Annotated in this window: 50 protein-coding genes (1 of these 50 only partly in view); 30 read left to right on the plus strand and 20 right to left on the minus strand. The window is 72.8% G+C overall.

The genetic code is table 11. The features are described from left to right. Positions 1-56 precede the first annotated feature (56 nt). Both BIU94_RS02645 and BIU94_RS02650 read right to left on the minus strand, forming a co-directional pair. Positions 57-386 (minus strand): type VII secretion target, encoded by a 330-nt coding sequence (locus BIU94_RS02645; RefSeq protein ID WP_071253949.1) that lies wholly within the window; start codon positions 384-386, stop codon positions 57-59. Positions 387-499: 113 nt separating this feature from the next. Beyond that, positions 500-796, minus strand: coding sequence for a WXG100 family type VII secretion target (locus tag BIU94_RS02650; RefSeq protein ID WP_071253951.1), 297 nt, complete (start codon positions 794-796; stop codon positions 500-502). Between the two features lie 109 nt (positions 797-905). Here BIU94_RS02650 and BIU94_RS02655 point away from each other — a divergent pair, with 109 nt between their 5' ends. Beyond that, positions 906-5321, plus strand: a complete 4416-nt coding sequence (locus BIU94_RS02655; RefSeq protein WP_071253953.1) for an FtsK/SpoIIIE domain-containing protein — start codon at positions 906-908, stop codon at positions 5319-5321. On the opposite strand, the gene BIU94_RS02660 is transcribed toward BIU94_RS02655, so the two are convergent. The 8 genes from BIU94_RS02660 to BIU94_RS02695 form a co-directional block, all read right to left on the minus strand. After that, positions 5318-5866 (minus strand): RNA 2'-phosphotransferase, encoded by a 549-nt coding sequence (locus BIU94_RS02660; RefSeq protein WP_071253955.1) that lies wholly within the window; start codon positions 5864-5866, stop codon positions 5318-5320. The two genes, BIU94_RS02655 and BIU94_RS02660, sit on opposite strands and share 4 nt — an antisense overlap. Next, positions 5863-6288 (minus strand): hypothetical protein, encoded by a 426-nt coding sequence (locus tag BIU94_RS02665; RefSeq protein WP_139196254.1) that lies wholly within the window; start codon positions 6286-6288, stop codon positions 5863-5865. The genes BIU94_RS02660 and BIU94_RS02665 overlap by 4 nt, the downstream gene beginning before the upstream one ends. 188 nt (positions 6289-6476) lie before the next feature. After that, positions 6477-7079, minus strand: a complete 603-nt coding sequence (locus BIU94_RS02670; RefSeq protein WP_071253959.1) for an FHA domain-containing protein — start codon at positions 7077-7079, stop codon at positions 6477-6479. Then, positions 7079-7687 carry a hypothetical protein gene (locus BIU94_RS02675; protein ID WP_071253961.1) on the minus strand — a complete coding sequence of 203 codons (609 nt, stop codon included), beginning with the start codon at positions 7685-7687 and terminating at the stop codon, positions 7079-7081. Before BIU94_RS02675 ends, BIU94_RS02670 begins: the two co-directional genes overlap by 1 nt. Positions 7688-7692: 5 nt before the next feature. Next, positions 7693-8532, minus strand: coding sequence for an oxygenase MpaB family protein (locus BIU94_RS02680; RefSeq protein WP_083404542.1), 840 nt, complete (start codon positions 8530-8532; stop codon positions 7693-7695). After that, positions 8529-8894, minus strand: coding sequence for a hypothetical protein (locus BIU94_RS17640; protein ID WP_071253963.1), 366 nt, complete (start codon positions 8892-8894; stop codon positions 8529-8531). Before BIU94_RS17640 ends, BIU94_RS02680 begins: the two co-directional genes overlap by 4 nt. 38 nt (positions 8895-8932) lie before the next feature. Then, entirely contained in the window at positions 8933-9226 is a 294-nt protein-coding gene (locus BIU94_RS02690; protein WP_071253965.1) for a hypothetical protein, read from the minus strand. Positions 9227-9430: 204 nt separating this feature from the next. Then, positions 9431-11062, minus strand: a complete 1632-nt coding sequence (locus BIU94_RS02695) for a RecQ family ATP-dependent DNA helicase (RefSeq protein WP_071253967.1) — start codon at positions 11060-11062, stop codon at positions 9431-9433. 245 nt (positions 11063-11307) lie between these two features. On the opposite strand from BIU94_RS02695, the gene sucC reads away from it, so the two are divergent. From sucC to BIU94_RS17650, 4 genes are all read left to right on the plus strand, one after another. Further along, positions 11308-12477, plus strand: coding sequence for an ADP-forming succinate--CoA ligase subunit beta (sucC, locus tag BIU94_RS02700; RefSeq protein ID WP_071253969.1), 1170 nt, complete (start codon positions 11308-11310; stop codon positions 12475-12477). An 11-nt stretch (positions 12478-12488) separates the two neighbouring features. Beyond that, positions 12489-13376 carry a succinate--CoA ligase subunit alpha gene (sucD, locus tag BIU94_RS02705; protein ID WP_071253971.1) on the plus strand — a complete coding sequence of 296 codons (888 nt, stop codon included), beginning with the start codon at positions 12489-12491 and terminating at the stop codon, positions 13374-13376. Positions 13377-13571: 195 nt separating this feature from the next. Next, entirely contained in the window at positions 13572-16502 is a 2931-nt protein-coding gene (locus BIU94_RS17645; protein WP_071253974.1) for an IPT/TIG domain-containing protein, read from the plus strand. A gap of 172 nt (positions 16503-16674) precedes the next feature. Then, positions 16675-18615 (plus strand): DUF6350 family protein, encoded by a 1941-nt coding sequence (locus tag BIU94_RS17650; protein ID WP_071253976.1) that lies wholly within the window; start codon positions 16675-16677, stop codon positions 18613-18615. A 218-nt stretch (positions 18616-18833) separates the two neighbouring features. Here the strand turns inward: BIU94_RS17650 and BIU94_RS02720 are convergent, their stop codons facing one another. Further along, the gene (locus BIU94_RS02720; protein ID WP_071253978.1) at positions 18834-19382 is read right to left on the minus strand and encodes a hypothetical protein; all 549 of its coding nucleotides are present in this window, start codon (positions 19380-19382) and stop codon (positions 18834-18836) included. Between the two features lie 141 nt (positions 19383-19523). On the opposite strand from BIU94_RS02720, the gene purN reads away from it, so the two are divergent. From purN to BIU94_RS02750, 6 genes are all read left to right on the plus strand, one after another. Continuing rightward, the gene (gene purN / locus BIU94_RS02725; RefSeq protein WP_071253981.1) at positions 19524-20117 is read left to right on the plus strand and encodes a phosphoribosylglycinamide formyltransferase; all 594 of its coding nucleotides are present in this window, start codon (positions 19524-19526) and stop codon (positions 20115-20117) included. Continuing rightward, a complete protein-coding gene (gene purH, locus BIU94_RS02730; protein ID WP_071253983.1) occupies positions 20114-21748 on the plus strand; it encodes a bifunctional phosphoribosylaminoimidazolecarboxamide formyltransferase/IMP cyclohydrolase in 1635 nt (544 codons plus the stop codon). The genes purN and purH overlap by 4 nt, the downstream gene beginning before the upstream one ends. Before the next feature lie 556 nt (positions 21749-22304). Beyond that, on the plus strand, positions 22305-24128 hold the full coding sequence (locus BIU94_RS02735) for an ABC transporter ATP-binding protein (protein WP_071253985.1): 1824 nt from the start codon (positions 22305-22307) through the stop codon (positions 24126-24128). Then, positions 24125-26047: an ABC transporter ATP-binding protein gene (locus tag BIU94_RS02740; protein ID WP_254782948.1), complete on the plus strand. Its 1923-nt coding sequence runs from the start codon at positions 24125-24127 to the stop codon at positions 26045-26047. Before BIU94_RS02735 ends, BIU94_RS02740 begins: the two co-directional genes overlap by 4 nt. Before the next feature lie 117 nt (positions 26048-26164). Continuing rightward, positions 26165-26590 (plus strand): DUF805 domain-containing protein, encoded by a 426-nt coding sequence (locus tag BIU94_RS02745; RefSeq protein WP_071253987.1) that lies wholly within the window; start codon positions 26165-26167, stop codon positions 26588-26590. Between the two features lie 86 nt (positions 26591-26676). Continuing rightward, positions 26677-27372 carry a TerD family protein gene (locus tag BIU94_RS02750; RefSeq protein ID WP_071253989.1) on the plus strand — a complete coding sequence of 232 codons (696 nt, stop codon included), beginning with the start codon at positions 26677-26679 and terminating at the stop codon, positions 27370-27372. 21 nt (positions 27373-27393) lie between these two features. On the opposite strand, the gene BIU94_RS02755 is transcribed toward BIU94_RS02750, so the two are convergent. After that, positions 27394-27735 carry an MGMT family protein gene (locus tag BIU94_RS02755; protein ID WP_071253991.1) on the minus strand — a complete coding sequence of 114 codons (342 nt, stop codon included), beginning with the start codon at positions 27733-27735 and terminating at the stop codon, positions 27394-27396. Beyond that, positions 27735-28190 carry a GNAT family N-acetyltransferase gene (locus BIU94_RS02760; RefSeq protein ID WP_071253993.1) on the minus strand — a complete coding sequence of 152 codons (456 nt, stop codon included), beginning with the start codon at positions 28188-28190 and terminating at the stop codon, positions 27735-27737. Before BIU94_RS02760 ends, BIU94_RS02755 begins: the two co-directional genes overlap by 1 nt. Positions 28191-28277: 87 nt before the next feature. Between BIU94_RS02760 and BIU94_RS02765 the strand changes: the two genes are divergently transcribed. From BIU94_RS02765 to BIU94_RS02775, 3 genes are all read left to right on the plus strand, one after another. After that, a complete protein-coding gene (locus tag BIU94_RS02765) occupies positions 28278-29540 on the plus strand; it encodes an ROK family transcriptional regulator (protein WP_071253995.1) in 1263 nt (420 codons plus the stop codon). A 67-nt stretch (positions 29541-29607) separates the two neighbouring features. Next, positions 29608-30630 (plus strand): hypothetical protein, encoded by a 1023-nt coding sequence (locus tag BIU94_RS02770; protein ID WP_071253996.1) that lies wholly within the window; start codon positions 29608-29610, stop codon positions 30628-30630. 140 nt (positions 30631-30770) lie between these two features. Beyond that, on the plus strand, positions 30771-33257 hold the full coding sequence (locus BIU94_RS02775; RefSeq protein ID WP_071253998.1) for a lamin tail domain-containing protein: 2487 nt from the start codon (positions 30771-30773) through the stop codon (positions 33255-33257). A gap of 112 nt (positions 33258-33369) precedes the next feature. Here BIU94_RS02775 and BIU94_RS02780 read toward each other — a convergent pair whose 3' ends face one another. Continuing rightward, entirely contained in the window at positions 33370-33876 is a 507-nt protein-coding gene (locus BIU94_RS02780; protein WP_071254000.1) for a hypothetical protein, read from the minus strand. Between the two features lie 123 nt (positions 33877-33999). Between BIU94_RS02780 and BIU94_RS02785 the strand changes: the two genes are divergently transcribed. The 8 genes from BIU94_RS02785 (at position 34000) to BIU94_RS02820 (ending at position 44426) form a co-directional block, all read left to right on the plus strand. Further along, a complete protein-coding gene (locus BIU94_RS02785) occupies positions 34000-34842 on the plus strand; it encodes a PhzF family phenazine biosynthesis protein (RefSeq protein ID WP_071254118.1) in 843 nt (280 codons plus the stop codon). 230 nt (positions 34843-35072) lie between these two features. Beyond that, positions 35073-36431 (plus strand): extracellular solute-binding protein, encoded by a 1359-nt coding sequence (locus tag BIU94_RS02790; RefSeq protein WP_071254002.1) that lies wholly within the window; start codon positions 35073-35075, stop codon positions 36429-36431. A 196-nt stretch (positions 36432-36627) separates the two neighbouring features. After that, positions 36628-37491 (plus strand): carbohydrate ABC transporter permease, encoded by an 864-nt coding sequence (locus BIU94_RS02795; protein ID WP_254784724.1) that lies wholly within the window; start codon positions 36628-36630, stop codon positions 37489-37491. Between the two features lie 92 nt (positions 37492-37583). Next, positions 37584-38390, plus strand: coding sequence for a carbohydrate ABC transporter permease (locus BIU94_RS02800; RefSeq protein WP_254782971.1), 807 nt, complete (start codon positions 37584-37586; stop codon positions 38388-38390). A 57-nt stretch (positions 38391-38447) separates the two neighbouring features. Next, positions 38448-41567: a glycoside hydrolase family 38 C-terminal domain-containing protein gene (locus BIU94_RS02805; RefSeq protein ID WP_071254004.1), complete on the plus strand. Its 3120-nt coding sequence runs from the start codon at positions 38448-38450 to the stop codon at positions 41565-41567. Between the two features lie 242 nt (positions 41568-41809). Then, positions 41810-42775 (plus strand): hypothetical protein, encoded by a 966-nt coding sequence (locus tag BIU94_RS02810; protein ID WP_071254007.1) that lies wholly within the window; start codon positions 41810-41812, stop codon positions 42773-42775. Between the two features lie 57 nt (positions 42776-42832). Further along, a complete protein-coding gene (locus BIU94_RS02815) occupies positions 42833-43573 on the plus strand; it encodes a histidine phosphatase family protein (RefSeq protein ID WP_071254009.1) in 741 nt (246 codons plus the stop codon). Next, positions 43563-44426, plus strand: a complete 864-nt coding sequence (locus tag BIU94_RS02820) for an NAD(P)H-hydrate dehydratase (RefSeq protein ID WP_071254011.1) — start codon at positions 43563-43565, stop codon at positions 44424-44426. The genes BIU94_RS02815 and BIU94_RS02820 overlap by 11 nt, the downstream gene beginning before the upstream one ends. A 178-nt stretch (positions 44427-44604) precedes the next feature. On the opposite strand, the gene BIU94_RS02825 is transcribed toward BIU94_RS02820, so the two are convergent. Both BIU94_RS02825 and BIU94_RS02830 read right to left on the minus strand, forming a co-directional pair. Further along, positions 44605-45042, minus strand: coding sequence for a YdeI/OmpD-associated family protein (locus BIU94_RS02825; protein ID WP_071254124.1), 438 nt, complete (start codon positions 45040-45042; stop codon positions 44605-44607). 199 nt (positions 45043-45241) lie between these two features. Then, positions 45242-45721: an NUDIX domain-containing protein gene (locus BIU94_RS02830; RefSeq protein ID WP_071254013.1), complete on the minus strand. Its 480-nt coding sequence runs from the start codon at positions 45719-45721 to the stop codon at positions 45242-45244. 59 nt (positions 45722-45780) lie between these two features. Here BIU94_RS02830 and nagB point away from each other — a divergent pair, with 59 nt between their 5' ends. After that, positions 45781-46566 (plus strand): glucosamine-6-phosphate deaminase, encoded by a 786-nt coding sequence (nagB, locus tag BIU94_RS02835; protein ID WP_071254015.1) that lies wholly within the window; start codon positions 45781-45783, stop codon positions 46564-46566. Between the two features lie 9 nt (positions 46567-46575). Here nagB and BIU94_RS02840 read toward each other — a convergent pair whose 3' ends face one another. Next, on the minus strand, positions 46576-47763 hold the full coding sequence (locus BIU94_RS02840) for a MalY/PatB family protein (RefSeq protein ID WP_071254017.1): 1188 nt from the start codon (positions 47761-47763) through the stop codon (positions 46576-46578). Positions 47764-47808: 45 nt separating this feature from the next. Between BIU94_RS02840 and BIU94_RS02845 the strand changes: the two genes are divergently transcribed. Further along, the gene (locus BIU94_RS02845; RefSeq protein WP_071254019.1) at positions 47809-48096 is read left to right on the plus strand and encodes a hypothetical protein; all 288 of its coding nucleotides are present in this window, start codon (positions 47809-47811) and stop codon (positions 48094-48096) included. On the opposite strand, the gene BIU94_RS02850 is transcribed toward BIU94_RS02845, so the two are convergent. Beyond that, complete coding sequence (locus tag BIU94_RS02850; protein WP_083404544.1) at positions 48038-48613, minus strand: TetR/AcrR family transcriptional regulator; 576 nt, start codon at positions 48611-48613, stop codon at positions 48038-48040. The genes BIU94_RS02845 and BIU94_RS02850 overlap by 59 nt on opposite strands. A 76-nt stretch (positions 48614-48689) precedes the next feature. Between BIU94_RS02850 and BIU94_RS02855 the strand changes: the two genes are divergently transcribed. Beyond that, positions 48690-49592: an SDR family NAD(P)-dependent oxidoreductase gene (locus BIU94_RS02855; RefSeq protein WP_071254021.1), complete on the plus strand. Its 903-nt coding sequence runs from the start codon at positions 48690-48692 to the stop codon at positions 49590-49592. Positions 49593-49634: 42 nt separating this feature from the next. Next, positions 49635-52091 carry a GH92 family glycosyl hydrolase gene (locus BIU94_RS02860; RefSeq protein WP_254784722.1) on the plus strand — a complete coding sequence of 819 codons (2457 nt, stop codon included), beginning with the start codon at positions 49635-49637 and terminating at the stop codon, positions 52089-52091. A 31-nt stretch (positions 52092-52122) separates the two neighbouring features. On the opposite strand, the gene BIU94_RS02865 is transcribed toward BIU94_RS02860, so the two are convergent. Next, the gene (locus tag BIU94_RS02865; RefSeq protein ID WP_071254025.1) at positions 52123-53100 is read right to left on the minus strand and encodes an SDR family NAD(P)-dependent oxidoreductase; all 978 of its coding nucleotides are present in this window, start codon (positions 53098-53100) and stop codon (positions 52123-52125) included. 135 nt (positions 53101-53235) lie between these two features. Here BIU94_RS02865 and BIU94_RS02870 point away from each other — a divergent pair, with 135 nt between their 5' ends. The 3 genes from BIU94_RS02870 to BIU94_RS02880 all read left to right on the plus strand — a co-directional run bounded on the left by BIU94_RS02870 (position 53236) and on the right by BIU94_RS02880 (position 55431). Next, positions 53236-54099, plus strand: a complete 864-nt coding sequence (locus tag BIU94_RS02870) for an SMP-30/gluconolactonase/LRE family protein (protein WP_175472136.1) — start codon at positions 53236-53238, stop codon at positions 54097-54099. Between the two features lie 77 nt (positions 54100-54176). Further along, positions 54177-55037 carry a hypothetical protein gene (locus tag BIU94_RS02875; protein WP_071254027.1) on the plus strand — a complete coding sequence of 287 codons (861 nt, stop codon included), beginning with the start codon at positions 54177-54179 and terminating at the stop codon, positions 55035-55037. A gap of 16 nt (positions 55038-55053) precedes the next feature. Continuing rightward, positions 55054-55431 (plus strand): GntR family transcriptional regulator, encoded by a 378-nt coding sequence (locus BIU94_RS02880; RefSeq protein ID WP_071254029.1) that lies wholly within the window; start codon positions 55054-55056, stop codon positions 55429-55431. Between the two features lie 47 nt (positions 55432-55478). Here BIU94_RS02880 and BIU94_RS02885 read toward each other — a convergent pair whose 3' ends face one another. Beyond that, complete coding sequence (locus BIU94_RS02885; protein ID WP_071254031.1) at positions 55479-55868, minus strand: hypothetical protein; 390 nt, start codon at positions 55866-55868, stop codon at positions 55479-55481. A 344-nt stretch (positions 55869-56212) separates the two neighbouring features. Here BIU94_RS02885 and BIU94_RS17225 point away from each other — a divergent pair, with 344 nt between their 5' ends. Next, positions 56213-56766, plus strand: partial view of a serine protease gene (locus BIU94_RS17225; RefSeq protein WP_302846885.1) — the 5' portion only. It continues 124 nt past the right edge of the window; the window shows 554 of its 678 coding nt (coding positions 1-554); its start codon is at positions 56213-56215; its stop codon lies beyond the right edge, outside the window.

Below are 56766 nucleotides of genomic sequence, written 5' to 3' on the forward strand. Positions count from 1 at the left end.
CTTGACCGGATCGTCCCCCTGGTCGACGACGTCCCACCCCGACGGTCGCGCCACGACTACTGCGCCCTCGAGGCGGCGGGGCCGCCGCCACCGTTGTCGTCGTTGACCTGGAGTGCCTGCGCGAGCTGCTCGTCGGTCTCGGTGTACGTCTCGATCGACGAGTCGAGCATGTCCGCCAGGGCCTTCGCCGAGTCACTGATCTTCTGCCGCTTGTCACCCCAGCGGTGGTCGAAGTCGTGCAGCGCCTTCTGCACGGTGCCGGACCCGATCTCGTCGTCGGACGCGTCGACGCGCTTGTGCGCCTGCTCGAGCGTGCTGTGCACGGTCGTCAGGTCGCTCTGGAGCTCCCCGAGCCCCATCAGGTCGACCAGCAGCTTGTCTGCCACGGAACTGTCCCTCCCCGATCACGAACCGTGGGGCCGGTCCCGGACCGCCCCCCAGTGGAACCGCGACGACCCCGTGCCCCGCGCGATCGCGGGACACGGGGTCGACGACGGTGTCAGCCCTTGAGGCCGGAGGCCAGCGACTCGTCCGTCTCGGACAGGGTCTGCGAGGCCTTGGAGAGGAAGGTCGACAGACCGTCGAGGCCCTGGACGGTCTGGCTCACGCCACGGTTGAACTCGTCGTAGGACTCGCCGAACGCGACCGACGACTTGTCGGTGACGTAGCCGTCGGAGACGAGCTGCTGGATCTTCCGCTGCAGTGCGGAGAGACGGTCCTCGATGTCGGCCTGGCCGGCCTTGAGGTCGGAGGCCGCGGCCTCGAGGTCTGCGTACGAGACGTTGATGTTCGCCACGGTGTGACTCCCTTTCCCCGGAGTTTCGTTCTGTCCCCCCAACGGGGCGTGTGCGGCAGACACTACCATCGTGCTCCTACGTGTAGTCAACGCTACGGGGGAACCTGCCATGACCTTCACCTTCACGATGGTCGACCGGGAGAGCGGCCAGACGGCCAACGTCTACGTGGACGGGGACGAGACGCGAGCGGTGCGCGAGGTCCTGGCCGAGGCCGAGCGGCTCATCGCCACGGACGTCGTCGCCTCGGGCCGGACGCCGGCGTACTTCGTGGGGGAACGGCCGCTCGACCTGTCGGCGACGGTGGCCGGGTCGGGGGTGCGGGCCGGGGTGGTCGTCAGCCGCAGCCTCGAGCAGGTGCCGCCCCCGCCGCTGCGTCCGCTCGGCGACGCCGAGATCCGCATCGTGTCCGGTCTGCACGCCGGCCGGATCGTCCGGGTGGGGACCGGCACCGTGGTCGTCGGGACGGCGCCGGGCGCCCACGTGCGGATCCCGGTCAGCGCCACCGAAGCGGTCGAGGCCGAGGCCTCCGGCACACCGACGGTGCCGGACGTCGCCCTGCTCGTCACGGTCACGGCGGACGGGGCGACGGTGCGCCCGGCGAACGGCTTCGCCGGGGCCGTGCTGGACGGCGAACCCGTCACCGGATCGACCGACTGGCCGGAGACCGCGCAGCTCGCCGTCGGCGGGGTGCTGCTCGGGTTCGGGCGTGCCCCGGACCGCGGCGCGCACCTGTCCCTGGCCGACGACGGCATGGCCCTGGAGTACAACCGGCCGCCGCGCATCCTGCCGCCGGACGAGCACACGCGCTACCAGCTGCCGGCGCCGCCCACCGAGCCGCCGGCGCGGGCACTGCCCGTCCTCATGGCGCTCGCGCCGATGGGCATGGCCGTGATGTTCGTGTCGACCACGGGACGGTGGATCTACCTGCTCGTCGCCCTGCTGTCGCCGATCCTCATGATCATCACGGGCCTCCAGGGCCGCCGCCAGGGCAAGAAGACGTACCGCCAGCGGGTCGTGGAGTACGAGGAGACCAAGGCGAGGATCGAGGCGGACGCGACCGAGAGCCTCCAGTCCGAACGCGCACGCTGGATCGCGAGCGCGCCCGACCCCGCCGCCGTCTACGAGACCGCGGTCACGCCGCTGCCACGCCTGTGGGAGCGACGGCGGACCGACCCCGACCACCTGCTCGTCCGCGTCGGCACCGCGACGCAGCGCTCCGAGGTGACCATCGAGGACCCGGAGCAGCTCTCCCACAAGCGGACCGTCGCCTGGGACGCCACCGACGTGCCGGTGCGCATCCGGCTCGCCGAACGCGGCGTGATCGGCATCGCCGGGCCGGACGACGACGCCCGTCGACTCGCCAACTGGGTCGTCGCGCAGCTCGCGACGCTGCAGAGCCCGAAGGACGTGCGCTTCACGCTGCTCACCGACACGACCCGCACCTCGCTGTGGGAGTGGATGTCCTGGCTGCCGCACGTCCGTCGCGACGGAGCCGACCAGCCGATGACGAGCATCGCCTCGAGCGCCGCGACGACGGCCCGCGCCATCGCCGAGCTCGCCGCGGTCATCGACGCGCGCAAGGAGGCGGGCATCGGGAAGAAGACGCCGCCGGCCGACGAGATCGTCGTCGTGATGGACGGTGCGCGCCGCCTGCGGGCGATGCCGTCGCTCGTGCAGGTCCTCAAGGAGGGGCCGGCGGTCGGGGTGTTCAGCATCTGCCTCGACCTGGACGAGCGGCTGCTGCCCGAGGAGTGCGACGCCGTGGTCGTCGTCCGCGACGACCGGGTGCGCGTCACCCAGCAGCGGACCGAGCGGATCGACGACGCCCGTCCGGACCTCGTCGACCAGGACTGGCTCGAGTGGGTGGCCCGATCGCTGTCGCCCGTCGTCGACGCCAGCCCGGACGCCGAGGACGGTGCGATCCCGTCGTCGGCGCGCCTGCTCGACGTGCTGCAGCTCGAGCCGCCGACCTCCGAGGCGGTGCAGGCCCGCTGGTTGCTCGGCGGACGCAGCACGACCGCCGTCGTCGGCGCCTCGATCGACGGCCCGTTCGCGATCGACCTGCGCAACGACGGGCCGCACGGCCTGGTCGCCGGCACGACCGGGTCCGGCAAGTCCGAGCTGCTGCAGACGATCGTCGCCTCGCTCGCCGTCGCGAACCGGCCCGACGAGATGAACTTCGTGCTCGTCGACTACAAGGGCGGTGCGGCGTTCAAGGACTGCGTGCTCCTGCCGCACACCGTCGGCATGGTCACCGACCTCGACACCCACCAGGTCGAGCGCGCGCTCGAGTCGCTCGGCGCCGAGCTGCGCACCCGGGAGCACGCGCTCGCCGCGGTCGGCGCGAAGGACCTCGAGGACTACCAGGACCTGCAGGCCAAGCGCGCCGCCGCCGGTGGCGAGACCATCGCGAGCATGCCGCGGCTGCTCATCGTCATCGACGAGTTCGCCTCGCTCGCCCGTGAGCTGCCCGACTTCGTCAAGGGGCTCGTGAACATCGCGCAGCGCGGACGCTCGCTCGGCATCCACCTGATCCTCGCCACCCAGCGCCCCGGCGGGGTCGTCTCGCCCGAGATCCGCGCGAACACGAACCTGCGGATCGCGTTGCGGGTCACCGACCAGTCCGAGAGCCAGGACGTCATCGGTGCGAACGACGCCGCGCGGATCGTCAAGACCACACCGGGGCGCGCCTACGTGCGGCTCGGCGCCGCCTCGCTGCTGCCCTTCCAGTCCGGTCGCGTGGGCGGGCGACGACCCGGCACGGACGACCAGGAGGCCCGGCCCGCGCTGGTCCGCGAGCTCACCTTCGCCTCGTACAGCGACCCGGCCCCGCGACCTGCCGCCATCGAGGCGGCGGCCAGCGACGTGGAGGTCACCGACCTGAGCGTCCTGGTCGGGTCCATCGGCGACGCGACCCGCGCGCTCGGCACACCCGCGCAGCGGCAGCCGTGGCTGCCGCCGCTCGGCACGGTCGTCGGGCTCGACGACGTCGAAGCGGCCGGCGACGGCGACCTGCCGGAGCTCGCCGTGGCGTGGGGCGTCGAGGACCACCCGTCCGAGCAGCAGCAGCGGCAGACCGTGTTCGACCTCGACGTGGACGGCCACCTGTTCGTCATCGGGTCCCCACGCTCCGGACGCAGCCAGGCCCTGCGGACACTGGCCGGCGCGATGGCGCTGCGGCTCGGGGTCGGCGACGTGCACCTGTACGGCATCGACTGCGGCAACGGTGCGCTGCTCGCCCTCGCCGGCCTGCCGCACTGCGGCGCGGTCGTGCAGCGGCACGAACCGGACCGGGTCTCGCGCCTGCTCGGCATCCTGCTGCGCACCGTGCAGGACCGGCAGGCGGCGTTCGCGAGCGGCGGGTACTCGTCGATCGCCGAGCAGCGCTCCGACCCCGGCGCGACGCCGCTGCCGCACATCGTCGTCCTGCTCGACCAGTGGGAGAGCTTCATGGCGACCCTGGCCGACGCCGAGAACGGCGCGCTGCACGACGCCGTCCAGACACTCCTGCGCGAGGGCGTCGGCGTCGGCGTGCACCTGGTCGTCTCCGGTGACCGGACCCTGACCTCCGGCCGGATGTCGAGCCAGGTCGAACGGAAGCTGCTGCTCGCCCTCGCCGACCGCGGCGACTACAACTACGAGGGCATCAACGGCAAGAAGCTGCCCGAGTCGATCCCGCCCGGCCGCGGCTTCCGCAACGGCACCGCGACGGAGACACAGGTCGCGGTGCTGCCCGGCGGACTCGGCGGCCGCGACCAGGCCGCGGCGCTCCGCGGCATCGGCGACGAGGTCCGGACCCACGTGCCGGACGACGCGCCGAAGCCGTTCCGGATCGACGTGTTGCCCCGCTCCGTCACCCTCGACGACGCGCTCCGCCACCTGCCGGCGTCCGACGCGGTACCGGGCCGGGTCGCCCTCGGTGTCGGCGGCGACGAGCTCCGGCTGTTCACGCACGACTTCGTGCAGGACACCCCCGTGTTCATCGTCGGCGGCAGCCCGCGCTCGGGCAAGAGCACCGCGCTCCTCGCGATGGCGCGGCACGTGCTCGGCACGGGCGGGTGCGTCGTCGCGGTCACGCCCCGCGACTCGGCGCTCCGCAGCCTGGACGGCAGGCCCGGTGCGACGGTGGTCACCGACGCCGGCATCGGCGCAGAGGGGCTGACCGCCGCGGTCGACGCCGGCGCCGGTCGTTTCACGCTCGTGCTCGTCGACGACGCCGAGGTGCTCAAGGAGACCGCGGCGGAACCCGTGTTCCGGGCGATCCTGGAGTCCGACCGCGGCCGCTCGGTGGGCCTCGTGCTCGGCGGCGACGTCGAGGGCGTCGCGAGCGGCTTCCGCGGCTGGCAGGTCGAGGCGAAGAAGGCCCGGCGGGGCATGCTGCTCGCGCCGCTCAGCACCGTCGACGGCGACCTGATCGGCACGAAGCTCTCGAAGAGCCTGGTCACGCAGGACCGCGTCGCCGGGCGGGCGCTGCTCAACGACGCCGACCAGGCGCTGCGGCTCGTGCAGGTGCCGCTCGACTAGGGTCCGGCGCGCTCGACGTACTGCGGCGGGACGGACAGCGCCAGCGTGACCCGGTCGTGGCCCTCGGCGAACTCGACACCGTCGGCAGCCGCCCGCGCGGCGTCGATGCGGAGCAGGACCGGGTGCGGGGCCTTGCGCCGCCCGGCCTGGAGCGCGAGGTCACGGTCGGTCGTCAGGTGCGCGTACTGCCGGCCCATCGGCAGGAGCCCCTGCTCGAGGATGCGTGCGGCGGCCTCGGGCGACGTCGCGTGCCAGAGCTCGGCAGCGGGTTCGACGCTGCGCTTCAGGATGCGCTCGTCGGTCGAGTGTCCGTACTGCGCGCGGATGCGGTCGTCGTCGTCGACGGCGAAGCGTTGCTTGTCGGACTCCGCGACGACCCGTCGGACGTCGTCCACGGTGACGTCGACACCGGCGCCCTGCAGACCGGCGACCAGTGCGGCCACCGGTACGCTGCCGTCCGGAGCGAGGTCGAGGCCGTAGGCGCCGGGCTCGTGGCGGAGGGCGTGCGACATCGCCTTGCTGATCGTGGTGTCCCGTCGGGTCATCGTGGGTCCTCGTCCTCGTCCTCGGCGAGCCAGGCTGCTCGGTGCTCCTCCATCTCCTCCCACCAGACGTCGAACGACGTCCACTGGCCGCGGTACTCCGTTCCGGGCGCCGCGAACGCGTGGATGACGAGCACGGGTGGGTCGCCGGTGTGGTCGGTGCCCTCGAAGCAGAACACGTCGTCGGTGTCCTGGTGCTTCGCGAACGGAACGAGCGTCCGCGCTGGGAACTGCTCGGCGACGATCTCGGACCAGGCCGCCGTCTGCCCCCGGTACTCGGAGGTCCACATGAACGGGTCGATCTCCGCCAGGGTCGTCCGACCGAGGTCCGCCCGGAAGCGGTCGGGGAACACGAAGCCCGCCGGCGCGGACTGTAGGGCGTCGATCAACCGCTCGTCGGCGGTGGTCAGGAGTCGTTCACGCATCGAGGTCATCCTCCGGACGGGGTGCTCGGTTCGCCCGCCCGGATTCGTTCTGTCCCATCGCGCACGAGATGGGAAGGTGATCCGCGCGTCGGGAGCCGGAAGAACCTGCTGACCATGCGCGGAACGGCCCACCACGCGCGGAACGTCCTCCTACGCGCGGAACTGCCCCACCGCCTCGGAACCGCACGTCAGCCGAGCGGCCCCTCGTCGACCAGGCCGACGGCGGGCTCCGCCCGCAGGGTGTGGCCGCCGAAGACGACGGTGTCGCCGGGCTGCACGGTCGTGCGCTGCGACGGCACGAGCGTCGCGGCCTGGTGGCCCGGGCGGTGGAGTTCGACCCCGTTCGCGGACGCCGCGTCGAGCACCCAGAACGACCCCTCGGCACCGAAGCCGAACTCCAGGTGCGTGCGGCTGAGCAGGCGTTCGGGGTCCTCGAGTGCGATGACGTGCGCGTACCCGCCGTCGGGGTGGGCGCTCGCCGGGTCGCGGCCGACGAGCCCGCCGCCCGAGACGGTCACGCGCTGCTCGTCGTCGAGCACGAGCACGGCGGCTGCCCGCTGCCGCGCGGGGGCGGCCTGGGTCGCGACACCGGAGCCGCCGAGCGGGCGCCCGGGCAGCTGCGCGACGGTGGAGCGGACGCGGTCGGCCGAGGCACGAGGCGCCGGTGGCGGCGTGACCACGGCCCGGGCCAGCTCGCCCTGGTGCGCCATGCGGGCGAGGTCGTCCGCGGTGACCCGTTCGACCACGGGCTCGACGGGCTTCCGCCGCCGCCGGAACGGCCAGAGGCGCATCAGTCGTCCCCGGGACCGACGGCCGCCGAGTCGACGAGCTCGAAGGTGTCGGTGACGGTCTCGAACAGCTCGTAGAGCGGTTCGGCCAGGTCGGTCGCGGGCGAGGAGACGCTCACGAGCGCGACCTGCTCGCCGGCCGGCACGAACGTCTGCATGAGCACGACGTCGAACGAGCCGCGCCCGTCCGGGGCCTGCACGGTGGAGACGCCCCAGACGCGCGGGACCCGGCCCACCCGCGGGACCTCGTGCACGTCGACGTGCATGCCGTCCTCGTCGCCGCCGAGGGCTGCGACGTGGTCGGTGAGCGCCCCGAGCGGGTCGCCACCGGCCTCGGGAGCGGGCAGGACCGTGACCGTGAGGGCGCCGGAGACGATGCCGTCCTCGCTCGGCTCGGCGAACGCGGCGCAGTACCGGGCACCGCTGTCCCAGGCGGACCGCGCGAACCGGCGGAGCACCCGGACGATCTCGGTGCGGTGGTCCCAGAGCTCGCGGTGGTCCTCGATGCGCTCCTGCACGAGGGCCGAGATCCGGTCGTCGCGCCGTTCCGGGTCCACCGGCAGCTCGAACCAGGACCGGGGGACCGTGATGGCGAAGTGGTCGACCGACATGCCCGCTACCGTACCGCGGCGTGTCGACGGGTCGTCCGACGCAGTCCACCGAGCAGCAGCGCGGCGGGCAGCCGCAGCAGGGGCCGGGGGACGACGGCGCGCACGGTCGCGACGAGGCGGACCGTGCGGTCGAACCGGCGCTGCTCCCGCGGCCCCCACGCGAAGCCGTACGCGGCGCGGATCCGCTCCGGCAGCATGCCGACGGTGACGATCCGCACGAGCGGCATCGCGGCACGCACCCAGCGCGGGGCGAACCGCGGGTGCAGCAGGTCCCGCACCACCCCGCGGGCGTCGTCGGTGACCAGGAGCCCGTCGAGGGCGTCCTGCCAGTAGCGGTCGAACGCCGCCACCGAGGTCGGCCAGCGGTCGTCGGGCACCCGGAGCGCGGTGGCGAGCGGCGCGTAGGCGGCGAGGACCTGCTCCGCTCGGGCATCCGAGAACGGGGTGCCGAACAGGTCGTGCGCCCGTCGGGCCGAGTCGAACAGGGTCGCCGCGACCCAGAGCTGCCGGTCGACGTCGTCCGCGCCGGCGACCGGCCGGTGGGCGCGGTCGACGAAGCCGACCGCGGTCGCCGAGTCGGACGCCGTCCCGATGACGACGGCGTAGACGAACATCAGCGTGTGCACGAGCCGCTGCTGCGGCCGCCGTGCGAAGTCGGAGTGCCGTCGGACGCCGGCGGCGACGACGGGGTCGGCGATCTGCAGCAGGATGGCGCGGCCGCCCGCGGCCACGGGCGTGCTGTCGGCGATGCATCGCCGCAGGTCCGGGTCCTGGACGCGGCCGTGCCCGAGACGGGAGGCGCGGCGTGTGTCCGGCGCGCTGCCGTCCGTCCGTCGTGGGGTCACCGCTCGCCCCGTCGGTGGCGGGTGCGCAGGACCGGCACGACGTCCGCGGCGAGGGCCGCGACGAGCGCGACCGCGCCGACGCCGAGGGCGGCGGCGGTCGCGCCGGGGTCCACGGCGGAGCCGCGGGTCACGGCGAGCACGGTGGCGACGAGCCAGATCGCCGGCAGCGGCCAGCGGTGTCGCGGTGCCCCGGCGACGAGCGCTCCGACGACCGCGACCACGAGCAGGGGCAGCCACCGGCCCGCCGGTTCCGACCGGGCGGCGAGGTGCGCGGCGGCGGCGACGAGCAGGAGCGCCGCGATCGCGACGAGCCGTGCGACCGCGGGCCAGCGGTGCAGACCTTTCCGGACGCGACGGAGCACGGCTCGATCGTACCGAGCCGTGCTCCTGGGGTGCCGCGTCAGAGCGGCTTCGTACCGAGGTCGTTGCCGAGGTCCGGACGGTCCTCGTCGCCGTCGTGCTCCCACAGGTCGGGGGAGCCCTCGCGCGGGGCGCCGCCGGTGGGGCCGTCGTCGGAGCCGTCGCCGGGCTGCGGCTCGACGGTCTCGCCGGCGACCGCGTCGTTCGTCACGGTCTCCAGGGACTCCTCGGACTCGTCCACCTCGTACGGGCCGACGTGCTCGCGGTCGATGTCGTCGTCGCGTCGCTGCTGGGCGTCGAGGTCGTCGACGGGGCTGATGCCGGGATCGCTCATGGTGGTTCCTCTCCGTTTGCTGGCTTCCTGCCTACCCGTCGGCGCCTGGTGGCCGTCCGGTTTCGTGTCGTGTTCACCCGGGCGTCACCTGCCGGTCACGCCGCCGGGGCAGCATCGCGGATGCTCGGGGGAGTGGAGCGCGGTCGCCGACGGGTGGTCGAGCGACCGCGCCTTCCCCCACCGCGCCTGGAGCCGACGGGACCGTCAGACCCGCTCGAGCAGCCCGCGTTCCTCGACGTCCGCGATCGCGAGCGTGCGGTAGCCCGCCGACTCGAAGAACACCGTGATGCGGTCCTCCTCGGTGCTCATGACCACACCGGTGCCCCACTCGGCGTGCTCCACGTGGGAGTCCGGCGGCCAGGCGGCGTCGTTCGAGCCGTCCGCCACGTGGGCCGCGGCCTCGTGCGCCGAACCGGAGGAGCAGGTGTCGCAGTTGCCGCAGGGCTCCGGCAGCTCGTCGCCGAAGTACCCGAGCAGGAACTGTCGACGGCAGCCGGTGGTCTCGGCAAGCTGGCGCATCATCGCGATCCGGGACTCCTCGACCCGCTCGCGCTCCGCCGCACGGTCCGCCGTGGCACGCGCGGCGCGGTCCGCCGTGTCCGGGCCGTCCGGCACCCGGGCGACGCCGTCGACGTCGTCGCGGAGCGCTCCCGCGTCGAGCAGGGCGTTGAGCGCTCGTCCGGCGGTGCGGGCGGACAGGCCCGAGGCCTCGGCGATCGCCGACCGGGCGATCGAACCGGTCGCCGGCACGGCGTCGAAGACGGCGCGGACCGAGGCGGGCCGGGGCGAGCCGGACGCGAAGAACGTGCGCAGGCCGAAGTCCTCGGCCCGGTAGTGCAGGGTGGCGCCGGCGGGCTCGGCGTCCCGCCCGGCCCGGCCGATCTCCTGGTAGTACGCGTCGACCGACTCCGGCACGTCGGCGTGCACGACGTACCGGACGTCCGGCTTGTCGATGCCCATCCCGAAGGCGCTCGTCGCGACCACGACGTCGACGTCGCCGTCCAGGAAGCCGGTGTGCACCGACTCCCGCTCCGCCACCCGCATGCCCGCGTGGTACGGCTGCGCCCGACGACCGCGGGCCGCCAGGGCGTCGGCGTACTCCGTCGTCTCGGCCCGGGTGGCGACGTAGACGACCGTCGCCCCGTCGAGGTCGGCGACCTGGTCGACCACGGCCGCCCGCTTGTCGGCGTCCTCGGCGTGCCGGACCACCTCGAGCCGGATGCCGGGGCGGTCGAAGCCCGAGGCGAGCACGAACGGGTCGCGCATGCGGAGCCGGTCCACCACGTCGTCGCGGACGGGCGCGGAGCCCGTCGCCGTCAACGCCAGGACCGGCGGGCGGCCGAGGCGCTCGACGACCTCGCCGAGCGCCAGGTAGTCGGGCCGGAAGTCGTGGCCCCACGACGAGATGCAGTGCGCCTCGTCGACGGCGACCAGCGCGACCCCGGCGTCGTGCAGCTGCTCGATCACGTCGTCCTTGACGAGCTGCTCCGGGGCCAGGAAGACGTACCCGACCTCGCCCGCGGCGACGGCGTCCCAGGCGTCGGCGACGTCACGGGCCTTCCGCGTGGCGTTCATCGCGACGGCGCGGGGTGCGTGCTCGTGGTGCTCGAGTCCGACGACCTGGTCCTCCTGGAGCGCCACGAGGGGTGAGACCACGACGACGATGCCGTCGAGTTCGAGGCCGGCGACCTGGTAGATCGCGGACTTCCCCGAACCGGTCGGCATCACGGCGAGTGCGTCGCGCCCGTCGAGCACGGCGTCGATGACGGATTCCTGGTCGGGGCGGAGGCGCCAGCCGAACACGTCGGCGGCGCGGGTACGGAGAGCTTCGTTCACCGATCCACACTGCCGGGCGCACGCTGGGGGACCGACCCGGGGGTGCGTCCAGCGGCTCTTGCGTGGCGGAGGCGACCCGTGCCTCCCGTTCGTCCACGGATCCCGCGACCCGCGCACCGGGCGTCCACCGACCAGCGCTAGGCTGCGTGGCGGCCGTTGTCTCGACATCGAGCGACCCTCGATGGTGAGTGTGGCGACCGGGTAACCGATGCCGATCGCACGGAACGTGCGGGAAGAAGAACAGCGTGGATCTTTTCGAGTACCAGGCCAGGGACCTCTTCGAGTCCTACGGCGTCCCAGTGTTGCAGGGGATCATCGCCGACACCCCGGACGAGGCGAGAGCGGCGGCCGAGCAGATCGGCGGCGTGGTCGTCGTCAAGGCGCAGGTGAAGGTCGGCGGTCGCGGCAAGGCCGGCGGCGTGAAGGTCGCGAAGACCCCCGACGAGGCGTACGAGCACGCACAGGCCATCCTCGGCCTCGACATCAAGGGCCACACCGTGCAGCGCGTCATGGTCGCCCAGGGCGCGGACATCGCCGAGGAGTTCTACTTCTCGGTCCTGCTCGACCGGGCGAACCGCTCCTACCTGTCGCTCACCAGCGTCGAGGGCGGCATGGAGATCGAGCAGCTCGCGGTCGAGAAGCCCGAGGCGCTCGCCCGCGTCGAGGTGAACCCGCTCACCGGGATCAACAAGGCCGCCGCGCTCGAGATCGCCGCGCAGGCGAACTTCCCGGAGTCGCTCCGCGACCAGGTCGCCGACGTCTTCGTGAAGCTCTACGACGTGTTCGCCGGCGAGGACGCGACCCTGGTCGAGGTGAACCCGCTCGTGCGCACCGGCGACGGGCAGATCCTCGCGCTCGACGGCAAGGTCTCGCTCGACGAGAACGCCGACTTCCGCCACGAGGGCCACGCGCAGCTCGAGGACACCGCCAGCGAGGACCCGCTCGAGGCCAAGGCGAAGGCCCACGGCCTCAACTACGTCAAGCTCGACGGCCAGGTCGGCGTCATCGGCAACGGTGCGGGACTCGTCATGTCGACCCTCGACGTCGTCGCCTACGCCGGTGAGCGCCACGGCGGCGTGAAGCCCGCCAACTTCCTCGACATCGGCGGCGGCGCCTCGGCCGAGGTCATGGCCAACGGCCTCGACGTCATCCTCGGCGACCCGCAGGTGAAGAGCGTCTTCGTGAACGTCTTCGGCGGGATCACCGCCTGCGACGCCGTCGCGAACGGCATCGTCGCCGCGCTCGGCATCCTGGGCGACGCGGCCACCAAGCCGCTCGTCGTGCGCCTCGACGGCAACAACGTGGAAGAGGGTCGTCGGATCCTGACGGAGGCGGCGCACCCGCTCGTCACCGTCGCCGCGACCATGGACGATGCGGCCGAGCAGGCCGCCGAACTCGCCGCCGCAGCGGCCTGAAGGGACTGACCATGTCGATCTTCCTCAACAAGGACTCCAAGGTCATCGTCCAGGGCATCACCGGTGGCGAGGGCACGAAGCACACCGCCCTGATGCTCAAGGCCGGCACCCAGGTCGTCGGTGGCGTCAACGCCCGCAAGGCCGGCACCACCGTCACCCACGGCGACGTCGAGCTGCCCGTCTTCGGCTCGGTGCGCGAGGCCATCGACACCACCGGTGCCGACGTCTCCATCGTCTTCGTGCCGCCGGCGTTCGCGAAGGACGCCGTGATGGAGGCCATCGACGCCGAGATCCCGCTCGTCGTCGTCATCACCGAGGGCATCCCGGTGCAGGACTCCGCCGCGTTCTGGGCGCACGCGAAGGCCCTGGGCGGGAAGACCCGGATCATCGGCCCGAACTGCCCCGGCATCATCACCCCCGGGGAGTCGCTCGTCGGCATCACCCCGGCGACGATCACCGGCAAGGGCCCGATCGGCCTCGTGTCGAAGTCGGGCACCCTGACCTACCAGATGATGTACGAGCTGCGTGACCTGGGCTTCTCGACCGCCATCGGCATCGGCGGCGACCCGGTCATCGGCACCACGCACATCGACGCGCTCGCCGCGTTCGAGGCAGACCCCGAGACCGAGGCGATCGTGATGATCGGCGAGATCGGCGGCGACGCCGAGGAACGCGCCGCCGACTACATCAAGGCGCACGTCACCAAGCCGGTCGTCGGCTACGTCGCGGGCTTCACCGCGCCGGAGGGCAAGACGATGGGCCACGCCGGAGCGATCGTGTCCGGCTCGGCCGGCACCGCCGAGGCGAAGAAGCAGGCGCTCGAGGCCGCCGGGGTCAAGGTCGGCAAGACGCCGTCCGAGACCGCCGCGCTGCTGCGCGAGGTGGTCGCCGCGAAGTAGCGGCCACCGCCCGGCAGACGGATCGGGACGAAGCCGGGAGGCTCGGTGCGGGTTCCGCACCGAGCCTCCCGTCGTCGGGGCGGCCGCCCGCCCGCGTGTCGCCCCGAAGTGGGGGCACGTGGAGCCCCCGGAGCGGGGTGGGGACTGCTTTGATGAGCGCGCCCCTCCGACCCGAACGAAGGCCCACTCGTCCCCATGCACAACGCACTGCGCGCACGCACGCTCGCGCTCGGCATCGTGGTCAGCACGTTCGCCGCTGCCGCTGCCGTCGCCGTCGCCACGGCCGTCCCGGCTTCCGCCTCGACCACCGATTCGTCCGTCACCTTCCCGGCCACCGGTGCCGTCCAGACGTGGACCGTCCCGGCGGGCGTCGACCGCGTCTACGTCGACATCGCCGGCGCCCAGGGCGGTGCCGGCTACGACGGCGGTGCCGCCGGAGCCGAGCTCACCGGCACACTGCCGGTGACCCCCGGCCAGCAGCTCAAGATCCTCGTCGGCACGATGGGCGCGAACGGTCGCCAGTACCAGACCGGCGGTGGCGGTGGCGGTGGCTCGTTCATCTACACCACGCCCGACCAGGCCGGCATCCTCGCCGCGGCCGGCGGTGGCGGCGGTACCGGCTCGAACCGCTACGGCTACCCGGCGACCACCACGACGACCGCGAACCCCGGCGACAACGGCGGCGGCGCCGGTGGCACGGCTGGTGGCGGCGGTGGCGGCGGCTCGAACGCCGGCGGCGGTGGCGGTCTCCTCGGCAACGGCGCCGGCAGCGGTGCGGGACTCTCAGTGGCGGCCGGCGGCGCCGGCGGCAGCGCCGCGCGCAGCGGTGGCTTCGGCGGCGGTGGCGGTTCCAACGGGAACTCGGCCGGTGGCGGCGGTGGCTACAGCGGCGGCGGCGCCGGTGCGTTCGTCAACGGCGGTGCCGGTGGCGGCGGTGGCGGCAGCTCCTACTTCGCCGGCGAGCTCTCCGGCGCGATCGCGAACCACGGCGGCAACGGCTCCGTCACCATCGCGTGGCCGTCGAAGCTCACGCTCGTGTCGCCGGCCAACGGCTTCGCGGGCGACCGGATCGTCATCACCGGCTCCGGTCTCGCCGGCTCGACCGTCCGCGTCGCGGGCGTCGCGGCACCCGTGCGCTCCTCCACGGACACCGAGATCGTGGCCACCGTCCCGGTGCAGCAGAACCTGCCCGGCGGGCCGCAGCGCGTCGAGGTCACCACGATCAGCGGCGTGACCTACCCCGTCGTCGGGGCCTTCACGTACACCCCGGCACCGAACGTCTCCGCCGTCTCGCCGGGCACCGTCCAACGCGGCGCGCAGCGGACGGTCACGATCACCGGCTCCGGCTTCACGGGGGCGACCGCCGTCCGCTTCGGCACCACGCCCGCCGCGTCGTTCGTGGTCGCGTCCGACACGAGGGTCACCGCGGTCGTCCCGGCCGACATCCCGGTGGGCACGGTCGACACGACCGTCACGAACCCGAGCGGTACGAGCGCGACCGGCGACGCGGACCGGCTCGTCGTCACCGCGGCGACCGTCGTGGTCGCACCCGCCACGCTCCCGGCACCCCAGGTCGGTGCGGCCTACTCGCAGCAGCTCAGCGCCTCGGGCGGCAACGCGCCGTACCGGTTCGCGGTCACGGCCGGGGTGCTCCCCGCAGGCCTGACGCTGAGCGCCGGCGGTGTGCTGAGCGGCACCCCGACCGAGGCCACGACGACGGTGTTCACCGTCACGGCCACCGACGCCAACGGCGACACGGGCTCCCGCGCCTACAGCTCCGCGGTGCGCGTGGCCGTCCCGACGGTCTCCGAGGTCTCGCCCGCGTCGGGCGTGGTCTACGGCGGCACGACGGCGACGATCCGCGGCACCGGGTTCACCGGCGCCACCGCCGTCTCGTTCGGTGACGCAGCGGCCGCGTCGTACACGGTCGGCTCCGACACCGAGATCACCGCCGTCACCCCGGCGTCCTCGGAGGGCGTCGTCGACGTGACCGTCACCACGTCCGGCGGCACCAGTGCGACGAGCGAGGCGGGCCGCTTCCGCTTCACCGCACCCGTCATCACGGTCAGCCCGACCGAGCTGCCCGACGGCAAGCAGGGGGCCCCGTACGCGCAGGCCCTCACGGCCTCGGGCGACCGGAGCGACACGTACACCTTCGCGGTGACCGACGGCGCCCTGCCGGCGGGCATCGAGCTCGAGGCCGACGGCACGCTCACCGGGATCCCGACCGTGTCCGGCTCGTCCGCGTTCACCGTCACGGCGACCGGCGGCGACGGCTTCACGGGCAGCGTCGACCACACCCTGGTCGTCGCGTCCTCCGTGCCGACCATCACCGCCGTGTCCCCGGCGACGGGCGACGCCGGCGACGCCGTGACGGTCTCGGGCACCGACCTCGACCGTGCCACCGTCACCATCGGCGGCGTCGAGGCCCGGGTCGACACGACGGCGACGAACACGTCGACCTCGCTCACCGTGCTCGCGCCGGAGTCGGAGCCGCGGGCCGCGGACGACGCCGTCGACGTCGTCGTGACGAACCCCTGGGGTGCGGCACGGGCCGCCGGCGCGTTCACCTACGCCACGACGCCGGCCCTGACGATCGACGCCGGCTTCCGCGCCGGTGACGCGGTGGACGGCGCCCGGTTCGCGATCCACGCCTCGGGCTTCGCCGCCGGGCAGGACGTCGAGGCCGTCGTGCACTCCACGCCGACCACGGTCTACACCGGCACGACGTCGGACGCGGGTGCGCTCGACGCGACCGCCGCGCTCCCGGCGCTCGAGGCCGGCAGCCACGAGCTCGTCGTCACCGCCGGTGCGCGGACGGCGCGGCTCTGGTTCGCGGTGGACGCCGACGGCACGGTGACCGGCGTCTCCGCATCGGGTCCGGTCGCCCCGGTCGCCACCGAGGAGCCCTCCGAGGATCCCACCGCCGAGCCGACCGACCCGGCGGCACCCGGCGCCCCGGCGCCCTCGGCGACGCCCGGTGCGGTCCCGGCACGGGGCGACGACGACGGTGCGCTCGCCTGGACGGGTGCCGAGGTCCGTGGTCCGCTCCTGGCCGCCGGGCTGCTGGTCCTCGCCGGCCTCGGGACAGCGCTCGTCGCCCGTCGCCGCCGCGCGGTGCGCTGACGGTCGTCACCCGGCACGGACGGGAGGCCCCCCACCAACAGGTGGGGGGCCTCCCGTCGTCCGCGGTGCCACCGCGCCACCTGCGAGGGCGCGTCGCACGATCACCGGCGTTTTGCCGGAGCGGCCGCGCGCCGGGGCCGGACGGACGAGCGACGGCCGTATCCTCGCTGCGATGAACCGCCTGGGAACCGCTCTGCTCGCCGCGATCGAGGCGGTCGTGACGGTCGGCGTCGGCATCGGGATCGCCCTCGTCCCGCTCACGCTCCTGTGGGGCTTCGAGTACGGCCTGCAGGTCGACTGGGACGTGTTCTGGAAGGCCACCGGCAGCGTCTGGCTCGTCGGCCACGGCGTCGACGTGACGTTCCTGCTCGGTGCCGCGGCCGCGAAGAGCACCGGGATACCCGGCGCCGGCGACCCCGTCCACGTGACGATCGCCGCGCTCGGCTTCGCGGTCGTCACCGCGTGGCTCGGCGGCCGTGCCGGACGGCGCTTCGCGGAGACCGAGCACCGCACCACCGGGCTGCTCGTCGGCACCGCCGCCGTCGCCCTGCTCGGCCTCGCCGTCGCGGCGACCTCGACCTCGGCGGCCACCCGGCCGACGATCTGGCAGGCGGTGGTGCTGCCGGCGCTCTGGTTCGGCATCCCGGCGCTCTGGACCTCCGAGGTCTGCCGCCGCCGACGCGGGCTGCCCGCCGACGCCGGTACCCAACGGCTGCTCGACCTGCTCGACCGGGTCCCCGCCGTGTGGCGCGCCGTGGTCGGCTTCGGACTGCGCGCGGGCACCGCCGCCACCGCGGTCGTCGTCGCGGTCGCCGGGCTCGTCGTCGGCCTGCTGCTCTTCACCTCGTTCGCCGAGGTCATCACCCTGTACGAGCAGTCCCACGCCGGCGTCGTCGGCGGCGTGGCCATCACGGTCGGACAACTCGCCTTCCTGCCGGACCTGGTCGGCTGGGCCACGTCGTGGCTCGTCGGTCCTGGCTTCGCCATCGGCACGGGGTCGAGCGTGTCGCCGATCGCGACGACGCTCGGGCCGATCCCGGGGCTGCCGGTGTTCGGCGCGCTGCCGACCTCAGGCCACACCTTCGGGCTGGTCTGGGTGCTCGTGCCCGTCGTCGCCGGGTTCGCCGTCGGCGGGGCGATGCGGCCGCGGCTCGTCCGGGCACTCGGCACTGCCGACTCGGCGCTGCACCGTGCCCTGGGCGGCGTCGTCACGGGGCTCGTCGCCGGCGTCGCGACCGGCCTGGTCGCCTGGCTGTCGTCGGGGTCCCTCGGCCCCGGCCGGCTGGCCGACGTCGGTCCGCACGCGCTCACCGTCGGTGCGTTCGCCGCGCTCGAGGTCGGGGTGCCGGCGATCCTCGCGCTCGCCGCCGGCAGCGACCTGGTGCGGTTCCCGGAGCGGGGCCGCGAGCGCTGGACCGAGGCCGACCACGACGACGAGCACGCCGCTGCGGCCGACGCCCACGCCGGCTCGCTGCTGGCAGCCCTGGACCGGGCGGGCGCCGGACGGACCACCGACGTGCACCGCTTCGTGGTCGAGGAGTCGCACGACGGTGCCACCGTCGCGGCAGCGGACCGGGCGGGCGCGGCCCTGCCGACCGAGCCCGTGTCCGACGACCACGTCGTCCGCGACACCGACCACGACGTCGCACTGCCGGCCTGGGCGGCGACCGACACCGTCGCCGCCGACCGCGTCACCGAGGCGCCGTCGGACGGACGTCGGAGCGGCGGCGGCGCCGCTCTGGCTGGCCTGCGCGACCGGCTGTCCGACGCCGCCGGCTCGGTCCGGCAGCGCGCCGGCGGCCTGCGCGGGCGTGCAGCCGGACTGCGCGACCGCGTGGCCGGGCAGCGGGACGGCTCGGAGCGCACGGCGGCCGAGCGGCCGGCGGCCACACCGGAGCGGGACCGCACCGACGCCCAGCCCGCGTTCCCCTGGAGCACCGAGGAGTTCGTCGCGGGTCGTGACGACGTCGAGGACGCGGAACCGGTCGTGGAGGTGCACGGCGACCGGCCGGGGCGGAGCGCGCAGCCGGCCCGCCAGACGACCTGGGACGCCACCGACCAGATCCCCGAGGACGAGCTGCCCTGGTGGCGCCGTCCGAAGGACGATCACTGACGGAGGTGTTCGTCAGCGCTGACCATGTCGGCGGATGAGGGCCGCTCCGGTACAGAGGATCGCCGCGAACAAGCACACCGCCGCGGCTGCTGGATGGAACCACGAACCACTCGACGAAGCAGTTGCCCCGACGACAGCCCCGAGCACGACCAGCCCGAGGCTCACGGTGATGGCGAACGGGACACCGCCGACGATCCTGCGCACTGCTCTCCCGTTCACTACGCGCATCGCGGCTTGACCCGACCGCCGGCAAAGGGGTACACGCGGAGCGCCTTCGTCCCGCAGCGGATGGCGCCGTTGCCGGTGATCGCAACGGTCGCCATGGTGATGATCGCACCGGTGATCACGCAGAAGGCCGGACCTCCGACAGCGCACAGTCCGGCGCCGAAGCCGAAGGCTGCTCCATTGATGATCATGTTCTGGTCGGTCGCGTTGAACGAGACGTAGGCGCCCCTGGTGTCCTTCCCGACGCCGATCCGCTGGTCATCGCTCTGCTGGACGAGCTCGAACTCGAACCCTTCCCCGAGGTCGATGGTGGTGGTGACCGTGCCGTTCGGGGCGCTCGTCTGCTTCTTCACGAGGCCGGCTCCGTCCGCTTCAGCGATGGCCTGAGCAATCTCGGTCGGTGAGACCTCCGCCAGGCGCTCGTAGGCATTCGCCGGGACGGTCTGTTCGACCGCGGTCGCTGGTGACGCGAACGTCAGACCTCCGGCGATCAGGACAGTCGAGAGTGCGATCCCGGTGAGGGAAGCGCGGAAATTCGTCATTGTTTCCCCTTGATCAGGGGCTGCCGCCTTGCAGCCCACGGCGCAAAGGTAGTGTTCCAGCAGGTAGACGGCAACATGTGACGTTTTCCAATCGTTGCCGCGTCTGTCCACGCGACCGCCGGTCCCGCTAGGGTTGGTGCCGTGCTCGAACTGGTCGTCCTGATCTCCGGTACCGGGTCGAACCTCCGAGCCCTGCTCGAAGCGACCTTCGACGCCGAGTACCCCGCCCGTGTCGTCGCCATCGGGGCCGACCGCGACGCCGAGGGCCTCGGGCTGGGCGAGGAGTTCTCGATCCCGACGTTCACGGTGCCGTTCTCCCGCTACGCGACCCGTGCCGAGTGGGGTGAGGCGCTCGCGGAGCAGATCCGCCCGTGGTCGCCCGACCTGCTCGTCCTGTCCGGTCTCATGCGACTGCTGCCGCCCGCGGTGGTGTCCGAGTTCGCCCCGGCGATCATCAACACGCACCCCGCGTACCTGCCCGAGTTCCCCGGCGCCCACGGCGTCCGCGACGCGTTGGCGGCGGGCGTCACCGAGACCGGCGCGAGCGTCATCACCGTCGACGACGGGGTGGACAGCGGCCCGATCCTCGCGCAGGAACGCGTCCCGGTGCTGCCGGGCGACACCGAGTCGACGCTGCACGACCGCATCAAGCCGGTCGAGCGTCGCCTGCTCATCCAGACCATCCTCGACATCGCCAACGGCACCACCGACCTGAAGGACACCCCGAGCGCATGAGCGTGCACGCAGCCGACCCCAGCCTCTACCGCGACCGCGACGTCGTCCCGGTGCGCCGGGCCCTCATCTCGGTGAGCGACAAGTCCGGCCTGCTCGAGCTCGCCGGCGCCCTGGCCGAGTCCGGCGTCGAGATCGTGTCGACGGGCTCCACCGCCCAGGCCATCCGCGACGCCGGGTTCCCGGTCACCGGGGTCGAGGACGTCACCGGCTTCCCGGAGTCGCTCGACGGGCGCGTGAAGACCCTGCATCCCTCGGTGCACGCGGGCCTGCTCGCCGACCTGCGGCTCGAGTCGCACGAGCAGCAGCTCGCCGACCTCGGCATCGCGCCCTTCGAGCTCGTCGTCGTGAACCTGTACCCGTTCGTCGAGACGGTCGCCTCGGGCGCCGACACCGGCACGGTGGTCGAGAACGTCGACATCGGCGGCCCGGCGATGGTCCGTGCGTCGGCGAAGAACCACCCGAACGTCGCGATCGTCGTGTCCCCGGCGTCCTACGCCGAGGTCGTCGAGGCCGTCCGTGCCGGCGGCACCCCGCTCGAGCTGCGCAAGCGCCTCGCCGCCCAGGCCTTCGCGCACACGGCGGCCTACGACACCGCCGTCGCGAGCTACTTCGCGAGCGACGTCGTCGCGGCCGCCGCCGCCGCGACGACCGGCACCGACCTCGAGACGCCGGGCACCTTCGACGAGCAGCTGTCGCTCACGGCCGAGCTGTCCGCCACGCTCCGCTACGGGGAGAACGCCCACCAGGCCGCCGCGCTGTACACGCTGCCCGACGGCACCGGCATCGCGCAGGCGACGCAGCTGCACGGCAAGGAGATGTCGTACAACAACTACGTCGACGCCGACGCCGCCGTGCGGGCCGCGTTCGACTTCGACGAGCCGGCGGTGGCGATCATCAAGCACGCCAACCCGTGCGGCATCGCGATCGCCCCGGCCGACGCCGCCGACCCGATCGCCTCCGCGCACGCGGCCGCGCACGCCTGCGACCCGCTCTCGGCGTTCGGCGGGGTCATCGCCGCGAACCGCACCGTGACGAAGCAGATGGCCGAGACGGTGCAGGACATCTTCACCGAGGTCGTCGTCGCCCCGGCGTTCGACCCCGAGGCCCTCGAGATCCTGTCGCGGAAGAAGAACATCCGCCTGCTCACGCTGCCGTCGGGCTTCGCGCTCGCCGACCGCGAGGTCAAGCAGGTCTCCGGCGGCTTCCTCGTGCAGGACGCCGACCGCTTCACCGGCTTCGACCAGTCCACGTGGACCCTGGTCGCCGGCGAGCCGGCCGACGAGCAGACCCTCGTCGACCTGGCGTTCGCGTGGAAGGCGAGCCGCTCGGTGAAGTCGAACGCGATCCTGCTGGCGAACCAGGGCGCGAGCGTCGGTGTCGGCATGGGCCAGGTCAACCGGGTCGACTCCTGCCACCTCGCGGTGGACCGTGCGGGGGACCGTGCGGCCGGCAGCGTCGCGGCGTCGGACGCGTTCTTCCCGTTCGCCGACGGCCTGCAGGTCCTGCTCGACGCCGGCGTGCGCGCGGTCGCCCAGCCCGGTGGCAGCGTCCGTGACGACGAGGTCGTCGCCGCGGCGCAGGCCGCCGGCGTGACGATGTACTTCACGGGCGAGCGGCACTTCTTCCACTGAGCGGCACTTCGTCCACTGATCGGACGAATTCGTGGCGCACCATTGCGCACGGCGTCCTCCTGTGAATAGTCTGTAAGGCTCCGCGGCAGGCAGTCGACGGTCCCTCGGGATCGGCGGCACCGCGGACACCACGGAGACGAAGACGACGACTGGAGTGACGATGGACGACACGACCGGAACAGTGGCGATGGCTGCCCGTGCGGGTCTGGAGTCCGTCGTGGGGACCGCTCCCGCACGACGATCCCTGATCGCCCCGCGACCCCGCGTCGCGGCCGCCGCCTAGTCGGGCCGTCCCCACGGCCTCGCGGCGCCGGTCGACGGCGTCGCGGACCACCCGCCTGAACCCGGGGGACGACCATCCCCCGGTGCCCTCCGGCCCGGCCGACGTCACGGACGTGACGGCGGCGGCGTGACCACGCGCCCGGCCGATGATCACCACGCAACGCCACACCGAGCCTCCAGGTCGAGGCCGCGCACACGACGCACGCAGGCAACACGCGAGCACCGCACGCGCAGCGCGACCCGGGGACCCGGCAGACGCATGAGGACGCAACCCATGTCCAAGTCGCCCACCACGGCGCGCCCGTCCACCTCCCGCCCGACGACCCTGCGTGCGATCGCGCGGATCCTCCCCTACGTGAAGCCCCACCAGGGCCGCCTCATCGCCGGCATGGCCGCAGCGATGGGTGCCTCCCTGGTGGCGCTCGCCATCCCCTACGTGCTGCAGTGGCTCGTCGACGGTCCGCTGTCGTCGCGCGACTCGGCGCAGATCTGGCCGGCCGGCCTCGCGGTGCTCGCGCTCGGCCTGCTCGAGGCGTTCTTCATCGCCTCGCGTCGCCGCCTGGTGATGCGGCCGTCGACGCGCATCGAGTCGAGCATGCGCAACGCCCTGTACGCGAAGCTGCAGGACCTGCCCGTGTCCTTCCACGACCGGTGGGAGTCGGGGCAGCTGTTGTCCCGTTCGGTGTCGGACCTGTCGCTGATCCGCCGCTGGCTGGCGTTCGGCGTCGTCCTGCTCGTGGTGAACATCATCACGATCGCGGTGGGCTTCGTCGTGCTGTTCACCTTCGGGTGGCTGCTCGCCCTGATCTTCCTGGTCGCGTCGATCCCCTTGTGGATCAACGGGCTGCTGTTCGAGCGCCGGTACTCCGTCGTGGCACGCCGCAGCCAGGACCAGGTCGGCGACCTCGCCACGAGCGTGGAGCAGTCGGTGCACGGCATCCGCGTGCTCAAGGCGTTCGGCCGCGGCGGCGCGAAGCTCGACGAGTTCAGCGAGCAGGCCGAGGCGCTCCGCGGCACCGAGATCAAGAAGGCGAAGGCCATCGCGAGCATCTGGCTGTGGCTGCTGCTCGTGCCGGACGTCGCCTTCGCGCTCTGCCTGCTGGCCGGCATCTGGCTGGCGTCGCAGGGCGAGATGACCGTCGGGCAGCTCTTCGCGTTCTTCGCGACCGCCACGGTGCTGCGGTTCCCGATCGAGTCGATCGGCTTCTTCCTGTCGATGACGTTCGACACCAGGACGGCGGTCGACCGCTTCTTCGAGGTCATGGACTCCGAGAACACCATCACCGACCCGGCCGAGCCGAAGACGATCCCCGAGCCGCACGGCGCGCTCGCGTTCAACGCGGTGCACTTCCGCTACCAGGACTCCGCACCGCAGTACCCGGACCTGGTGAACGGCGTCGAGCTGCGGCTGGAGCCGGGCGAGACGATGGCGCTCGTCGGGCTCACCGGGTCCGGCAAGACGACGCTGCTCGCGCTCGTCCCGCGGCTGTACGACGTCACCGGCGGGTCCGTGACGATCGACGGCGTCGACGTCCGCGACCTCACCCGAGCGGAGCTGCGTCGCCACGTCGCGGTCGCCTTCGAGGACGCCACCCTGTTCTCGACGACGGTGCGCGAGAACGTGCTGCTCGGCCGCCCGGACGTCACGGGCGACGAGGCCGAGGCGCTGATGCGCGAGGCCCTCGACATCGCGCAGGCGTCCTTCGTGGACGACCTGCCCGACGGCGTCGACACCCGCGTCGGCGAAGAGGGCCTGTCGCTCTCCGGCGGACAGCGACAGCGTCTGGCGTTGGCGCGGGCGATCGCCGCGCGGCCGTCGGTGCTCGTGCTCGACGACCCGCTGTCGGCGCTCGACGTCGACACCGAGGCGCGGGTCGAGGCCGGCCTGCGCCGGGTGCTGGCCGACACGACGTCGCTCATCGTGGCGCACCGACCGTCGACCGTCACCCTGGCCGACCGCGTCGCGCTCATGGAGAACGGCACGGTCACCGCCGTCGGCACCCACTCGGAGCTGATGGCCACCAACGAGCACTACCGGTACGTCATCTCGTCGCTCGACGACGACGATGCGGACGCCCGCGAGGAGGCGATGGCATGAGTCAGCAGGAACAGAACCTGCCCGTGGGGACGTCGGCCGGCTCGGGAGGCGCGGATCCGGTCATCGACGACGTCGCCGACGCGCAGGCTGCCGCACCGATCACCGCCTCGATCACCACCCTGGGGGTGCGCGGCGAGGAGCGTGGCGACTTCACCAAGGCGGAGAGCAAGCGCCTGCGGCGCCGCTCCCTCGCCCTGCTCGGGTCGCTCGCGGCGCCGCTGAAGGCGCGGCTCGTGCTGCTCGGCGTCGTCGTGGTCGTCTCGACCGCCGGCACCGTCGCCGGGCCGGCACTCATCGCGTGGGGCATCGACGAGGCGCTGCCCCGGGTGATCGACCAGGACGACTGGGCACCGGCGTTCGGTGTCGTGTCGGCGTACGTCGTCATCGCGGTGCTCGGTGCGGTCCTCGCCGCCTGGTACACGGTGCTCGCGGCCCGGATCAGCCAGGCGATCCTCATCGACCTGCGCAAGCGGGTGTTCCTGCACACGCAGCGGCTGTCGCTCGAGTTCCACGAGACGTACACGTCGGGCCGGATCATTTCGCGCCAGACGAGCGACCTCGACTCGATCCGCGAGCTGCTCGACTCCGGGCTGAACCAGCTCATCCAGGGCGTGCTCTACATGGTGTTCACCGCCGTGGCGCTCGTCCTGCTCGACCCAGTCTCCGGCCTCGTGCTGGCGATCTCGCTCGTGCCGCTCTGGTTCCTCATCCGCTGGTTCCAGACGAACTCGCAGACGCTGTTCCGGTCCACCCGCACCACCTCGGCGCGGGTCATCGTGCACTTCGTCGAGACGATGACGGGCATCCGCGCGGTGCAGGCGTTCCGCAAGGAGTCCCGCAACCGCGACGAGTACGGCGGCTTCGTCGAGGCGTACCGCGTGGCGAACACGAAGGTGTTCAACCTGTTCGGCACGTTCGACCCGATCCTCGTGCTCATCGGGAACGTCACGCTCGCCGCGGTCGTCATCGTCGGCGGCTTCCGCATCGTCGGTGGCTCGCTCGAGGTCGGCGTGCTGCTCGCCGTCGCCCTGTACGCCAAGCGGTTCTTCGACCCGGCGCAGGAGCTCGCGATGTTCTACAACGGGTACCAGTCGGCCTCGGCCGCGATGGAGAAGATCTCCGGCGTGCTCGAGGAACGGCCGAGCGTGCCGGACCCGGTGCAGCCCGTCCGGTTGCCGGACGCGCACGGGAAGATGGACTTCGACGGCGTCGAGTTCGCGTACAACGCGGGCAAGGTCGTGCTGCCGGAGTTCGACCTGCACATCCCGGCCGGGCAGACCATCGCGCTCGTCGGGTCGACCGGCGCGGGCAAGTCGACGCTCGCCAAGCTCATGGCGCGCTTCTACGATCCGTCCCGCGGCTCGGTGCAGCTCGACGGCGTCGACCTGCGCGACCTCGAGCCGAAGGACATGCGCCGCGCCATCGTCATGGTGACGCAGGAGGCGTACCTGTTCTCCGGCACCGTCGCGGACAACATCGCGCTCGGCAAGCCCGGGGCCACCCGGGCCGAGATCGAGGCGTCGGCGAAGGCCGTCGGCGCGCACGAGTTCATCATGGCGCTGCCCGACGGGTACGACACCGACGTGAACAAGCGCGGCGGGCGCGTCTCCGCCGGCCAGCGGCAGCTGCTCTCGTTCGCCCGCGCGTTCATCGCCGACCCGAAGGTGCTCATCCTCGACGAGGCGACCGCGTCGCTCGACATCCCGTCGGAGCGGCTCGTGCAGGAGGGGTTGGAGACCCTGCTCGCCGACCGCACCGCGGTGATCATCGCGCACCGGTTGTCGACCGTCGCGATCGCGCACCGCGTGCTCGTCATGGAGCACGGCCGCGTCGTCGAGGACGGCACCCCCGCCGACCTCATCGCCGGCACCGGGCGCTTCGCCCAGCTGCACGCCGCCTGGCGCGACTCGCTCGTGTGAGCCGCACCCGCTGACGGTCGACGCGCCCCGGTGATCCGGGGCGCGTCGCCCGTTCCGGGGTGCGTCGCTCCGGGCGGGGGACACGGCCGCTCGGGGACGACGTGGTTGGCTGGACCGATGAGCAACGAGAGCGTGCAGCCCGGCGGCGTCGCCCTGAGCGAGCCGTTCGTCGGCGCCCCCTTCGCCGAGGCCGTCCGTCGGTTCTGGCGCAAGTACACCGTCTTCACCGGCCGGGCCTCGCGCTCCGAGTTCTGGTGGTGGTGGCTGACGTCGCTCGCGATCGGTCTCGTGCTGCAGCTCGCCCCGCAGGCCTTCACGCCGGACACCCCGCTGCTCGAGAACCCGGTCGGGTCCTACCTGTTCGTGCTCTGGGGGCTGGTGACGCTGATCGGCTCCCTCGCCCTCGGCGCCCGCCGGCTGCACGACGCGGACCGGTCCGGGTTCTGGCAGTTCCTGCACGTGCTGCCCGGCATCGGCTCGCTCGTGCTCCTCGTGCTGTTCCTGCTGCCGTCGAACCCGAAGGGCGTGCGCTTCGACCGCTGAGCGCAGCACACGCACCGGTTCCTCCGGCAGGATGGACCGCAGCAGCGCGGCACGACGCCGCCGCACGACACCACCTGGGGGAGCACATGTTCGGGTTCGGCAAGAAGACCACCACGCCGGCACAGGAGCCGGCCGCGACCACCGCGCCGCAGCAGCCGACCGAGGCGCCCGCGCCGGCGTCCGACCTCGGCCTGGCGAAGGGGCGCATCAACCTCGAGAAGCGACAGGTCGTCTCGCTCACCAAGACGCAGACGATCACCGCGACGATCTCGTGGCCGAACGCCACCGACTACGACGTCTACGCCCTCGTGCAGTACCGCGACGGGCACGTCGAGACCGTCGCGCAGTTCGGCACGAAGGCCGAGCGCTCCTTCAGCCCCCGCACCGCCGACGGCGCCGTCGTGCACCGCGGTGACGAGCGACGCGGCACCGGCCAGACGACCATGGCGCAGGAGACCGTGGCGATCACGCTGAACCCCGAGATCGCCCGGATCGTGCCCGTCGTGTACTCCGCGCAGTCGAACGGCACCGGGTCCTTCCGCAAGTACCAGGTCGGCATGGCGATCGACAACGGTGCCGGTGACGTCGTCGAGATCGACGCGCGGGACGCCGACACGAACAACAAGGTCTACACGTGCGTGCCCGGCGTCATCACGAACGGCGACCAGGTCCGCATCGAGAAGCTCGAGTTCTACTCGGCACCGCGCTCCGAGAAGCGGCCCGTCATCGCGGACGACGGCTCCGTGGTGATGGACGCGGGCGCGGTCAACGCGTTCAAGTAGGCCGACCCCGTCGGCGCCCGTTCAGAACGGGTCGTCCGCGTCCGTGGTCGGCGACCAGCGCGCCCGACGCATGTCGAGCCTCCAGGTCGACGCCCCCTGCCGGACGGGCGTGCCCTCGGCGCGGTAGTGGCCGAGCGCCCGCTCCTCGTGGTGGAGCGGCGGGAGCCCGCCCGCGCGGACGACCCGCCACCACGGCAGGTCGGCGCCCTCGTGCGCCATGACCTTGCCGACGGCGCGGGACGCCCGTGAACCGAGCACGGCGGCGACGTCGCCGTAGGTCATGACGTGACCGGGCGGGATGCTCCGGACGACCTCGGCGACGGCGGCGCCGAAGTCCTCGTGCGCCCCGGTGGCGGCAGGCACTACAGCGGCAGGACCGCGAAGTGGTCGCCGTACCGGGTCTCGCGCACGACCTCGAAGCCGAGGGCGCGGAAGAACGCCTCGGGGCTGTCGTCGCCGCCGGGCTCGTACACCACGGTCAGCCGCTCGAACCCGCGGCTGCGGGCCTCGTCCGCCAGGCCGTGCACGGCGAAGCGGCCGACGCCGCGACCCTGCGCGCTCGCCGCGACGTTGACGCGCCAGATGCAGCTGCGGAGTTCCTCGTGCGTGCTGTCCGGGTCGAACGAGCCGATGATGATCCCGAGGACCTCGTCGCCGTCGAGGACCACGCGTGTCCACGCCGAACTCGGCTTGACGTCGGACTCGGCGACGCCGTACGTGGTCGGCTGCACGAACTGTTCCTGGCCCGGCTTGAGCGTCAGGGAGTTCGCCGCCGCAGCGGTCTTCGCGGAGAGTTCTTCGAGACGCAGGTCGGACATGCGGCCAGGGTAGTGGTGCGACCCGTCCGGGGGCCAGCGCCCGCGGCGGACCGAGACCGCACCGTTGCACCGCGGTATGGTCGCGGGATGGCAGAGCATCGGCGCGGGGCGAACCTGCCGTCGATCGGCGGGTTCAACCGCACGGTCGTGCTCGACGCGGTCCGCCGCTCACCGGACGGCCTGAGCCGGGTCGAGCTCGCGTCGCGCACGGGCCTCAGCGCGCAGACCGTGTCGAACGTCACCCGGTTCCTCATCGAGGCCGGCATGATCGTCGAGTCCGGCACCGTCGTCTCCGGCCGCGGCAAGCCCCGCACCATCCTGCGGCTGGAACCCGGCAGCCGCTACGCCGTCGGCGTGCACGTCGACCCCGCCGTCGTCACCTACGTGCTGCTCGACCTGGCCGGGGCGGTGGTGGCGTCGACCACCACGTCCACCCCGACCGCGGACGACCCGTCCGAGGTGGTGCGCACCGTCGCCTCGGCGGTGCGCGGCCTGGTCGCCGAGGCCGGCATCGACGTCGACGCCGTGCTCGGCATCGGCATCGCGAGCCCGGGCCCGATCGACGTCGACGCCGGCATCGTGGTCGACCCGCCCTTCCTGCCGCGGTGGCGGGACGTGCCGCTGCGCGAGGCACTCGCCGAGGCCACCGGTCACCCGGTGCTGCTCGAGAAGGACGTGACCGCGGCGGCCGTCGGTGAGATGTTCCTGGCGGGGGAGTCCGCGGCGCGGAACTTCGCCTTCGTGTACTTCGGCACCGGGTTCGGCGTCGGACTCGTGCTCGACCACGAGCCGGTGCGCGGGGTCGGGTCGAACGCGGGCGACGCCGGGCACATCATGGTCGACCAGGGCGCCCTCGCCGGGACCCCGGACAGCGCGGGCACGCGGGGCGAGGTCGGCGCCGCCGTCGCGCCGGACCGACTCGTGCGGATCGCGCGGGAGCGCGGCGTCCGCTTCACCGGCGGCACGGTCGGCGGCACCGCCCCCGTCGCGGCCGACGCGGTGAACGCTGCGTGGGACGAGCTCGCCGCAGCCATCGACGACGGGGACGCCGCCGCCGTGACGCTCGCCGCGCAGGCCGGCGCCGTGATGGGGCAGGCCGTCGTGCTCATCGTGAACCTGCTCGACGTCGACCGGGTGGTCTTCGGCGGCCCGTTCTGGTCGCGGATCGCGAGCGCGGCGCTGCCCGCCGCCCGAGCGGCGATCGTCGACTCGCCGTTGCTCGTGCCGAAGCACCCGGTCGCCGTCGTCGAGAGCGACCGGGGCGCCGACGTCGCCGCGGTCGGGGCCGCGTGCCTGGTGCTCGACGCGGCCCTGTCGCCCCGGGCCAGCGCCCTGCTCATCGGGCGCTGACCCACCGGTCGCCGCTACGCTTGCGGACCGACGCACCCGTCGGCGGTGCGGGGGACCTGGGGGGACCATGACGGACACGCTGGACGACGGCACGATCGATCCGCGCTGGGCAAGGGTCCGCCCGCTCGTGTTCCGCACGATCATCGGGGCGGTCGTCGCCGCCGGACTCGTCGGCATCGTGGCGGTGCTGCTCGGGGACTTCGGCCGGGTCGCGGTGCAGCTGCTCCTGACGATCGTCGTGGTCGTCGTCTTCGCCCTGCTGTCCTGGTACGACGCCGACGTCTCCTCGCAGCGGTCGGGGACCTTCGCGTTCGCGAGCGTCCTGACGTCGCTGTACCTGCTCGTCGCCGGGTTGGTGAAGGTCTGGATCGTCCCGACCGACCCGTACGGCGGCGACGGGATCTGGCTCGTCGGCGAACGGTTCTGGCAGTGGATCGGGCTCGTCGCCGTCGCGCGGGTGGCGCTGCTGCACGTGCACCTGCTGCTCGTCATCCACCGGCGGTTCCCGACGCCGGTGCTGCAGGTCGTCGCCAAGTCGACCGTCGGGGTCATCGCGTTGCTCGCGCTGCTCGTGTCGATCCCGTTGCTCGCCCCCGGCCTCGACCTGCGCCCGGGATACTGGCGACTCGTCTGGGTGGTCGTCATCCTCGACCTGCTCGGCACCGTCGTGGTGCCGCTGAGCAACGCGCTCTTCCGCCCGCGGGACCACCACGACGCGTCGGTGGGGTCGTGGGGGCCGTTGCCGTTCGCCGACCCCTCGCCCGGGCCGGGACCCGCTGCCTCTGCCTGGGGTGCGACGCCGGGCTCCGGTGCGGTGTCGGCGTCCGCCCCGCCGACGGCCTGGGAGCCGAGTGCGCCACCGGCGCCCATGTCCACGCCCGCTGCGTCCGCTCCCGCCGCTCCGACTCCCGCTGCCGCGGTGCCGGTCGCGTCACCGGACACCGACACGGTGACCGGTCCGGACGGGTTCCGGTACGCGACCCGACCGACGGCGTCGCGCGCGCTCGCCTGGCCGCGGTACGTCGACGGATCGCCGCTGCCGGCGCTCGCCGACGGGACGCCGGACTTCTCCGGGGTCGCCCGGGGCTGACCGGCGACGAGGTCTGGGTCGCCCGGGACGGTCGCGACCACGGTCCACGACACCCGTCGTTCACCCGACGGCCACCGGCGGGACGCCCGGATGCTGAACAGTCGTGCAGGTCTCCCCGACCTCCCCGAGAAGGACCCTGCATGCGCGCTCCTGCCCTGCGCCCGCCGACCCTGCGCCCGTCGACGCTGCGCCCGTCGACCTTGCGCGCCACCGCGGCACTCGCGGCCGCGCTCATCGCCGCCGCCGGCATCGGCGTCGCCAGCCCAGCCGTCGCGGTCGTCGGTGCGGACGACCCCTCGGTCGGTGCCGCCGCCGCGAACGGCCTGGTGGTCAACGAGGTCGAGTCGAACGGCGACGACACCGACTGGGTCGAGCTGGCGAACACCTCCGCCGCGGCCATCGACCTGTCCGGCTACGCGTTCCTCGACGACGACGGCCAGCACGAGGCGTACGTGCTGCCGAGCGGGTCGACCATCGCGGCCGGCGGGTACTTCGTCATCGACGGGCTGTCGGCCACCGCGCCGGGGTTCGACTTCGGCCTGGGCGGCAAGGACACCGTCCGCGTGTACGACACCGCCGGCGACCTGGTGCTCCGGTACTCCTGGACCGCGCACGCTGCCGTCACCTGGGGGCGCTGCCCGGACGGCACCGGGCCGCTCGTCGACACGACGGCCTCGACGAAGAGTGCGCTCAACGACTGCTCGTCGCCGGTCCGCATCAACGAGGTCGAGTCGCAGGGCGGCACCCCGGGAGACTGGGTGGAGCTGACGAACGTCGGCACCACGACCGTCGACCTCGGCGGGTACGTGCTGCGTGACAGCGAAAACGACCACACCTACCCGATCCCCGCCGGCACGACGGTCGCGCCGGGCGGGTTCACGGTGCTCGACGAGGCCGACTTCGTGTTCGGCCTCGGCAAGGCGGACGCGGTGCGGCTCGCCGACCCCGCGGGGGCGATCGCCGACGAGTACCGCTGGTCGGAGCACGCCGCGACGACGTACGGCCGCAACCCGGACGGCACCGGCGAGTTCGCCGTCACCGCCGAGCCGACGAAGGGCGCGGCGAACCGGTTCGCCGGCGTCGTCACCGCCGAGGCCTGGCCCGGCGGCCCGGACGAGACGGTGCTCGACGACGAGGACACGTTCTCGGGCGACCTGAGCGGTCTCGACTGGACGACCTCGAGCACCTCGGGCGACGGGCAGCTCTGGGCCGTGCAGAACGGCGACGGACTGCTCTACCACCTGGCCTCGGACGGCGAGGGCGGCTGGGTGCCGACCAACGCCGCGGGCACCGACCTGCGCTACGCCGACGGCACCGGGACCCCGGACGCCGAGGGCGTCACGGTCACCGCCGACGACCCGGGTGCCGTGTACGTCTCGACCGAGCGCGACAACGACGTGTCGTCGACGAGCCGACCGGCCGTGCTCCGCTACGCCACGACGGACGGGTCCGCAGCCGTGCTGCGCGCCACCGACGAGTGGGACCTGGCCGCGGACTTCCCCGGGCTCGGCGCGAACGCCGGCCTGGAAGGCGTGACCTGGATCCCGGACGCGTGGCTGACCGAGCACGCGTTCGCCGACGAGCACACCGGCGCCGCCTACACCCCGGCGACCTACCCGGGACACGGCGAGGGGCTCTTCCTCGTCGGGGTCGAGGGGACGGCGAGCGTGTACGCGTACGCCCTGATGGAGGACGGCGCCTTCCAGCGTGTGGCCACGATCGCGACGCCGTTCGCGGTCGTCGCGGACGTGCAGTTCGACCCGACGCTCGACGCCCTGTGGGTGGTCTGCGACGAGGTCTGCTCCGGCCGCACGGCACTGTTCGCGGTCACCGACGGCGCCTTCGCCGCGACCACCCTGTACGAGGCCCCGGCGGACGCGGACCGGACGCTCGCGAACGAGGGCTTCGCGATCTCGGGGGTCTGCACGGACGGCGAGCGGGCGACCTTCTACGCCGACGACAACGACACGGACGGCTTCTCGCTCCGCACCGGGACGTACCCGTGCGAGGGCGGCACGGACCCGACGCCGACGCCGACGCCGACGCCGGGGCCCACGCCCGGCCCGGGTACGGACCCGACGCCGGGTCCGACGCCGGAGCCGACGCCGGTGCCGACCCCTGGTCCGGGTGTGGACCCGACGCCGGTGCCGCCGGTGGACGGGATCACGCCGCCGGTGGTCCCGGTGGCGCCGTCGGAGGGGTCGTTGACGGGGGCGAACCGTGGTGGTGTGTCCGCTCCGGCGTCGGCTCGTGCGGGGGAGACGATCACGGTGACGGTCGGCGCGCAGTACGCCGGTGCGACGGTGCACGTGTGGCTGTACTCGACCCCGTCGCTGATCGGCACCGTCGTGGTCGCGGCGGACGGCACCGTGCGGGTGACGATCCCGGCGGACACCGCGCCGGGTGCGCACCGTCTCGCGGTGACCGCGGCGGATGGCAGCTTGGTCGGGTGGACCACGATCACGGTGGTCACGGGTGACGGGGAGCTCGCGTTCACCGGTGCGGACGGCCTCGGTGCGGGTGCGTTGCTGGCGCTGCTGCTCCTCGCCGCAGGTGCCGGGGTACTCGTGCACCGCCGCCGCCGCCGCCGCCGCCGCCGCCGCCGCCTCCGCACGGTCGCGGAGTAGTCCCCACGCCCTACGGGGCGCTTGGTGAGCAGGAACGGTCGGGTCGCCGTGCGCGACCCGACCGTTCCTGCTCACCATGCGAGGCGCGAGGCGCGAGGCGCGCAGCCCCGGGTCAGTCCTGCGTGCGGAGCGTCTGGCCGTCGTCGCCGGGGACGACCTCCTCCGTCGTCCAGCCGTACCAGTGCTCGCCGATCTGGGCGACCGCGCGCCCGTCGCCGCAGGTCACCAGGCCCGTGGTCGGCAGGTCCTCCGGCAGGAAGTCCGCGGTCATCGCCGGTCCGCGGTACGAGCCGTCGAGCTCCGTGCAGTCGTCGAGGTCCACGCCGCGCGCCGAGTCGAACCGGATGACGTAGCCGGGCTGCGAGGCGTGCAGGCGGACGTCGATGTCCTCCGCGTCGTCCGGCACCCACGCCGGCATGAAGAACGCGACGTCCTTCGACTCACCGGACCGCGGCGCGTCGGCGTACGAGGCGAAGTGCTTCTGCGGGGTCTTGTTCGGGACGATGTCCTGCAGGACGCTGCACCCGGTCGCGAGCAGGAGGGCCGACGCTGCGGCGGTCGTGGCGAGGGCGATCCGGAGCGTCCGGCGGGCGGTGGTGGGGCGGGTGTCGATGCTCATGGATCCAGTCTCGGCCGCGGCCGGCCGGTGACACATCACGTGCGCACCCGGATCGACCCGGGGGTTTTCCCCACCGTCGAGTGCTCGGCCCCGGTCGGCGCGGCACAGCGGTACCGTCGTCGGATGGGCATCGAGATCCTCCGGTACACCGCGTTCGCCGCCGAGCCGGGCGGCGGCAACCCGGCCGGTCTGGTGCTCGACGCGGCCGCGCTGTCCGACGACGAGATGCTCGCGGTCGCCCGGCAGGTCGGCTACCCCGAGACCGCGTTCGTCGTCGGCGCCACCGCGACCGGCCCGCGCGTCCGCTACTTCTCGCCGGGCGCCGAGGTCCCGTTCTGCGGGCACGCCACCGTCGCGCTCGGGGTCGCGATCGCTGAGCGCGAGGGGATCGGCACCCGGGTCTTCACCACCGCGGCCGGTCCGGTGTCGCTCGACGCCACGACCGGCGCGGACGGCACGGTGCAGGTGGCGATGACGAGCGTCGAGCCGGACTCCCGGGCCGTCGAGCCCGGGCGGCTGACCCGACTGCTCGACCTGCTCGGGCTCGTACCCGGCGACGTCGCCCCGGGGTTCCCGGTGCTCGAGTCGTTCGCGGGCAACTGGCACCCGTTGGTGGTGCTGCACGACAGCGAGCTGTTCCACCAGTTCCGGTTCGACCCGGTCCCGCTCGCCGCGCTCAAGCAGGAGAGCGGCTGGCACGGCACGGTGACCGTGCTGCACCGGACCGGCGAGCGCGAGTACGAGGCGCGGAACCTGTTCCCCGTCGGCCGCATCACCGAGGATCCCGCGACCGGTTCCGCCGCAGCGGCGACGGGCGCGTACCTGCGCGAGGTCGGTGCCGTCGCGGCGGGGGACCGCGTCACCATCCGGCAGGGCCGGCACGTCGGACGCCCGAGCGTGCTGCTCGTCGACGTCCCGGCGTCCGGCGGCATCACCGTCACGGGCACAGCGACCCCGATCGAGTGAGCAGAAGACGTCGGGTCGAGCGCGCCGACCCGACAACATCTTCTGCTCACCGAGTGCACCAGCGGCGGACAACGCCGCCCCGCGCCGCGCTGCCGCACCCGCACCCGCACGCCGCACCCCCGCGCCGCGGCCCGCGGCGAGAAACTCCTTGACACGGATAAGTCCATCCGCTGGACTAATCCTGCGCGCGGGCCGAGGAGCCCGCGGACATCCCGTGCAAAGGAGCACCGATGAAACGCCGCACCCGAATCCTCGCCGGCCTCGCCGCCGTGGCAGTCGCCGCAGCCGGCCTGGCAGGCTGCTCGAGCTCGGGGTCCGCCTCGAGCGACACCATCAAGATCGCCTACCAGAAGTTCGGCGCCTTCCAGCAGCTCGACGCCCAGATGCAGGTCGTCAAGAAGCAGTACGAGAAGGACAACCCGGGCAAGAAGGTCGAACTCGTGCCGATCCAGGCGCAGGAGAACGACTACTACACGAAGCTCGCGCTCATGAACAAGGCGCCGGCGACCGCGCCGGACGTCATGTACGAGGACACCTTCCTGGTGAAGGCCGACGCCGAGGCCGGGTACCTGCTGCCGCTCGACCAGTACACGGCGAAGTGGGACGAGTGGGACCAGTTCTTCGACAACGCCAAGCAGGCCGGCCAGGGCGACGACGGCAAGGTCTACGGGATCCCGATGGGCACCGACACCCGGGCGCTCTGGTACAACAAGGACATCTTCGCGAAGGCCGGGCTCCCCGTGCCGTGGAAGCCGAAGACCTGGGACGACGTCCTGTCCGCGGCGAAGACCATCAAGGAGCAGCAGCCGGACGTCATCCCGTTCAACATCTACTCGGGGAAGCCGCAGGGCGAGGCCTCGACGATGCAGGGCTTCGAGATGCTGCTCTACGGGGCGGATGGTTCCGGGAACACGCTCTACAAGGACAAGAAGTGGGTCACCGGCTCGAAGCAGTTCCAGGACTCGCTGCAGTTCATCAAGGAGGTCTACCAGGGCGGCCTCGGCCCGACACCGCAGCAGGCCCTCGACACGAACATCGGCACCACGATCGCGCAGACGTGGCTGCCGAAGGGCAAGCTCGCGATCGACCTCGACGGCTCGTGGCAGTCCGGCACGTGGCTGAAGTCCGGCACCGCCCCGTGGGCTGACTGGGACAAGGTCATGGGCCAGGCGCCGATGCCGACGCAGAACGGCCAGGCCCCCGGGTACAACAGCATGTCCGGTGGCTGGACCCTGGCGGTCGGCAAGAACTCGAAGAACCCGCAGGCCGCGTTCGACTTCATCACGACCTTCCTCAACAAGGAGGGCTCGCTCAAGTACGACATCGAGAACAGCCAGATCGCGGTCCGCAAGGACGTCGCCGAGGACCCGTCGTACGACGCGTCGAACCCGACGTTCAAGTTCTTCTCCGGGCTCGTGGAGAACACGAACTTCCGCCCGGCGACGAGCGACTACTCGCAGGTCTCCAACGCGATCCAGGTCGCGATGGAGTCCGTGATGACCGGGCAGCAGTCGCCGGCACAGGCGGCGAAGGCCTACGACGACGCGGTCGTCGGCGTGGTCGGCAAGGAGAACACGGTCTCCGGGTAGGGACCGGACCACCTGACGGACGGGAGGCGCGCCCCGCGTCGTGCGCCGCGCCTCCCGTCCGCCTCTCCCCACCTCAGCCAGCCCCAGCCGCACCCGGAAGGCAGCCACCGTGTCCACCACCCCACTCGCGCCGACGCTGTCGGCGCCCGGTGCGCCGAAACGCACCGACCCACCGGCCCCGCGCAAGCGGCGGCCGATGCGAGCCGCCAGCCGCGCGGTCCCCCTCCTGCCGGCGATGGTCCTGCTCGTCGTGTTCCTGCTCGGCCCGGTCATCTCGTCGTTCTACGGGTCGTTCACGAACTCGGCGCTCACCGGCGCCGGCGCCGCCGACCAGCAGTTCGTCGGCCTGCAGAACTACCTCGAGCTGTTCCGCGACCCGGACTTCCCGAAGTCCGTCGTCCTCACCGTCGTGTTCCTGCTCGCCTCGGCCGTCGTCGGCCAGAACGTGCTCGGCCTCGGGCTCGCGCTCCTCATGCGCACCGCGAACCGGGCGGTCCGTGCGATCGTCGGCACGTTCGTCGTCGCCGCCTGGGTGCTGCCGGAGATCGTCGCCTCGTTCGCCGCCTACGCGTTCTTCAACGACGAGGGGACGCTCAACGCGTTCCTCGCGTCGATCGGCATCTCCGGCCCGAACTGGCTGTACACGTACCCGATGCTCGCGGTGATCCTGGCGAACATCTGGCGCGGCACCGCGTTCTCGATGCTCGTGTACTCCGCCGCCGTGCAGGAGGTCCCCGAGGAGATCACCGAGTCCGCCGAGGTCGACGGCGCCACCGGCTGGCAGCGGCTCGTCTACATCACGCTGCCCGTCATCCGCCGGAGCATCTCGACCAACCTCATGCTGACGACGCTGCAGACGCTGTCGGTGTTCACCCTCATCTACGTGATGACGGCCGGCGGCCCCGGCACGAACTCGTCGACCCTGCCGATCCTGGCGTACCAGGAGGCGTTCAAGTTCTCGCAGCTCGGCTTCGGGACCGCGATCGCGACCATCCTGCTCGTGGTGGGGGCGGTCTTCTCGATCGTCTACATCCGCGCGCTCAAGCCGGAGGTGGACTGATGGCGATCACCGCCGACCGTCCCGTACCCAACGCCACGCGGTCGGTGACCGCACCGGGCTCGCTGCACATGACCTCGCCGCGGGGTCGGACGATGCGGTGGGTGTCGAACGTCGTGCTGCTCGTCATCGCGGTGTGCTTCGCGGTGCCGTTGCTCTGGCTCGTCCTGGCCGCGTTCGACTCCGCGGCCTCGCTGTCGGTGAAGCTGCCCGCGTCGTTCACCCTCGACAACTTCACGAAGGTGCTCACGCCGGAGCTGTCGTTCATCCCGCTCGCGAACAGCCTGCTGCTCTCCGGCGGCACGGCGGTCGTGACGGTGGTGGTCGCGCTCCTCGCCGCCTACCCGCTGTCCCGCTACAAGATGCGCGTCAACAAGCCGTTCCTGTACGGGATCCTGTTCGGCACCGGGCTGCCGATCACCGCGATGATGGTGCCGGTCTACAGCCTGTTCGTGTCGCTCAACCTCATCGACAACGTGTGGGGCTGCATCTTCTTCCTCGCTGCGACCAGCCTGCCGATGGCGATCTGGATGGCGAAGAACTTCATGGACTCGGTGCCGATCTCGCTCGAGGAAGCAGCGTGGACCGACGGCGCCTCGATGATGACGACCCTGACCCGCATCGTCATCCCGCTCATGCGGCCGGGCATCGCGGTGGTGTTCATCTTCGTGTTCATCCAGGCCTGGGGGAACTTCTTCGTCCCCTTCGTTCTGCTGCTCTCGCCCGACAAGGTGCCCGCCGCGGTGAGCATCTTCAACTTCTTCGGGCAGTACGGCGCCGTCGCCTACGGGCAGCTCGCGGCGTTCTCGATCATCTACTCCGTGCCCGTCATCGCCCTCTACGTGATCGTGTCCAGGGGCCTCGGCGGCGGCAACGCGCTCGCCGGCGGCATCAAGGGCTGATCCGTCGGCGACCAGGGCCGATCCGTCGGTCCCGCCGGCTCTCTCGAAAGGAAGCACATGCACAAGGACGAACCGCTCGTCGAGGCCCGCATCGCCCGCCTCGTCCGCGACCGCGTCGACCCCGCCGTCCTGCGGCGCTCGGCACCGGTGACGATCGAGGCGTGGGAGGTGCCGGGCGAACCGGTGCCGTTCGCGGCCGCGGTGCGCGAGACGTACACGCCGTTCACGGTGGGCAGCGCCTGGGGCGGCCGCCCGTGGGGGACCACCTGGTTCCGGGTCACCGGCACCGTGCCCGAGGACTTCGGCACCGCACCCGGCACCACCGCCGAGCTGCGCGTCGACCTCGGCTTCACGAAGCGCCACCCGGGGTTCCAGGCCGAGGGGCTCGCCTACCGCCCGGACGGCTCCACGATCAAGGGCATCGAGCCGCGCAACGACACCGTGCCCCTCGAGGTCGGCCCCGGCGAGTCGTTCGAGCTCTACGTCGAGGCCGGTGCGAACCCGGACATCGGCGGCGACTCGTTCCAGGGCCGGACCCCGCTCGGCTCCCGGTCGACCGCCGGCGACCGGCCGATCTACCGGGTGCGCGCGCTCGAGGTCGTCGAGCGCGACGACACCGTGTGGGAACTGCAGCAGGACCTCTGGGTCCTCCGCGGCCTGATGGCGGAGCTGCCGACCGACGGCACCCGCGGCGCGGACGTCCTGCACGCGCTCGAGCTCGCCGCCGACGCCCTCGACCCGGACGACGTCGCCGGCACCGCGGCCGACGCCCGCGCGGTCCTCGCGCCCGTGCTCGCCGTGCCCGCGAGCGCTGCCGCACACCGCGCGATCGCCGTCGGACACGCGCACATCGACTCCGCCTGGCTCTGGCCGGTGCGCGAGACGGTGCGCAAGTGCGCGCGCACCTTCTCGAACGTGCTCGACCTGATGGACCGCGACCCGGACTTCACCTTCGCGTGCTCGTCGGCGCAGCAGTACGCCTGGATCCGTGACGGGTACCCGTCCATCTGGGCGCGCATCAAGCAGCGGGTGGCCGAGGGCCGGTGGATCCCGGTCGGCGGCATGTGGGTCGAGTCCGACACGAACCTGCCCGGCGGCGAGGCCCTCGCCCGTCAGTTCGTCGCGGGCAAGCGGTTCTTCCTCGAGGAGTTCGGCATCGACACCCCGGAGGCCTGGCTGCCCGACTCGTTCGGCTACTCGGGCGCCCTGCCGCAGATCGTCCGTGCCGCGGGCTCGAAATGGTTCGTCACCCAGAAGCCGTCGTGGAACGAGACGAACGTCATCCCGCACACGTCCTTCCACTGGGAGGGCATCGACGGCTCGCGCATCCTGACGCACCTGCCGCCGGCGGACACCTACAACTCGGACGTCTCCGCCGCCGACCTGCACCGCGGCGAGCGGAACAACAAGGAGCGCGGCGTCGCGAACACCTCGATGCTGCTCTACGGCTTCGGCGACGGCGGCGGCGGCCCCACCCGCGAGATGGTCGCGGCCGCCCGACGCCAGCACGACCTGGACGGCTCGCCCCGCGTCCAGCTCGGCACGCCCGCCCAGGTCTTCGAGGAGCTCGAGCGCGTGCTGCCGGAACCCGGCGTGTGGTCGGGGGAGATGTACCTCGAGTTCCACCGCGGCACCTACACGTCGCAGATCCGCACGAAGCAGGGCAACCGCCGCTCCGAGCACCTGCTGCGCGAGGCCGAGCTCTGGGCGGCGACCGCGGCCGTGCGACTCGGCGCGGAGTACCCGTACGAGGAACTCGAAGCGGCCTGGCACACCGTCCTGCTGCAGCAGTTCCACGACATCCTGCCCGGGTCCTCGATCGCCTGGGTCTACGAGAACGCCGAGGAGAACTACGCACGGATCGCCGCGGTCCTCGAGGGGCTGATCGGCGACGCGACGACCGCGCTCGCGAACGGCGGAGCCACGGCGCTCGCCGGCGTCGGTGCGTCGTCGTCGACGGCCGCAGGCGGGAGCGGTGGCAGCGGGCTGCTCGATGCGCCGTCCGGCGCCGACGCCGTCGGCGGCAGCGGCTCGTCCGGGAACGTCGTGCGCTTCAACGCCTCGCCGGTCGCGGCGGGGGACGCAACCGCCCTGGGAGGTTCGCTCGGCGAGGAGCCGCGACCCGTGCCTCCCGTCCGGAACGGCGACCACTTCGTCTTCGACACCGGCGTCGTCACGGCGACCGTCGACGCGGCCGGCCACGTGGTGTCGCTCGTCGACCGTGCCAGCGGTCGCGACGCGATCGCACCGGGCGCGGCCGGCGCCGAGTACACGGTGTTCCGCGACACCCCGAACCAGTGGGAGGCGTGGGACATCGACCGCGCCTACCAGCGCAACGGCACCGTGCTGGCGGCCTCGTCGGTCGCGATCGAGGGCTCCGCGCTCGTGGTGGAACGGTCCTTCGGGGCATCGACGCTCACGACGCGGTACTCCGCTGTCGAGGGCGAGCCGGAACTGGTGATCGAGACCGAGGTCGACTGGCACGAGCACCAGAAGCTGCTGAAGCTCGCGTTCCCCGTCGACGTCCGGGCGTCGTCGGCCTCGAGCGAGATCCAGTTCGGGCACATCGACCGGCCGACCCACCAGAACACCTCGTGGGACCACGCCCGCTTCGAGACGTCGGCGCACCGCTGGGTGCACGTCGCCGAGCCCGGGTTCGGCGTCGCGGTGGCGAACGACTCGACCTACGGCCACGACGTCACCCGCTCCACGCGACCCGACGGCGGGACCACGACGCTCGTGCGCGAGTCGCTGCTGCGCGGGCCGACGTTCCCGGACCCGGACGCCGACCAGGGGCACCACGTGTTCCGGACGGTGCTGCGCGTCGGTGCCTCGGTGCTCGACGCGGCGGACTCGGGCTACCGGCTCAACCTGCCGGTCCGGACCGTGTCCGGCTCCACGACCGTCGAGCCGCTCGTCACGGTGTCATCGCCGCAGGTGCTCGTCGAGGCCGTCAAGCTCGCCGAGGACCGCTCGGGCGACGTGGTCGTGCGCCTGTACGAGGCCTCGGGCGGCCGGGCGACCGACGTCGGGGTGTCGTTCGGGTTCGACGCCGCCTCGGTGACCGCGGTGGACCTGCTCGAGCGGACGCTCGGCGACTCGTGGGACGCCGGCGAGCCGGTCGTGCTGACGCTCCGCCCGTTCGAGATCGTGACGCTGCGGGTGCGCCGGGGCTGAGGGCGCGGGTGCTGTTGCCGGTGCCGGGTGCTGTTTCGCGCGTAGGGGGCTGAATCGCGCGTAGGAGGTCGAATCGCGCGTAGGTGCCAGTTTCTTCTGGCCACCTACGCGCGATTCGCCTTTCCATTGCGGGTGCATTGGGAAGGAACGTTCGTCCTCCACAGGACGGTCTGCCGGGAGGCCCGTCCACAGATCCACATGCTCGGCACCTCCCGGCGTGGTCGCCCTCCACCGTGGACGGCATGGAACAGCCACTCGCCATCTACCGCGCCAGCTCCATGCGCGACGCAGGCCGCTCCGGTGCCGCCATGCGTCGCCGCGCCGCCGGGGACGGCCCCGACCGGCTCGTCCGCGTCGGACCGAACGCGTTCGTCCGCGGGGCCGACTGGGACGCGGCCGGCCCTCGCCAGCAGTACGTCACCCGGGTCTTCGCCCGCCTCGGACGTCGGAGCACCGCAGCCGCGGGGTCGCACGTCTCGGCGGTCGCGGCGCACGGCCTGCCCTGGCTGGCCGGCTGGCCGGAGGACGTCCACATCACGGTCCCGAAGTCGCAGTACGGCGCACGGACGAAGTCGCTCGTCCTGCACACCAGGCCGCTCGGGTCGACTGACCTCGTGCATCACGGCGGGGTGCGGTTCACGACGGTCGCGCGCACCGTGGCCGACATCGCGCTCCTCGGCGACGCCCGGGCGACCGTCGTCGTCGCCGACGCCGCGATACGGAGCGGTGTCCCGAAACAGGCGTGCACCGCAGCGCTCGGCGGGACGCTGCACGACCGTGGCCGCCGGCTCGCCGTGCTCGCGCTCGACATCGCCGACGGGCGCTCCGGGTCGCCCGCGGAGTCACTGGCGCGGGTCGTGTTCCGCGAGCTCGGCCTGCCCGTCCCGGTCCTGCAGCAGCGCTTCGTGGTCGAGGGGCGTCGGTACGAGGTCGACTTCTGGTTCCCGGAACAGGGCGTGGTCGTCGAGATGGACGGGCACGCGAAGTACACGCAGGAGCGGTACCGCAACGGGCGCGACGCCACGCAGGTGTTCATCGACGAGAAGCGCCGACACGAGCAGTTGCTCACCGTGCCGGGGGTGCGGGTGATCCTCCGCCTGGAGTGGCGCGACCTGTGGGACCTCGACCGACTCACCCGGAGGCTCCGCGCGGCCGGACTGCCGTGCGCCGTCCGACCGGTCCGCAGCGCCCGCGACGTCGCCCGCTGACGCTCCCGGAGCCGCGACGGAGAACGGGTCCAGCGGCAGTCGTCTACGGTCGCGGGCATGGCTGTCACCGAGATCTGGCTCGTCCGACACGGGGAATCCCTCGCCAACGTCGCCGCGGAGCGTGCCGAACGCGCGGGCGCCGACGTGATCGAGGTCGAGTACCGCGACGCCGACGTCCCGCTCAGCCCGCTCGGGGAGCAGCAGTCCCGGGCACTCGGCCGCGAACTCGCCGACCGTGGCGTGGACGACGTGTCCGCGGCGCTGTGGGTCTCGCCGTACCTCCGCGCGCAGCAGACGATCGGGATCGCGCTCGCCGCCGGCGGCGTCACCGAACCGACGAAGCGGGTGGACGAGCGACTGCGCGACCGGGAACTCGGCGTCCTCGACCTGCTCACCCTGACCGGGGTGCGGAACCGCCACCCCGACGAGGAGCGCCGTCGGCAGTGGCTCGGCAAGTACTACCACCGGCCAGCGGGCGGTGAGTCGTGGGTCGACGTGATGGCACGGCTGCGGTCCCTGCTCGTCGACGTCGACCGGCTCGACGGAGCCGACCGCCTGGTCCTCGCCGCCCACGACGCCGTCGTCATGCTCATGGTCGCGGTCTGCCTCGACCTCGACGAACCGGCCCTCATGGACTTCGCCGGCGACCACACCGTGGCGAACGCCTCGCTCACCCGGCTGCGGCGCGACGGTGTCGGGCAGCCCTGGACGCTCGAGGAGTTCTCGGCCGTCGAGCACCTCGACGAGACCGAGGTCACCGAGCACAGCGGCCGGAAGGACGACGTCCGTGTCCGCTGAACAGATCACCCCGAACCTCCTGCGCGACTGGCCGCTGCCCGAACCCGGCGCGGGCAAGTACGGCCGTGGCCAGGTGCTCGTCATCGGCGGCGCCGCCCGCACGCCGGGGGCCGCGATGCTGTCGGCGCTCGCCGCACTCCGGGTCGGCGCTGGTCGGCTCACGCTCGCCGTCGCCCGGAGCGTCGCAGCCGAGGTCGCCGTCGCCGTGCCGGAGTCGGGCGTCGAACCACTCGACCAGGACGACGCCGGGCACATCGCCGTGGGGGCACTCGCGGCGATCGCGGACGACATCGGCAGTGCCGACGCCGTGCTGCTCGGACCAGGGCTGGACGAACCGGACGGCGCGCGCGACCTCGTCGCCTCCATCGCGGACGCCGTCGGCGACGACACGCTGGTCGTGCTGGACGCCTTCGCCCTCGGCGTCGCGGCCGACGTCGCGGACCGGCTCGAACCGTTGCGCGGCCGACTCGTGATGACGCCGAACAGTGGCGAGGCCGAACGGCTGCTCGGCCGCGAGTGCGGCGGGGACGACGAAGCCGACGCCCTCGCGATCGCGGAGCGGTACGGCGCGGTCGTGGCCCTGTCCGACGTCATCGCGAGCCCCGACGGTCGGACCTGGATCAAGGGCACCGGTGCCGGCGGCCTCGGGACGAGCGGCAGCGGTGACGTGCTGTCCGGCGTCGTCGTCGGGCTCCTCGCCCGTGGCGCCGACCCGGCGCAGGCCGCCACGTGGGCCAGTTCCGTGCACGCCACCGCGGGGGACCGCCTGGCCGTGCAGGTGGGACCGCTCGGCTACCTGGCGAGTGAACTGCTCACCGAGATCCCGCGGGTACTGGTCGAACTCGGGCGCTGACCGCGGGAGTTCGGCCCGTCGTTCCTTCCCATTGCTCGTGCCATGGGAAGCACTTTCGCGCATGGGCAGACGGAAGGAACGGCTTCCTACGCGCGGAACGGCTCCCCACGCGCGGAACGACCTCCCACGCGCGAAACTGCACCAAGGCGAGACGGCGCGGCCCGCGGCCCGGCCCCGCTCAGGACCGCAGCGAGTCGACGGCCTTCTCGATGCGGCGGGCGCGGGTCTCGGGGGCCTTCGCCTGGGACACCGGGTCGGCGAGGGCCCGCTGCCGCGAGTTCGAGAGCGTGTCGAAGGCCGCGCGGACCCCGGCCTGTTGCAGTGCCGCTGCGAGGTCCTCGGGGAGGTCGACGACGCGCGGCAGGGTGTCGACCTCGAGGGACACCTCGACCGAGTCGCCCGCGGCCACCCCTGCGGCCGCCCGGTGCTCGGCGGACAGCGGCACGAGGAACTGCTCGTTCATGACCCCGACGGTGGACCGGTAGGTGTACCCGCCGTTGATCGTGACGACCACGGCGGGGCGCTTGCCGGAGCCGAGCGCGTCGATGACGGACGGCGGGACCGGCAGCCCGGTGGCCGTCTTCCGCGCCTGCAGGACCGTCGTCGTGAACCGCATGCGTGCCTCCCGTTCGTGCACGGCGACCGTCGCCGTGCCAGCACCGTACCGGCGGCCCCGCCGTCCCGACAAGGGACGCCGACGAGCCGACGAACGAACGCCCGACGAACGACCGCCCGCCCGCCGGACGACCGCCCGCCCGCCGGACGACCGACCGCCCGCCGGACGACCGACCGCCCGCCGGACGACCGCCCCGCCGTCAGCGCTGGAAGCGCGCGGCGTGCTCGTCGGACAGGGCGGCCTCGACGCGGGCGCGCATGTTCGGCTGCATCGCGGGCAGGGCGTCGAGCCGGGCCCAGAACGCCTCGGTGTTCTCGCCGTCGGCGGGTGACGGCGTGCCGGAGACCCAGCGGCAGGCGAAGACGAGGTCGAGGTACTGCGCCCGGTCGCCGTTCGGGTACGTCATCTCCGGCAGGACCTGCACCCAGGCGAGGCGCTCGGCGACGGCGACGACGTCGGCCTCCTCGAGGACCTCGCGTTCGGCAGCGACCGCGGGCTCCTCGCCCGGGTCGACGATGCCGGTGACCGGGGTGTACGCGCCGGTGTCGGCGCGGCGCACCACGAGCAGCTCCCGGGCGGACCCGGAGCCACGGGTGACCACGGCGGTGACCCCGGTCAGCCAGAGCGGCTCGGTGCCGATCCGCGATCGCAGGGACAGGACGAAGTCGGGGGTCGGCATGCGCCCACGCTACCGATCCCACCCTGTCGCAGACTGGTCATGACCAGTAGCATCGCGGTGTGGAGATCATCATCCTGCCCACGCCGGACGAGGTCGGTCGCGTCGCCGCGGCCAAGATCGCGTCCGTCGTCGCCAAGAAGCCGTCCGCCGTCATCGGTCTCGCCACCGGATCCAGCCCGCAGGGCATCTACGCCGACCTGCAGCGCCGGGTCCGTGCGGGGGAGATCACCTTCGCCGAGGCCCGCGGGTTCGCCCTCGACGAGTACGTCGGCATCCCGCTGGAGCACCCGGAGTCGTACGCCAGCGTCATCGCGCGCGACGTCGTCGGCCCGCTCGGCTTCGACCCGAGCCGGGTGCGGGTGCCGGACGGCCGTGCCACCGACCTGGAGTTCGCGGCGAAGGAGTACGACGCCGCGATCCGGGCCGCTGGCGGGATCGACGTGCAGATCCTCGGCATCGGGGCGAACGGGCACATCGGGTTCAACGAGCCGACGTCGTCGTTCGCGTCGCGGACCCGCATCAAGACCCTCGCGCCGTCGACCCGTGACGCGAACGCCCGGTTCTTCGACTCGCCGGAGCAGGTCCCGACCCACTGCATGACCCAGGGGCTCGGCACGATCCTCGAGGCCCGCGAACTCGTCCTCGTGGCGCAGGGCTCGTCGAAGGCGGACGCGGTCGCCGCCGCGGTGGAGGGGCCGCTGAGCTCCTTCGTCCCGGGCTCGGCGCTGCAGTTGCACGAGCACGCGACGGTGGTCGTCGACGAGGAAGCCGCCGCGGGCCTGCAGCTGGCCGACTACTACCGCTACACGTACACGAACAAGCCGGCCTGGCAGCGGTTCGAGTAGGCCGGCGGTTCAGCCGTCCGCGCGCTGTCGGTAGGCGGCGTGCAGGCGGTCGAGTCCCTCGTCGAGCGTCTCCGCCGAGCACCCGAAGTTCAGGCGCGCGTACCCGGCGCCCTGTCGACCGAACGCCGGGCCCGAGGCGAGGGCGACCTTCGCCTCGTCCACGAGCAGCGCCGCGGGGTCGTCGCCCCACGGCAGCGCGCGCAGGTCGAGCCACGCCAGGTAGGACGCCTGCGGCTGCCGGTAGCCGGCCCCGGGCAGCACCTCGCCGATCCGTTCGGCGAGGGTGCGACGGTTCGCGGCGAGCTCGGTGAGCAGTGACGCGAGCCACGGCTCACCCTCGCTGAAGGCGGCGATGCTCGCGGTGTAGCCGAGGATCCCGGTGCGTTCGACGACCTCGGTCGGCAGGGCGTCGAACCAGCCGCGGGCGCGTTCCGAGGCGCCGACGATGAGCGCGCACTTGGTGCCGGCCAGGTTCCACGCCTTGCTCGCACTCGTCAGGGCGACCCCGAGCGACGCGGCCTCGGGGCAGGACTCCAGGAACGGGGTGAAGACCCCGTCGGCGTGCACGAGCGGCGCGTGGATCTCGTCCGAGACGACCACGGCGTCCCACTCGGCGGCGAGCTTCGCGAGCGCGGTGAGCGCGGCGCGGTCGTGCACGAGTCCGAGGGGGTTGTGCGGGTTGCAGAGCAGCACCGTGCGGGCGCCATCGGCGAAGGCGCGGGCGATGCCGTCCAGGTCCATCCGCCAGCCTGCCGTGGTGTCGTACGGGTCGGCGGGGCCGTCGGGTGCGAGCAGCGGCACCTCGGTCACGGTGCCGCCGGCCTCGGACACGTACTCCCAGAACGGCGGGTACACGGGCGGCATGACGACGACCTGGTCGCCGGGCTCGATGACCCGACGCAGCATCTCCACCGCGGCGACCGACACGTCGGTGGTGGTGCGCACGAGGTCGGGGTCGACGTGCCAGGCCCACCGGCTCTCGGCGAAGTCCGCGAACGCCTCGGGCAGGGCTCGTCCGTGGCCGACGTACCCGGTGTCCCCGTCGGTGACCGCGCGGAGCAGGGCCTCGCGCACCGGCTCGGCGAGCATCGAGTCCATCTCGGCGACGAACATCGGCAGGACGTCCGGGGGGAAGGCCGTGTACTTCTCGCTGGTGCGGCTGCGGCGTGCATCGAAGAGGGAGACCATGACGCTCATGCGCCCATCCTGACAGTGCCCGCCGCCGCACGGCAGGATGAACCGGTGGAACACCGCTCGCGCACCGTGCTCCGGGCCGTCCGTGACGCCGTGCTGGTGGTCGTCGGCAGTGTCGCGATCGGCCTGGTCGTCGTGATCGCCGGACTGGGGTGGCTCGACGACACGCCCTACCGGGGGTCCTCGACCGAGGCGGCCTACGTCGCCGTCGCCGTCGCGGCGGTGGCCGTCTGCGGGTTCGGCGCGCTCGTCGGCCTCGGCGTGCTCCGCGCGGCGGTCAGCTCGTCGGACGCAGGCCGGCGAGCAGGATCTCGACGTAGCGCTCCGGATCGCTGACCCGGGTGCCGCCGGCGACCGCCGCTTCGCGCAGTCCGCACAGCAGTCGGCGGAGGTCGTCGGCGTCGACGTCGGTCCGGACGACCCCCTCGGTGCGTCCGCGCGCGAGCAGTGCGTCGACGGACACCACCAGGTCGCCGGCGAGTGCTGCGGTGTCCGCGCAGGAGAACCCGCCGTTCGTCAGCAGGTCGCCGAGGGCTGCGTCGTCCACCATGCTCCGGAACGCGGCGGTGACGACCCCGCGGAGCGCATCGGCCGCGTCCGGCAGCACGACGGCGTCGCGGACCTGGTCGAGCATGTCCTCGAGCGCGTCGATCGCGAGCGCTTCGAGCAGGTGCTGCTGGCTCGGGAAGTGCCGGTAGGCGGTCCCGACCCCGACTCCGGCCTCGTGCGCGACGGCGTTGAGCAGGGCCGGTTCGCCCCGGTCGACGAACGCGCGGGCCACGTCGAGCAGTGCCGTCCGGTTGCGCTGGGCATCGGAGCGCAGCGCCTCGGGCCGAGCCATCGCGATCGTCATGTGGACACCCTATCCGGTTGTGCTAGCGTTCCGGATGAATCATCCGATTCAGTAGGCGAACGAGCAGGAGACGACCATGGACCGCTTCGAGTGGGAACCGGCAGCGATGCCCGACCAGCACGGCAGGACCGTGGTGGTCACCGGCGCGACCGGCGGGATCGGCCTCGTCGTCGCCACGACCCTCGCGCACGCCGGCGCCCGCGTGGTCGCCGGCGTGCGGGACCTCGACAAGGCGGCTCGCGTCCTCCCCGCGGGTCTCGACCTGGAGGCGCGGCTCGTCGACACCTCGTCCGTCGCGTCCGTCACGGCGTTCGCCCGGCAGCTCGCCGCGGACGGCATCGTCGTGGATGCCCTCGTCAACAACGCGGGTGCGACGCTCGGCACGTTCGGGCGCACCGACGAGGGCATCGAGCGCACCTGGGCGACGAACGTCGTCGGACCGGCCGTGCTCGCCGAGGAGATGCTCCCGTCGCTCGGTGGGCCGTCGCCCCGCATCGTGCTCGTCGGCTCGAACCTGTCGCAGCGCACCCGCCGCGTACCCGGACCCGGCGGGGTCGACGGCCCCGGCGAGTACTCGCAGTTGGGTGTGTACACCGACTCGAAGACCGCGGTCGCAGCGCTGAGCGTCGACCTCGGCGAGCGACTCCGTGCTGCCGGTTCGGACGTCCGGTCGGTGATCGCGCACCCCGGCATCGCGGCGACGGGGATGAACGACCAGGCGGAGACCCTGACGCAGCGCCTCGGCGGCATGGTCGCCCGCAGTCTGGCCCGGACCGCCACGGACGGCGCCCGCTCGACGCTCTGGGCCGCCACCGCTCCGGACGTCACCGAGGGGGTGTTCGTCGGACCGGCACTCCGTCGTGGTGACCGGCGGCTGCACGTCGTGCCGGTGAGGGGTCCGGCGGCGGACCCGGTGTTCCGCGCTCGGGTCCGGGCGTTCGTCGAGGAGCGACGTGAACAGCAGGAGACCGCTCGGTGACGGATCGCGCGTCCCCCGTTCGAGGGGGCTAGCGTCGCCCGTGTGAACCGATCCCGCGTGCACCGTCGCCCGCTCCTCCGTCCGCTGCCGCTCGCCGCGGCGGCCACGATCGCCGCGCTGCTCGGGACGGGGGTCGTCGCCGCACCGGCCGTCGCGTCGCCCGCGTCGCAGACGTCGCACGCGGGTCGGCCCGTGTCCGACCCGGCGCGGTACGTCGACCCGTTCATCGGCACGAGCGGCGACGGCAACACGTGGCCGGGCGCCACCGCCCCGTTCGGCATGATGCAGTGGAGCCCCACCGGCACCGCGGGCGACCAGACCTCGACCCCGGTCGCGAACGGGTACTCGTACGACGTGAACCGGCTGCGCGGGTTCAGCCTGACGCACCTGAACGGCGCCGGCTGCGCTCCGGGGGCCGCCGGTGACGTGCCGATCATGCCGGTCACGACCCCGATCACGACGTCGCCGTCGGCCGACTCGAAGGACGCCGTCTACGCCGCCGGGTACTCGCACGACGACGAGTCCGCGAGCCCCGGGCGGTACAGCGTCGCGCTCGACAACGGCGTCCGCACCGACCTCGCCGTCACGACGCGTGCCGGCGTCGGCGCGTTCGCGTTCCCCGCCGGCAAGGCCGCGAACCTGCTCTTCCGCACGTCGAACTCGATCAACGGCAGCGAGGCCGCCACCACCCGGGTCGACGCCCGCACCCGCACGGTGAGCGGCAGCGTCCTGACGGGCGGCTTCTGCAGTCGCCGCGCGAACGGCGGCGGTGCCACCAACCCCGACCGGCGCAGCTACTACCGCCTGTACTTCACGGCCACCTTCGACACGGCGTTCACGAGCACCGGCACCTGGCAGGACGGCACGGTCCGACCGGGAGGCACGGCCTCCTCCGGTGGGGAGGGGTACCTCACCGGCGCCGACCGTGCCGGACGCGGCTCCGGCGCGTGGATCGGCTTCGACGCGCGTCGCGGTGCGACGGTGCACGCGAAGATCGGCATCTCGTACGTGAGCGCTGCAGGCGCTGTCGCGAACCGCGACGGGGAAGTGACCCCGCGCTCGACCGTCGCCAGCGTGGCGGCCGGCACACGGGCCTCCTGGAACCGCGAACTGTCGCGCCTGCGCGTCGGCGGCGGCACGGCGGGCCGGACCACCCAGCTGTACACGTCCGTCTACCACGCGCTCATGCAGCCGAACACGCTGAACGACCGCGACGGCCGCTACCTCGGGCCGGACCAGCGGGTGCACCGGATGGACCGCGGACACCGGGCCGTCTACGGCACGTACTCCGGGTGGGACCAGTACCGGGCGCAGGTCCAGCTGCTCGCACTGCTGCGGCCGGACGTCGCCGGGGACATGGCGCAGTCGATGCTGCGGTTCGCCGAGCAGAACGGCGGCGTGTGGGACCGGTGGCTCCACCTCGGAGCGCCGACCCACGTGATGACCGGCGACCCCTCGGCCGCGACGCTCGCCACCTGGTACGCCATGGGCGTCCGGAACTTCGACGTCCGGGCCGCCTACGCCTCCCTGAAGCACCAGGCGACGGTCGAGAACACCGACGCCGAGAGCGACATCGGGTGCCCGGGGCAGTGCCTGGCGCAGCGGCCCGCACTCGACGAGTACCTGGAGCGGCACTACGCCGCGAACGACGACTGCTCGTGCTGGGGCGGCGCCGCCGAGACCCTCGAGGACTCGATCGCCGACAGCGCGCTCGGGTACTGGGCCTCCTCGCTCGGTCTGCGCTCCGACGCCCGGATGTTCGCTGAGCGTGGGACCTACTGGGAGAACACCTTCAACGCCGCCGTCGGCTACCAGGCCGCTCGGCAGGCCGACGGCTCGTGGACGCCCGGCTGGTCGCCCTCGACCGGGACCGGGTTCGCGCAGGGGACGAGTGCGCAGTACACGTGGCTCGTGCCGCAGGACGTCCGAGGGCTGTCGAGCGCGCTCGGCGGCGACGACGCCGCGATCGCCCGGCTCGATGCCTTCTTCCACGACGCCTCGGGCAACTGGGCCGTGACCGGTGGCGACGCCACGAAGTTCGACCCGACGAACGAGCCCGACATCCACACGCCGTGGATGTACAACGCGCTCGGCGCCCCGTGGAAGACGCAGGAGACCGTGCGCCGCGTCGTCGACGACGCCTACTCGACCGGCCCCGACGGCCTGCCGGGCAACGACGACCTCGGCACGATGAGCGCCTGGTACGTCTTCGCGTCGATCGGGCTGTTCCCGCAGACGCCGGGGCGGGCGGAGATGCTCATCGGCAGCCCGACGTTCAGCACCGTGGACATCCGGCGGTCGAGCGGGGAGCGGATCGTCATCCGGTCCTCCGGGACCGAGCCGTACGTCCACGGTGCACGGCTGGACGGGCGGACCCTCGAGCGGTCGTGGGTGCCGGCGTCGTTCGTGACCCGCGGCGGGACGCTGTCGCTCCGGGTCGGGGACACGGCGGACACGCGCTGGGCGACCGGACAGCGAGGGCGTCCGGTCGACCGGTGAGTGCATGGGCGGCTGAGCGAGTGGGCCCGGCTCAGGCGAGGAGCTGCTCGCTCACCGTCCACAGACGGCGGGCGTCGTCCGGGTCGAGCATCGCGGTGTTCGCGTCCGAGGGGATGTGGTCGGCGGTGAGGGGGCGGACCTCGTCGTCGAGCACCGCGACGTCGCTGTCCTTCAGGTAGACCCCGCCGATGCCGTCGAGCAGGGGGCTCGCCGCACCGAACACGATCGTCGCGGCGCCCTGCTCGATCGTCTTCTTGCCGACGGCGGGGTCGATCACCGTCGCGCCGTCGTCGTCGACCAGGCCCTGCTCCCGGAACGAGGCGAGCCGGTCGGCGTCGTGCGGTCCGGGACCGATGGCGACGCCGGGGTGGGCCGCGAAGGCGCGGATGCCCTGGTCGGCGTACCGGCGGTCGAGCTCGACGGTGAACAGGACGTTGGCCCGCTTCGACTGCCCGTAGGCCGCACCCGGGTCGTACCCGCCGGCGAACGCGAGGTCGTCCCAGTGGATCTGCCCGAACCGGGCCGCGCCGGACGTGACGGTGAGGACCCGCGCACCACGGGCCTCCCGGAGGGCGGGGAGCAGCGCGGTCGTGAGCCGGAAGTGGCCGAGGTGGGACGTCGAGAACGCGAGCTCGTTGCCGCGGGCGTCGAGGCGGCGCTCCGGGGAGAAGAGTACGGCGGCGTTGTTCACGAGCGCGTGCAGCGGGCGGCCGGACGCCGTCCAGCGGGCCGCGAACGCGTCGGTCGATGCCGGGTCGGCGAGGTCGAGCTCCTCGACGCGGACGCCGGGGATCCCGGCGACCGCGGCGGCGGCGCGTGCGGTGTCGCGGGAAGCAACGGTGACGTGGGCACCGGCTGCGGCGAGGGTGCGCGTGGCCTCACGGCCGAGGCGTCCGTGGCCGCCGGTGACGACGACGTGGCGGCCGTCGAGGTCGACGCCGTCCAGGACGTCGGCAGCGGTGGAGGCTGCGGTGAAGGGGGTGGGGATCGGGTGCTGGTTCGTCGTCACGGCGTGCGGCTCTCTCGTCGGGAGGTCTTCCGGAACAGGTTTCCGGAACGGAGGCAACGATACGGAACCCTGTTCCGTTTCGCAAGGCTGCGCGGACGCTGCCGACCGCCACGACACGGGTGGCAGGGTGGATCCGTGCACATCTCCCTGGACGCAGCGACCGACGTCGTCACCGGTATCCGATTCCCCGAGGGCAACCGCTGGCGGGCCGGCCGGCTCTGGTACTCGGACATGCACACCGGCGAGGTCTTCTCGGTCGACCCGTCCGCCGACGACGCCCCACGGTGCGAAGCCCGGGTCGACGGGCAGTCCTCCGGCCTCGGCTGGCTCGCCGACGGTCGGCTCGTCGTCAGCGCGATGGAGTCCCGCACGATCGTCGCGGTCGAGTCCGACGGGTCGACGTCGGTCTTCGCCGACCTGTCGTCGGTCGAGTCGTCGCTCGTCAACGACCTGGTCGTCGACGACGCCACCGGCCGGACCTACATCGGCGCGTTCGGCTACGACCTGTACGGCGGCGAGGAGCTCCGCCCCGGGCCGCTCTGGGTGGTCGAGCCCGACGGGTCCGCCCGGCTCGCCGCGGACGGACTCGTCTTCCCGAACAGCGCGAACGTGCTGCCGGGCACCAGGACACTGGTCGTCAGCGAGACCTGGGGTGGACGGCTGACCGCGTTCGACATCGAGGCGGACGGCTCGCTCACCGGACGGCGGACCTGGGCGACCCTGCCGGAGGGGGTCACGCCCGACGGCAGCACGGTCGACGCCGAGGGGGCGATCTGGGTCTGCTCGGTGGACACGGGCGAGTTCCTGCGGGTCGTCGAGGGCGGCGAGGTCACGGACCGGATCGACGCTCCCGGTCGGTGCGCCGTCGACTGCGCCCTCGGCGGGGACGACGGCCGCACGCTGTACCTCGCCACCGCGGACAGCTACGACCCGGCGACGACGGCCCGCACGCACGACGGGCGGATCAGCGCGGTCCGCGTGGCGGTGCCCGGCCCCTGACTGCCGCGGATGGGTTGACACAGAACCGGTTCTGTACCAATGTGATGCCACAACGCCTGACGAGGGAGTGGGTCACGATGGACGGTGCAGCAGGCTGGATCCTCGGCGCGATCGCGCTCTCGCTGGTCCTCGTCGGCGTGAGCGCCCGGTCCCGCTCGGTGCAGGCGTGGCAGGTCGAACGCCTCGCCGCCCGCGTCGGACTCCCGGTGCCGCCGGCGCTCGAGGCCGACCTGCGGGCCCGGACCGCCGCCCGACTGCTCGGGAGCGCCTCCGGCGGCCTGGCAGGGCTCGCCCTCGCCCTCGGGGTGACGTTCGCCACCGGCTCGCAGCACGACCGGGTCGGCCTCTACGCCTGTGCGGCCGTCGCCGTCGCCGGGTACGGCGCCGGACTCGTCTGGGCGTCCTTCCTGGGTGCCTTTCAGCACGACGACCGCCCGCGGGTCGCCCGCCTCGACACCGTCACGCTCTCGGCCTACGTGCCGAGCCTGCTCCGACTGCTCGCGTGGGTGCTCTGGCTCGCCACGATCGCCCTGGTCGCCGTCGAGCTCGGTGGACGGGACCTGCGGCTCGCCGTGGTCGTCGCCCCGCTCCTCGCGGTCTCCACCCTGAGCCTCGTCGCCCTCGAGGTCCTCGGCCGCCGCCTCGTCCTCCGCGGACAGCCCGCCGCCACCACCGAGGAGCTCATGTGGGACGACGCCCTCCGTTCGTCGGCGCTCAACGGGGTGGCGACCGGCATCCGACAGGTCCTGCTCATCACGCTGATCGGCAGCACCCTGCTCGTGACGGACACCGCATCGGCGTGGCTGCTGCTCCCCGCGTTCGTCATCACGGCCGGCAGCGTCGTGCTCGTCAGGATGAGCCGCATCGCCGACACGTGGTACCTCGAGCAGCTCTGGCCCGGCACACCCGCCGGGGTCGCCGCGCAGCGCGGGCACTGAGACCACCGGCGCACCGATGATCGAGATCGACGCCGCATCGCGGCTCCCACCGTTCGAGCAGCTCCGGCAGCAGCTCGTGCAGCAGATCCACGGCGGAGCCCTGCGCCCCGGCCAGCGGCTGCCCACCGTCCGCAAGCTCGCCGCCGACCTCGGCCTCGCGCCGAACACCGTCGCCCGGGCGTACCGCGAGCTCGAGTCCGACGGCCTGGTCGAGACCCGCGGGCGGAACGGCACGGTCGTCCGCCTGCACGACGACGACACCGAACGTGCCGCGGTCGCCGCCGCGCGGTCCTACGTCGAGACGGTGCGACGGCTCGGGGTGCCCGACGAGCACGCCGAGCGGCTGGTCGCCGCCGCGCTCGTCGCGGCAGCACGACGGCCGCCGGGCGACTGAGCGCTCGGCCCTGTGCCGTCGTGGCGGGCGTCGTCCTGCGTCCGCGGTCACCCCAGAGGCGCGGTCAGCAGCGTGAGCCCGACCCAGACGGCGAACGAGGCCACGGGGCCGACCGCCGCGATGACGACTGCAGCGATGCCTGCTCCTCGTGACCGGTTCTTGGCGATCGCAGTCGTCCCGAGGACGAGCGCCCAGACGCCCAGGCCGGTCCAGATGACGTTGGACCAAGCCAGCGCGACGTAGACGGCAGCAGCCGTCGCGTCGTGCGGTGAAGGAGTGCCCGTCTGCTGTCGGAGTTCCAGGGGACCGAGCCCGACGCCGACGACGATCGAGCACACGACCGACGCCGTCACCGCACAGACCGCGAGCACGAGGGCGACGTTGCCGGCCCGGTGACGCCGCAGCGTGATCGGCGGTGGGCTCTCCGCTGTGGCCATGATTTCGATTCTGCGTGTCGCGAGCAATTCGTGTCAAGGCGGTTCTCCAGGCGTTTCGCGCCCGGTCGAATTGTCGTCGAGAAAATATCTCGATTGGGGTGGACATTTCGGGCGAGCGGTGTTTACGGTGGACGTGTCGTCAGTCAGGGGGTCTGGCCGGACGGCGGATCGAGACACGGACGAGCCGATACCGACCGTGTTGTTCGCAGATGAGCCGCACTCACAGGGGGTTGCAGTGGCTGTTGTCGACCATGATCAGGTGTTTCTTCCGACCCGTTCTCCTTCTGGGTGATGCGTACTCGACGGTTCGCCACTGGTAGGAGAGCTGTCGGGCTGTGTCCGGGGTGAGCTGCTTCGGGAAGGTCCTCAGTTTCTCGGGACGTTCCCGTTCTGCTGGGACAGGTGCTCTCGTCGATGTCGACGGGTCGCATTTCCTGCTCACCGCGGCGCATTGTGTGCATTTCCGTTGGCTTGAGTCCCGACCGATTCACGTGCGCTTTTCTCCGTGGCGCGAACCACGAAGACACTCGTGGAGATCCGGGCGTCCTGACGACGTCGTCGCACTCCGCATGGCGGTGCCTCGACCGTGGGTCGAGTCAGGAGACGTGCAGCACGATTTCGCTCTTCTCCGTGCCGACCGGTTCGACGATCTCGCGGCAGCCGACCTGCACACAGGCTCGCTGCCCGACCGCGTGACGCTCGTCGGCATCGAGAACAAGTTGCTCCGAGCAGAGCGCCCGCGCTGGCGATCAGCACGGGTCACGCCGGCTGGTGCCGTCCCGATGCTCTCGGTGGACGCCGCCCTCGAGCGTGGCGCGTCGGGTGGCCCCTGGACCGTCCCCGTCCCTGGCGGAGCAGGGGAGGTCGTGTCGGTGACGAGCATCGCCCTTCGGAGCCA

It is taken from the genome of Curtobacterium sp. MMLR14_006, from assembly GCF_001864985.1.
Taxonomy (GTDB): Bacteria; Actinomycetota; Actinomycetes; order Actinomycetales; family Microbacteriaceae; genus Curtobacterium.

Excerpts from the sequence above, each read along its gene's own strand:
- BIU94_RS02785 (WP_071254118.1), top strand. The coding sequence starts at position 34,000 with ATGGGCATCGAGATCCTCCGGTACACCGCGTTCGCCGCCGAGCCGGGC.
- BIU94_RS02775 (WP_071253998.1), top strand. The coding sequence starts at position 30,771 with ATGCGCGCTCCTGCCCTGCGCCCGCCGACCCTGCGCCCGTCGACGCTG.
- BIU94_RS02855 (WP_071254021.1), top strand. The coding sequence starts at position 48,690 with ATGGACCGCTTCGAGTGGGAACCGGCAGCGATGCCCGACCAGCACGGC.
- BIU94_RS02745 (WP_071253987.1), top strand. The coding sequence starts at position 26,165 with ATGAGCAACGAGAGCGTGCAGCCCGGCGGCGTCGCCCTGAGCGAGCCG.
- BIU94_RS02675 (WP_071253961.1), bottom strand. The coding sequence starts at position 7,687 with ATGTCGGTCGACCACTTCGCCATCACGGTCCCCCGGTCCTGGTTCGAG.
- BIU94_RS02780 (WP_071254000.1), bottom strand. The coding sequence starts at position 33,876 with ATGAGCATCGACACCCGCCCCACCACCGCCCGCCGGACGCTCCGGATC.
- BIU94_RS02795 (WP_254784724.1), top strand. The coding sequence starts at position 36,628 with ATGCGAGCCGCCAGCCGCGCGGTCCCCCTCCTGCCGGCGATGGTCCTG.
- BIU94_RS02720 (WP_071253978.1), bottom strand. The coding sequence starts at position 19,382 with ATGACGAATTTCCGCGCTTCCCTCACCGGGATCGCACTCTCGACTGTC.
- BIU94_RS02825 (WP_071254124.1), bottom strand. The coding sequence starts at position 45,042 with ATGCGGTTCACGACGACGGTCCTGCAGGCGCGGAAGACGGCCACCGGG.
- BIU94_RS02690 (WP_071253965.1), bottom strand. The coding sequence starts at position 9,226 with ATGAGCGATCCCGGCATCAGCCCCGTCGACGACCTCGACGCCCAGCAG.
- BIU94_RS02850 (WP_083404544.1), bottom strand. The coding sequence starts at position 48,613 with ATGACGATCGCGATGGCTCGGCCCGAGGCGCTGCGCTCCGATGCCCAG.
- BIU94_RS02880 (WP_071254029.1), top strand. The coding sequence starts at position 55,054 with ATGATCGAGATCGACGCCGCATCGCGGCTCCCACCGTTCGAGCAGCTC.
- BIU94_RS17650 (WP_071253976.1), top strand. The coding sequence starts at position 16,675 with ATGAACCGCCTGGGAACCGCTCTGCTCGCCGCGATCGAGGCGGTCGTG.
- BIU94_RS02810 (WP_071254007.1), top strand. The coding sequence starts at position 41,810 with ATGGAACAGCCACTCGCCATCTACCGCGCCAGCTCCATGCGCGACGCA.
- BIU94_RS02830 (WP_071254013.1), bottom strand. The coding sequence starts at position 45,721 with ATGCCGACCCCCGACTTCGTCCTGTCCCTGCGATCGCGGATCGGCACC.
- BIU94_RS02800 (WP_254782971.1), top strand. The coding sequence starts at position 37,584 with ATGCGGTGGGTGTCGAACGTCGTGCTGCTCGTCATCGCGGTGTGCTTC.
- BIU94_RS02670 (WP_071253959.1), bottom strand. The coding sequence starts at position 7,079 with ATGCGCCTCTGGCCGTTCCGGCGGCGGCGGAAGCCCGTCGAGCCCGTG.
- BIU94_RS02770 (WP_071253996.1), top strand. The coding sequence starts at position 29,608 with ATGACGGACACGCTGGACGACGGCACGATCGATCCGCGCTGGGCAAGG.
- BIU94_RS02875 (WP_071254027.1), top strand. The coding sequence starts at position 54,177 with ATGGACGGTGCAGCAGGCTGGATCCTCGGCGCGATCGCGCTCTCGCTG.
- BIU94_RS02805 (WP_071254004.1), top strand. The coding sequence starts at position 38,448 with ATGCACAAGGACGAACCGCTCGTCGAGGCCCGCATCGCCCGCCTCGTC.
- BIU94_RS02840 (WP_071254017.1), bottom strand. The coding sequence starts at position 47,763 with ATGAGCGTCATGGTCTCCCTCTTCGATGCACGCCGCAGCCGCACCAGC.
- BIU94_RS02655 (WP_071253953.1), top strand. The coding sequence starts at position 906 with ATGACCTTCACCTTCACGATGGTCGACCGGGAGAGCGGCCAGACGGCC.
- BIU94_RS02660 (WP_071253955.1), bottom strand. The coding sequence starts at position 5,866 with ATGACCCGACGGGACACCACGATCAGCAAGGCGATGTCGCACGCCCTC.
- BIU94_RS02665 (WP_139196254.1), bottom strand. The coding sequence starts at position 6,288 with ATGCGTGAACGACTCCTGACCACCGCCGACGAGCGGTTGATCGACGCC.
- BIU94_RS02790 (WP_071254002.1), top strand. The coding sequence starts at position 35,073 with ATGAAACGCCGCACCCGAATCCTCGCCGGCCTCGCCGCCGTGGCAGTC.
- BIU94_RS02740 (WP_254782948.1), top strand. The coding sequence starts at position 24,125 with ATGAGTCAGCAGGAACAGAACCTGCCCGTGGGGACGTCGGCCGGCTCG.
- BIU94_RS17645 (WP_071253974.1), top strand. The coding sequence starts at position 13,572 with ATGCACAACGCACTGCGCGCACGCACGCTCGCGCTCGGCATCGTGGTC.
- BIU94_RS02815 (WP_071254009.1), top strand. The coding sequence starts at position 42,833 with ATGGCTGTCACCGAGATCTGGCTCGTCCGACACGGGGAATCCCTCGCC.
- BIU94_RS02750 (WP_071253989.1), top strand. The coding sequence starts at position 26,677 with ATGTTCGGGTTCGGCAAGAAGACCACCACGCCGGCACAGGAGCCGGCC.
- BIU94_RS02765 (WP_071253995.1), top strand. The coding sequence starts at position 28,278 with ATGGCAGAGCATCGGCGCGGGGCGAACCTGCCGTCGATCGGCGGGTTC.
- purH (WP_071253983.1), top strand. The coding sequence starts at position 20,114 with ATGAGCGTGCACGCAGCCGACCCCAGCCTCTACCGCGACCGCGACGTC.
- BIU94_RS02885 (WP_071254031.1), bottom strand. The coding sequence starts at position 55,868 with ATGGCCACAGCGGAGAGCCCACCGCCGATCACGCTGCGGCGTCACCGG.
- sucD (WP_071253971.1), top strand. The coding sequence starts at position 12,489 with ATGTCGATCTTCCTCAACAAGGACTCCAAGGTCATCGTCCAGGGCATC.
- BIU94_RS02760 (WP_071253993.1), bottom strand. The coding sequence starts at position 28,190 with ATGTCCGACCTGCGTCTCGAAGAACTCTCCGCGAAGACCGCTGCGGCG.
- BIU94_RS02735 (WP_071253985.1), top strand. The coding sequence starts at position 22,305 with ATGTCCAAGTCGCCCACCACGGCGCGCCCGTCCACCTCCCGCCCGACG.